Below are 55,627 nucleotides of genomic sequence, written 5' to 3'. Positions count from 1 at the left end.
GTGTCCGTCCCATCCGTCCCGGGAGACCTCTTGAGCCTCAGCTACCGCCAGCCCGGTGTCGTCCTCACCGACCGTCACTTCACGGTGCCCCTCGACCACTCCGACCCGGGCGGCGAGACCATCGAGCTGTACGCCCGCGAGGTGGTGGCGAGTGACAAGGCCGGGCAGGAGCTGCCCTGGATGCTCTACCTCCAGGGCGGACCCGGTTTCGGGGCGAATCGTTTCGTCGGGCGGCAGGCCTGGCTAGGCCGGGCCCTGGAGGAGTATCGCGTCCTCCTGCTCGACCAGCGCGGCACCGGCCGCTCCACGCCCGCCACCCGGCAGACGCTGCCGCTGCGCGGCGGCCCCGCCGAGCAGGCCGATCACCTCGCCCGCTTCCGCGCCGACTCCATCGTGCGCGACTGCGAGGCCATCCGCCCCCAGGTCACCGGCGGCGCCCCCTGGACCGTGCTCGGCCAGAGCTTCGGCGGCTTCTGCACGGTGACGTACCTCTCGCTGGCCCCCGAGGGCATCGACACCGCGATCGTCACCGGCGGGCTGCCCTCCCTGCACGCCCACGCCGACGACGTCTACCGGGCCGCCTACCCGCGCATCGAACGCAAGGTCACCGCGCACTACGCCCGCTACCCGCAGGACGTCGAGCGGGCCCGCCGGGTCGCCGACCACCTCCTCGGCCACGACGTGGTCCTGCCGGGCGGCTACCGCCTCACCGTGGAGGCCTTCCAGTCCCTCGGCCTGATGCTCGGCGCGAGCGACGGCAGCCACCGTCTGCACCACCTCCTGGAGGACGCCTTCGTGCGTACCCCGGCGGGCATCGAGCTGTCCGACGCCTTCCAGGAGCAGGCGCGAGCCCTGCTGTCGTACGCCGGCCACCCCCTGTACGCCCTCGTCCACGAGGCGATCTACGGCCAGGACGCCCGCCCCACCGCCTGGGCCGCCGAACGCGTCCGCGCGGAGTTCCCGCAGTTCGACGCGGCCAAGGCGCTCACCGGTGACGCGCCCGTGCTCTTCACCGGCGAGACGGTCCACCCCTGGATGTTCGACGCCGACCCGGCGCTGCGCCCGCTGCGCGAGACCGCCGAGCTGCTCGCCGCCCGCACCGACTGGCGCCCGCTGTACGACCCCGCCCGCCTCGCCGCCAACGAGGTCCCGGCCGCCGCCGCCGTCTACCACGACGACATGTACGTCGACACGGCGCACTCGCTGGAGACGGCCGCCGCGATCCGCGGTCTGCGCCCCTGGGTCACCAACGAGTACGAGCACGACGGCCTGCGCGCGGGTGCCCCGCACGTCCTGGACCGGCTGCTGGCGCTCGCCCGCGACGAGGCGTGACACGGACACCGCCACCTCCCGGCAGGAATCGCGCGTGCGGAACCGGGTATTCGTCCGGAGCCGTTCCGACGGTTATTTCATCGTGCAACCAATCAGTGCCGAATTCGGTGCGTGGTAGGTTCACACAAAACCGAAGGATTCCGCTGAGCAGTGAATAGGAAGCGCGTTCCCATGTCCGGCGTCACCGTCTCGGTCATCATCGCCGCCTACAACGCGATGCCGTATCTGACGCGTTGCGTCACCTCGGTGGCCGAGCAGAGCATCGGCCGGGACCGGCTCGAGGTCATCGTCGTCGACGACGGCTCGACGGACGGGACCGCCGCCGAGCTGGACCGCCTGGACGCCCGTTACCCGGGCCTGCTGCGCGTCATCCACCAGGCGAACTCGGGCGGCCCGTCCGCACCGCGCAACACCGGACTCGACCAGGCCACCGGCACGTTCGTGTTCTTCCTGGACGCCGATGACCACCTCGGCCCGGAGGCACTCGAGCGCATGGTGGCGATGGCCGAGGAGAACGGCACCGACATCGTGCTCGGCAAGATGGTGGGTGTCGGCGGACGCGGGGCGCCCACGTCGATGTTCCGGCGGAACCAGCCGCACACGGACGTCTTCTCCTCCCGCGTGTACTGGACGCTGAACCCGATGAAGCTGTTCCGGCGGGACCTGCTGGAGCGGCTCGGGCTGCGTTTCCCCACCGACCTGGCGATCGGCGAGGACCAGCTGTTCGTCGGCGCCGCCTATCTGCACGCCTCCGGCGTCTCCGTGGTCGCCGACTACGACTGCCTGTACTGGGTGCTGCGCGAGGACGAGGGCAACATCACCCGCCGGCTCAAGGGCTCCGAGCTCCGGCTCCAGTTCCTGCCCCGCATGGTCGACCTGATCCTGGACAACGTGCCGCCCGGCCCCGGCCGCGATCACCTGGCTCACCGGCATCTGACCGTGGAAGTCCAGCAGATGGTCGCCGGCCAGCTCGTCTTCGAGCCCCGCGCGACCCAGGAGAAGATGCTGGACCAACTCGCCGGGATAATCGAGCCGTTGTGGCACGAGGGGCTGAACGGACGGCTGTCGGCCATGGCCCGGCTGAGGCTGCACCTCGTACGCCACCGCATGCTCGACGAGCTGCTGGAACTCGTGGAGTTCGAGAAGGAGCTCGCCCGGTCCAAGGTCTCCACCCCCGTCCTCGTCGACGGCGGCCGGGCCCTCGCCCGCTACCCGTTCTTGCGCGACCCCGCCCGGGCGGTCCCCGACCTCTGCTACGACGTCACCGCTCAGCTCGGGATCCGCCACCACGTCACCCGTGCCGAGATGGACGGCGGCACGCTCCACCTGGCCGGCCACGGCTACCTCCACCGCGTGGAGACCCGCGACGTCACCACCGCGCTGGTCCTGCGCGAACGCGACAGCGGCACCGAGTACCGGCTGCCCGTCACGCACACGGCCACCCCCGGGCTCGGCGCCCAGGACGACGAGGGCCGGTACGGCTACGACCTCGCCGGGTTCGAGACCACCGTCGACCTCGCCACCGCCGCCGACGGCGAGCCGCTGCCCGACGGACTGTGGGACATCTCCCTCGCGGTCGGTGCCCAGGGGCTCACCAAGGAGGTCCGGATCGGCAGCAAGCGCGCCGACGGCGTCTCCGGCGCGGCCACCACGCGGGTGCTCGCCACCCCGGAGGGACCGCGCGCCGTCACCCTGTACACCACCAGGCCCCACGGCAACTTCACGCTCGACCTCGGCGAGACCAAACACCGGGTGACGCCCCTTCTCCGCCTCGACGACACCATCCGGTGGAGCGACGAGACGCCCCCCGCGCTGCGTTTCGGCGGGCGCTGCGAGCTGGCCGAGTACCCGCCGGACGCCCTCGTGCTGGCGCTGACGAACGACAGCGGCGCGACCGCCGAGTTCCCGGTCCGGCGGGCCTCCGGGCCCGCGGAGTTCCACGCCACCGTGCCCGTCGGCACGCTCCCGGCCGGCGTCTGGACGGGCGAACTCCGGCTGGGACCCTGGGCCGTACCGCTGCCCGCGCTCCCCGCGGACCTGCCCCCCGCCAAGTGGCGACGACGGGCCCTGCCCTGGTACGCCCGCCCGGCCACCGGCTCCCCGGAGCACTTCGCCCTCCGGGTCGCGCGGACCGACCTCGTCAAAGCACTCGCCCAGCGCCTCCGGTAGAGCGGCACACGCCGCGCCGCTCCTCGCCGACGCTGTGCGCCCCTCGCCGCCGGACGGCTCGGCGCGCGCGGTGAGCGGCGGCGGACAGGGCGGCTGTGCAGGTCAGTAGGCTGGTCGCCATGTCGGATCAGATAGCAGGTCTTCCGGAGCTGCGCGGAGACTGCGCACACTGTTTCGGGCTGTGCTGCGTCGCCCTGCCCTTCGCCCGTTCCGCCGACTTCGCGCTGGACAAACCGGCGGGCAGGCCCTGCCCGAACCTCGGCGGGGACCACCGCTGCGGTGTCCACGCCGAGCTGCGCCCACGAGGCTTCACCGGCTGCACGGTCTACGACTGCTTCGGTGCCGGGCAGAAGGTCTCCCAGGTCACCTTCGGCGGGCAGGACTGGCGCAGCGGCTCCCCGGAGCACGCCCGACGGATGTTCGACGCGTTTCCGGTCGTACGGCAGCTGCACGAACTGCTGTGGTACCTGACGGAGGCGCTCGGTCTGCCCGCCGCCGCTCCCGTCCACCCCGCGCTGCGCCGAGCCCTGGAGAGGACCGAAGGGCTCACCCGGCAGACCCCCGAGGAGCTGGCCGCGCTGGACGTGGCCGCACACCGGCAGGAGGTCAACGCCCTGCTGCTGCGCACCAGCGAGCTGGCACGGGCCGACGCCGGTCCGAGAACCAAGGGCAAGGGGAAGGGCAAGGGCAAGGACCGGCGGGGCGCGGACCTCGTCGGCGCCCGGCTCAGGGGCGCCGATCTGCGCGGGGCGAACCTGCGCGGCGCCCTCCTCATCGCCGCCGACCTCACCGGCGCGGACCTGCGCACCGCCGACATGATCGGCGCTGATCTGCGCGACGCCGACCTGACCGACGCGGACCTCACCGGGGCCTTCTTCCTCACCCAGCCGCAGGTCAACGCGGCCCGGGGGAGCGCCGGCACGCGCCTGCCCGGGTCAGTCACCCGCCCCGCGCACTGGGCACCGGCCGCCTGACCCGGGACCCTCGTCAGCCGTGACCGGCACCGGGGCCCCGGCGACCGGACAGCGGGCGTCCGCCCCGGGGGAGTTCCCGGGCCACTGCGCGGAACCCCCTGCGGATCGCGCGGCCCCCGCCGCCGGGCGCCGCCGTTCCAGCCGTAGCCGCAGCCCCTCCGGCATCAGGGTCAGGCGCTCGGCCACGCTCAGCCGGTAGCCGGGGTCGATGCCCAGGTCGTAGCGGCGCAGCAGCAGACCGAGGACCAGGGTCGCCTCGTGCAGGGCGAACTGGCGGCCGATGCAGGCACGCGCCCCGGTGCCGAACGGCTTGAAGGTGTGCGGCGGCCGGGCCCGTACGGCGGCGGCCTCGAAGCGGTCCGGGTCGAACCGTTCGGCGTCCTCGCCCCACACCTCCGGTTCGCGGTGCAGCATCGGCGTCAGCACCAGCGCCCACGCGCCCCGGCGCATGGGGTGCTCCCCGGCGAGGACGGTGTCCTGGCGGGCCTCCCGGGCGAAGGCCGGCGCGGTCGGCCACAGCCGCAGCGACTCGTCCAGCACCCGGCGGACGTGGCGCAGCTTGGCCACCTGGTCGTAGCGCGGCCGGGCGGCGTCACCCCAGACGCGGTCGACCTCGGCGCGGGCCCGGGCGGCGACCTCCGGGTGCCGGGCGAGGTAGTACAGGGCGAAGGAGAGCGCGCCCGAGGTGGTCTCGTGGCCCGCTACCAGGAAGGTGATCACCTGCCGGCGGACGTTCTCGGCGGACAGCTTCTCCCCGGTCACCGGGTGCGCGGTCGCGAGCATGCGGTCCAGCAGGTCTCCCTCACCGCCCCCGGACCGGCGGCGGGCGGCGACCAGGGCGTCGACCGTGCGGTCGAGGTAGGCCATGTCGGCCGCGTTGCGCCGGGTGGCGGCGCGCAGCAGCAGCGGGGCCAGCGGTCCGGGCACGCTGTTCAGCCGCTGTGCGTGGCTGAGGGTGCCGACCATGGCCGTGACGAAGGGGTGCGGCCGGTCCCGCTCGAAGGAGCCGAAATCGTGCCCGAAGCCGGTCCGGGCGATCGTCTCCAGGGTCAGCCGGGTCATGTCGCCGGGCGCGTCCACCGTGCGCCCGGCCGCGAGTTGCCGGTCCCAGTGGTCGGTGAGCCGCCCGGCGACGGCCAGCATCATGCCGTGGTAGCCCTCCATGGCCTCCCGGCCGAAGCCGGGCGCCAGGACGTCGTGCGCCAGCTGCCAGTTGGGCTCGTGGTTGTAGGCGGTGAACAGGCCGTCGCCGGCCACCGGCCGCAGATTGGCGACCCCGAGGCCGACGTGCTTGGCGAACCGGGCCTCGTCGGCGAGGTCGGCGACGAGGCGCGCCCCCCACACGAACACGAACTCCTTGCCGAAGGCCCGCCGCCGGAAGACGGGACCGAGTTCGCGCGCGAAGCGCATCGAGTCCTGGAGCGGCCGGCGCCGGTCCGCGCCGAGCACATCGCCGAGCAGCGGCAGCCGGCGCGGCGGGTGCGGTATGCGGTGCAGCTCGGGCCAGCCCTGCTCGGCGCTCCGGAAACCCTTCGGCAGCCCGGTCTCCGTCGTCTCCGCCATGACGCGATCTCCCTTGATCCAGCGGATGGTCGAAACTGTGACGCGCGCGTGTTGTACGTGAGTTCAATAACGGTTCCAGTGTGGTCCCCTTGTTGAATCGACGTCAAGTAGAGTGACGCCATGCCCGCGAACCAGGGGGAACGCGCCCGGCGCAGACTCAGCACCGAGGAGCGCCGTGAGCAGCTGTTGTCGGTCGGCGCGAGGCTGTTCTCGGAGAGCCCCTACGACGAGGTGCGGATCGAGCGGGTCGCCGAGATCGCCGGGGTGTCCCGCGGGCTGCTTTACCACTACTTCCCGAACAAACGGGACTTCTTCACCGCGGTCGTGGAGCGGGAGAGCGCCCGCATGCTGCGCATGACGGCGGCCGTACCCGGCGTGCCGGTGCGTGAGCAGCTCACCGCCGGCCTCGACACCTACCTCGGTTACGTGGAGGCCCACGCCCACGGCTTCCGCGCCTTCCACCGTGCCGACGCGGCCGGCGACCAGGCCGTACGCCGCGTGTACCGGCAGGCCCTGGCCGCGCAGGAGAAGCAGATCCTGGCCGCGCTCGCCGCCGATCCCGAGTTCGGGTCGGTCCACGAGGCCGGGCCGCAGGTGCGGCTGGCGGTGCGCGGCTGGCTCGCCTTCACCACCGCCGTCTGCCTCGAATGGCTGCGCGGCGAGGGGGAGCCGACCCGGGAGCAGGTGCGTGACCTGTGTGCCCGCGCACTGCTGGGCGTCCTCGCGTAACTCCCTGCCGCGCACGGACGCGGCGTGATTGGCGTACGCCTCGATCTCCGATAGGTTAGGCAAGGCTTGCCTAATAGGAGGTTGGGAATGGGTGACACGCAGGACGGGACGGCCGCACCCGGCGCCGCGGAACGGGCCCGCTCCGTGCCCGCCGCCGCGTGGTCGTGCGCGGTGACCGCGGACGGCGTCCGCGAGGAGTACACCGGCGCGCACACCGTGACCGACGACGGCACGGTGCTGCTGGCGGTGCCCGACGACAGCGCCCTGTTCGCGGCGGCCCTGTGCGCCCCCCGCCAGGAACCCGCCGCCCTGCTGGAGTTCGCCGACGTCGCCCCCGTCCCGGTGCGCGACCGCATCCGCGCCCGGCTCCACCTCTCGGGCCGGCTCGCCCCGTGCGCGGGCACCCTCCTCTTCCGGCCCACCCGGGTGGTGCTCCGGGAGTCCTCCGGTCCCGTGGTCGTCGCCCCGGACGAGTTCGCCGCAGCCCGGCCCGACCCCCTCACCGAGGCCGAACCCCGCCTGCTCACCCACCTCGCCGACGCCCACCCGGACGCCGTCGAGCGCCTCACCCGCCTGGTGCGGCCCGAGAGCCTGCACGCCGCGACACGGGTGGCGCCCCTCGCCGTCGACCGGCACGGACTGACCCTGCGCATCGAACGTCGCCGCGCCCACGGTGACGTACGGCTGCCCTTCCACGCGCCCGCCGACGATGTCGCCCAGCTCGCCGAGCGCGTACACGTCCTGCTCGCGCAGGCGAGCGCCGCCGCCTGCCCCCGCGCGCTACAGCGGCAGCGCGCAGACGGCGACGGGTGAGGCGAACGGCGCGCCCGCGGAGCGCAGCCCGCCGCCGTCCGCGTCGACGTGGAAGACGGTGACCGTGCCGGAGCGCTGGTTCGCCGCGAACAGCAGCCGGCCGTCCGGGGAGAACGCGATCTGCCGCGGGAAATCCCCGCCCACCGGCACCGTGCCGAGCAGCCGTAGCCGGGCCCCGTCGTCCTCGACGGCGTACCGGGCGAGGCTGTTGTGGCCCCGGTTGGCGAGGAACGCGTACCGGCCGTTCGCCGTCACCAGGATCTGCGCCGGGTAGTTGGTGCCGCCGTCGGCGCCCGTCGGCTGCGGCTCACCGACGCTCAGCCGGCCCGTCCCCGGGTCGTAGGCGCACACGGCGATCGTGTCGTCGACCTCGTTGGCCAGATAGGCGTACCGGCCGCCGGGGTGGAACGTCAGGTGGCGCGGTCCCGCGCCGGGCCGGGTGTGCGCCTGCGCCACCTCCGTGAGCGTGCCCCTCGCCAGGTCGAGGCGGTAGGTGTAGACGGTGTCGGTGCCGAGGTCGACGGCGAGGACGTGCCCGCCGTCCGGACTCGTGAGGAACTGGTGCGCGTGCGGGCCCGTCTGGCCGGGGCCCGGCTGCGGGGAGGAGTGCGTGACCAGAGCGGTCCGCCCGCCCAGGGCGCCCGAGGCGTCGACCGGGTGCACGGCCACACTCCCCGAACCGTAGTCGGCGCTGAGCAGCCAGCGGCCGGTGGGATGCACCGACAGATGGCAGGGGCCCGCGCCGCCCGTGCTCCGGGTGCCGAGCACCCGCCGGTCCTGGAGGCGTACGGCCGTGACGCCGCCGTCCTGCCGCTCGTCCACCGCGTACAGCGTGCGGCCGTCCGGGTGCACGGCGAGGTACGACGGGTCGGGGACCCCGGTGAGCGTGCCCGAGCCGGTGATCCGGCCCGACTCCGGGTCGTACGACGCGAGCGCGATGCCGGTGCCGCCGCCCTCGGCGGAGGTGTAGGTGCCCACGTACAGCGGGCGGGGCCCGGACGGTTCGCGGGGCGCCGCGGCGGCGCCCCGCTCGTGGGCGGCGGTCCGGCCGTCCGCCGGTGGCGCCGCCGGGGAGGGCACCGCCACCACGGCCGCCGTGCCCGCCACGGCCCCGACGAACCGGCGCCTGCTCCAGCCGCCACGACGCTCCGCGCCGTCCCGGACCGGGGGAGAACCCCGTCGTGCCGCCCGTGCCTCCGTGTCCATGCCGCACCTCAGGTCGTCGGTCACCCCGCTCGTGACAGCCACCTTGGCCCGCGCCCACCCTCAAGGGCAAGGCCGGCAACAGGTGTTGCGCACTGTGCAACGCGGGCGTGGGAGGGGGGACCGGCCCGACCGCTCCCCGGCAACCGGCGCCCGGCGGTCACCACTCGCCGTCCTCCACCGGCTCGCCCGGGGCGTCCTTCAGGGGGCTGACCTGGCCGGGGGACGGGGACTGCCACGGGTCCAGGTCGGTGCCGAGCCAGTCGCCGACCGGCTTGACCCCCTCCAGGGTCTGCGTGGGGGCGAGGTCCTCGGCGTCCGCGTCGTAGTAGTCGTACCAGGGCAGGCCCGCCCGGGTGTACGCCGCCCGGTCCACCGGTGACGGCGGCGGCGCCTCACCGGTGATCCGGTGCCACTCCGGGGGCGTGACCAGGTGCACGAACACCCGCCCGGCCGGCTCCTCGGACCAGTCCGTGAGCGGCCGGTCGTCCTGGTAGACCTCCTGCCGCATCGAACCGCCGACGCCCAGACCCATGGCCGCGGCGCGCCGCGGGGCGCCGCCCGGAGCCGGTGGCACGGCACCGCCCGGCGGCACGGCACCCCCCGGCGCGGATGCCATCATCGGGCCCGCCGCCCCGGGGGCTCCCCCCACCATGGGCGGCGGGGCCGCGCCGTACCCGCCGGTCACCCCGAAACCGCCGTATCCGCCGGGCACGCCCGGCGTCCGTTCCCGCTCCAGCCGCTCCCGCTCCTCCCGGCGCCGCCACTGCGCGAGGACGTCGTCCCGGAGCGGGAACGACCGGAGCTGGATGCCGCCCCACACCTCCTCACCGGTGACCTGGCCCTCGACCGTGGCGCCCAGCCCGAGGGGCACCGCCACGAACTGGCGGACGGTGCCCTTGCCGGAGTTGATGCCGTCCAGCCAGGGCTGGCGGGGCAGTACCAGGTAGTTCTGCGGACGCCGGACCAGTCGGTCGCTCCACCGCTCCCCGGACACCGCGCACACCTTGCCCGCACCGACCTGGAGGGCGGCCGGCTCCGTCGTACCGGCGAAACTCAGCCACATCGCCTCGCGCAGATACACCGGCAGCATCACGCCACCGCGCGTCCGCCACTGATCCGGCACGCGGTCGGCGTAGTCGGCCACCCGGCGGACGGGGAACTCGCCCAGACCCGGCGGCAGCGGATGCGTGCCCGTCTCCGGCAGCCGCAGCGTGCGCACGAACCGCACCGCCACCCCGCCCGGCAGCCGTACGGTGTTCCCGTCGATCCGGACCCCTGTACCGGTCATGCGCCCGCCCCTCGCTCGGCGCGCCGGCCCGCCCGGCGCCCTCTCACCCAGAACGTTCGCCGAACCCCGCGCGGTTCCGCCACAGCTCCTCCTGGACCCCGAGCCGCTCGCGCAGCCGGGACATCCGGGGCAGCCTGGTCCGCTGCTCCCGGGAGACCCGGTCCAGCTCCTCCAGGAGCCGGCGGGTGCGGTGCTCGGTGTTCAGCTCGTCGATGATGCGGGTCGTCTCGGTCAGTACGGCACCCAGCAGCTGCCAGTGCTCCCAGTCCTTGCGGACCTCCTCCTGGAGCAGCTCGGCCAGCCGGTCCCGGGTGCCGGCCGCGGTGTGCAGCTCGGCGGTCAGGCGGCCCTCCGCCGACTCGGCGTTCTCGCTCAGATGGGTCGTCACCAGCACGGCGAAGCTGACCACCGCGTCGGCGATCTCCGACAGCAGCTGTTCCACGGTGGCCCCCACGTGCGGCGGGAACAGCTCCTCGGACGCGCGGGCCTTCGCCAGGTCGGTGAACGAGCGGGCCAGCACCCGCAGCACGACCGTGCAGATCTCCAGCGTGTCCAGACCGGTGCGCAGCACCACCCGGTGCAGCAGCCCCTCCTTGACGCGCGGATTGAGCCGCAGACTGTCCTCCGCCTGCCGCAGCGCCGCGTCGACCTGCACGATGTCGTGGTCGAGCCGGCGTGCCTCGTGCAGCCGCTCGGCCGCCTGCTCCCAGGGCGTCCGGCCCGCGGCCTCCTCACCCATCCGCAGCATCAGCTGCCGCACCCGGCGCGCCAGGTCCTCGATCGACCGGCCGGCCTCGTCCACCCAGACGGGGGGCGGCAGCAGCAGGTTGCAGGCCGTGCCGACGACCGCGCCGATCAGCGTCTCCACGATCCGTGCCCAGGCGGTGAAGCCGACCGTGGTCACCCCGAGCACCAGCATGGCGCTGATCGCCACCTCGGCCACGTACTCGTCGACGCGCACCAGGTGTCCCACGCCCAGCGCGGCCACGATCAGCAGCGCCAGACTCCACCAGGTCAGGCCGACCAGCACGCTGAAGGCGATGGCCACCAGCACGCCCGCGACCACCGAGTTCACCCGGCGGATGCCGTTGGTCAGGGTGGCGTAGAAGGTCACCTGGACGACCAGCAGGGCGGTCAGCGGCGCGGTGAGCGGGGCCGGTTCGGGACTCAGCCGGAGCGCGATGACATAGGCGATCGTCGCGGCCGTCGCCGACCGCAGCGTCTGGACGACCACCGGCTCCCGGTGGCGTCGCACCAGTCGCAGCAGTCCTGTGTTCCACTTCCGTACGTCGAGCATCCCTTGGCCTGTTCCCGTTCATCGGGCCCATCGAACATGATCGTTTCACCGACCGTTCCTGTCCGCAAAGTTTCAGGTGTGCTCATCGGTCCTTGTCGTCCAGGGAGACGGTCCCGGCCGGGGGCTTGCCCGACCCCCGCAAAGGTGGCTGACCCCATGGCCGCGCGCGGGGCGGGCCGCGCAGCCTGGGGCCATGAAACGACACCGGATCGGCTCGTTGCTCACCCTGCTCACTGCCCTGGCCACCGGCACCGCGGCCGTACCGCAGGCGGCCTTTGCCGCACCCTCCCCGCAGGGGCCGGTGGTCGCCGCCCTCGACCGGGCCGCCCACCCGCTGCGCACGGTGGAACCGGGCGGCCCCGGCGGTGACCTGCGCGCCCTGGACCGGATGGCCGGCGACGCCCGGGTGCTGGGGCTCGGCGAGGCCACGCACGGCTCGCACGACTTCTTCGCCCTCAAGGACCGGGTGTTCCGCCACCTGGTCGAGGAGAAGGGCTTCCGCACCTTCGCCCTGGAGGCACCCTGGACCACCGGCCGGCGCCTGGACGACTACGTGGTGCACGGCACGGGCGACCCGCGGCGGATCTTCGCGGAGGAGTTCCAGCGGGACTACCGGTGGTGGGACAACACCGACTACCTGCGGCTCGTGGAGTGGATGCGCGCCCGCAACATCCGGCACCCCGACGACCCGGTGCGCTTCCTGGGCGACGATGTCGCTTGGGCCGGGCCCGAGGCCTACGACGCGGTCACCACCTATGTGGCGCGCACACACCCCGAGGCGTCCTTCCACTTGGCCGCGCTGTACCGGGGGCTGCGGCCCACGGTGCCGACGGGTCGCTACATCGAGCAGTACCTGCGGACGCCGTACGCCCAGCGCGCCCGGATGGCCGGCCGTACCGGCCGCGCACTGGAACTGCTGCGGCGGCTCGGGCCGGGCCGGGACCGGGCGGCGTACGACGAGGCCCTGCGGAACGCGACCACCGTGGACCAGGTCGCCCGGCAGTACTCCTACGACTTCGAGGACCCGGCGCAGCTCGCCGCGAGCATGCGCTACCGCGACGCGACCATGGCGGCCAACGTGCTGGACTGGCAGCGGCGCACCGGCAGCAGGATCCTGCTGTCCGCGCACGACGCGCACGTCGCTTACGAGCCCCAGGACCCCGCCCACTACCCGAAGGCGCAGGGCGCCTTCCTGCGCGACCGCCTCGGCCCGGACTATGTGAGCGTGGGCCTGACCTTCGACCGCGGCTCGTTCAACGCCACCGGACCGGACGGGTCGGTCCGGCGCTGGACGCTCGGCCCGGCCGGCCCCGACAGCAACGAGGCCACCCTGGACCGGGTGCGCCACCGCGATTACCTGCTCGACCTGCGTACGCTCCGCTCACCCGCGCGCGGATGGCTGACGACGGCCCGGCCGACGCACTGCATCGGCACCGACTATCCCGGCGTTCCCTGCGCCGTGGCCCTCGCCCGCAGTCACGACGTGCTGATCCACCTCCACCGGGTGGAGGCGGCCCGGTGGCGCGACCGGGAGCAGGGCACCGGCTGAGGCCACGCTGGTCGGCCACCGCGTGCGGCCGTCGGAGCGGGGCACCGCGTGACACCGCGGAAGCCGGCCACCGCATGAGCTCGCTGGTCGCCGCGCCCCGCTCCGGCGCCGGGGACGGGGACTCGGGCCCCAAGCCCGGTCAGGCGTACAGCTTGTCGAGGAACGCCGACAGGTTGCCCGTCATACGGGCGATCTGTTCCTCCAGGGTCAGGCTCTCCTCGAACCGGGCGCCGGAATCCGGGACCTTCCTGCCGCGCACGTACAGCGGACACGCCAGGTCCGTGCACATGTACAGCCCGACCGAGTTGCCCTCCCGGCCCGCCGTCCCCGCCTTCCGCGCGGTCATCAGCGACACCCCGCCGCCTGGATGCGTGGTCAGGCACAGCGAGCACATGCTGCGGTGCAGGAAACCGCGCTGCGAGGCGGGGTAGCGCAGGGTGACGCCGATGAGCCGGCCGTCCCGCTCGGTCACCAGGAAGCTGCGGTCGGGGGCCCCGGGATCACGCCAGCCGAGGAAGTCCAGGTCGTGCCAGGGGCGTTCACCGAGATCACGCGGGACCGCCAGCCGCTTGGCCTCGCCCTTGGAGCAGTTGATGAACGAGTCGCGGATGTCCGGCTCGGTGACGGGTCGCATGGGGGAGTCCTCCGGTTTCGGTGTGCCGTGAACCTAAGGGGTCTAGGTTCACGGGTCAGCGTAGGCAGCCCCCGGGACGGCGAGCCAATGGATTTCCGCTGCCGCCGCCGTTCCCGTCGCCTACTCCGCCTCCGCCGGTGCCACTCCGGGCGGCTACGCTCCCGGGGCGAGCACGCCCAGGGCGTAGGCGTGGGCGACCAGTTCGGGGCGGTTGGCCGCGCCCCCACCGTGCCGACAGGCGGCGCAGGTAATAGGTGACGCCGTCCCTGCTCAGTCCCAGCTCCCGGGCGGTGCGGGCGGTGGTGGCGCCACCCGCCGGCAGCGCCAGCACCCGCCGCTCCACCGCGCTGAGCACCGGCCCGGCCGCCGGCCCCGGCGCGGGGCACTCGCCCCGCGCCCGCAGCATCACCAGCAGCGCCGGTGTCTCCTCAACGCTGTCACTCACCGGGTCCGCGGTCAGCTCACCGCACCGCTCGGCCCCGCCGGGCGCCCGCCAGCACACCGACACCTGGTAGCGGGAGCGGTGCCGCAGCCGCAGCGCCTCGGCGATCCGCTCCACCCGGAACTGACGATCCTCTCGTGCATCTTGATCGCTGCCGAGCCTGCTGATCAACTGACCGGCATGACCGAGCTCGGATCCATCGCCTGGCCGCCTGCTCCGATCAAGACCCAGAGGCTCGTGCTTCGTGAGCCCGAGGCCCGGGACCGTGCGGCGGTCATCGAGCTGCTCGCCTCACCAGCGGTGGGCACCTATCTGGGTGGCCCTCGACCGCGTGACGAGCTCGAGCGCGCGATACCCGGGGCACCCGGCCGGCGCCCCGGCCGTTTCACAGTCGATCTGGACGGAGCGATGATCGGCCAGATCACGCTCACCAAAAACACGGGGCACCTTCGTCAGGCTGCCGGGAAAGCCGAGCTGGGCTACCTGTTCCTGCCGCGGGCCTGGGGACACGGGTACGCCGCCGAGGCGTGCCATGCGGCACTCCACTGGTTCGCCGGCGCGCATCCCGGCGAACCAGTGGTGCTCGCCACCCAGACCGCCAACGTCCGGTCCATGCGCCTCGCGGCGAAGCTGGGGTTCGTCGAGGTGGAGCGGTTCGAGGCCTATGGCGCCGAGCAGTGGTTCGGCGTGTGGTCCTCGGTCACATCGACCGATTGAGCTCGTGCTCGACGGCGCGGTGCCGCCCACGGCTCCGGACCGGGCCAGGTCCGCCGGGTGACCGGGCGCGCCTTCGCCCGGCTTCGCCGGTTCGGACGACCGCGCATCCGTTCGCGAAGGACGAGCTGACTCCGTCAGGGCCTGTCGATCAGTCAGTCGCCGAGGATCCGCTCCCACAGCAGCCCGTCCCGCCAGCTTCCGTCGAGAAAGATCGAGGAGTGCGCGACACCGTACGGGCTGAACCCGTTGCGGCGCAGCACCCGCTGGGACGGCAGATTCTCCAGCTGGGTGGATGCCTCGGCGCGGTGCAACCCGAGTTCGTCCGTCATCACCCGGAGTGCAAGCCCGACGGCGCGCCCGGCGTGCCCCTGGTTCTGGGCGGCGCCCGCGATCCAGTATCCGACGGAGCCGCGGCGCAGGTGTGGCTGCGGCAGGATGCCTCCGACGGTGACCTGCCCGATCACCTGGTCGCCGGCGAGGACCACGCCCGGCCAGGCCGTACCGGCCCGGTGGCCGGCCAGCAGCCTCTCGATCCGCTCCGCCTGGCCCTCCGGGGTGAAGAACGCGGCCGGCTGGGCGGGTTCCCACGGGCGGAAAGCCTCGAAGTCCCGGGTCCTGTGCGCGGCGATCGGGGCGGCGTCGGTGGGTTCGATCAGGCGGATGCTGGTGCTGCCGCGCATGAGCTGACCCCCGTCGCGGTGTGTCGGATGAGACGGCCAACCTACGCGAGCCGCAAGAGCCGCCGGTGCTGGACAACCGCCTGGCCAGGCGTTTCATTCTGAAACGATCAGTATGTCCCCGGGCGACAGCCCCGTACGGGGAGTCAGGCGCGGCCGGGACCACCGGGGCGTGTGATCCGGGACCGGCTCCAAGGGGGCGTCCCGGGCGGGTCCGGCCCTCCCGCGCAAGTCCCGGCGCACGCTTTCCACTGCACGATCGTGCAGTGCCGTGGCGCGGGCACGGCCCATGGGTCGACCACCTGGAAGCAGTACGTCCGCTTCCGTGAAAGGCAGTTGCCGCGTCATGCCCCCCACCGCACCGCACCGCACCCCGAGCCGGCCGGCACCCTGCCCGGCGTCCCCGTCGTGGACATCACCGCGACCGGTGTCGGCCGCACCCCGATCCAGCAGGTCATGGAGCTGATGCACATCCTCCCCGCCCCGTCCCCCTGGCCGGGCCCACTCCACCCACCTCGTTCGCGGTGCCGCCCTTGCGGCTTCGCCGAGCCCGCTTGTCTCGCCGGTCCTGCGGCTTCGCCGAGTCCCCGACTCCGTCGACGCGTGATCCGGCCGAACCCGCCAAACCGCTCATTGCCGAGCCTGCGGCCTCGCCGAGCCCGCGAATTCACCGCAGCTGCACTCCGGCTGCACCTGCACTCCGGCCGATCCGGCCGAACCTGCGGCCTCGCCGACCTGCGTTCCCGCGGAGCCCCCGGCCCCGCTCAACCTGCGGGCTTCGCCAAGCCCCGGGCTTCGCCAAGCCCGCGATCCCACGAGCCTGCCAGCTCCGCTGTGCCTGCGAGCTAGCCGCACTCCTGGCCCCAGGGATCCGCCGAACCCCCGATCCCCGCCGGCCCGGGCCGTCTGGGCCCCGACCCCCGGAACCCCCGACCCCGCAGCCCCCGCCCCCGAAGCCCCCGACCCCCGCAGCCCCCCGACGCCCACAACCCCGCAGCCCCCGACCCCCGCCCGCCCCCGACCCGCCGGTCCGACCCCCGCCCCCCAGAACCCCGGGCGGATCCGCCCGGGCACCCGCTTCGCTCATAGTTTGAAATAAGGGTTCGTGTGAAGTCGCGTCCGGTCCTGCCCGGGAGGTATGTTGCAGGTCGGGCAGGGGATGGGAAGGAACCACATGACGGGGCGGAACGGACGCACGGTACGTGATCTCCGGCGCGGCAACCGCACGGCGGTGCTGCAACGGCTGTACTTCGACGGCCCGCTCAGCCGCTTCGAACTGGGTCCCGCAACCGGGCTGAGTTCCGGCTCGGTCAGCAACGTGGTCGCGGACCTGGTCGCCGACGGCCTGGTCGAGGAGGCCGGCAGTGTCGACTCCGACGGCGGCCGGCCCCGCACCCTGCTGCGTGTCGCCCCGCACAGCGGCCAGATGATCGGCGTCGATGTCGGCGAGACCCGCGTCCGCGTGGAGTTGTTCGACCTCGCCCTCACCGAACTCGCCCGCGCGGAGAGGCCGTTGACCCCGCAGGGCTACGATGTCGACGTCATCGCCGGCCATATCCGCGACGGCGTCGCCGAGGTCCTCACCGCCCGGCAGGCCGATCCGGACCGGCTGCTCGGCGTCGGCGTCGGCGTCCCCGGCATCGTCGAGCGTTCCCCGGACCGGGGTGCCGTGGTCCACGGGCAGACCATCGGCTGGGACGCGGTCCCGCTGGAGCAGCTGCTCCGCTCGTCCTCACCGCTGCCCGAGGAGGTGCCGTACTTCATCGACAACGGCGCCAAGACCCTCGGCCAGGCGGAGATGTGGTTCGGGGCCGGCCGCGGGGCCCGCAACGCCGTGGTCGTGCTGTTCGGTTCCGGCGTCGGCGCCTGCCTGGTCACTCCCGAGGCGGAGCACGGGCAGGCCCTGGAGTGGGGTCATCTGACGGTCCGGGTGCGCGGGCGTCGCTGCCGCTGCGGCGCGCCCGGCTGCCTGGAGGCGTACGCGGGCGCCGAGTCACTGCTCGCCCGCTGGCGCGAGGAGGGCGGCCGGCCGCCGGCGGACACCGACGAGGAGACCGCGCTCACCGCGATGCTCGCCGCCGCCTACCCGGCCGAGGGCGACGCGGCGGACCCGGTCGCGCTGGCCGTCCTGGAGGAGACCGCCGAGTACCTCGGCGCCGGCCTCTCCGACCTGATCAACCTCTTCCAGCCCGAGCGCATCCTCATCGGCGGCTGGGCCGGGCTCCAGCTCGGCGCCCGCTTCCTGCCCGCCGTACGCCGACACGCGGCGACGTACGCCCTGCGGCACCCGGCGGACAAGGTGACCATCGACCTCGGCCGGCTGGGGCCCGACGCGGTGACGGTCGGCGCCGCGATCCTGCCGCTGGCCGCGTTCTTCACCAGCGGCGGACGGCGCCCGGAACCGGTCGGCGAGGCCCGGCTGCCCGCCTGGCGCACCGCGCTCCAGGAACGCGCCCCGCGCTGAGCCGGCGCTCCCCACGAAGGCCCGTACGGTGCGCCGGCCCGCGCGGACGCCCGTACGGGGGTCTCAGTCCGACGGTTCCTGGGGCGCGGGATGCTCCGGGTGCACCGTGCCCTGCCGTGGCGCGCCCTGCGGGCCGCTGCCGGCTTCGTCGGTGTCCGGCACGGCTCCCTCGTCCGGCACGGCGTCCTCGTCCGGCGTGTCGCCGAGCGCGTGTCCCGGTACGACGTCCAGCGGGTCCTCGCCGGGACCGGCCTGCTGATCGGGCATGTCCCTGGGCACCGGCCGCTCCTCGGCTCCGGACGTGCCACCGGGTTCCTGCACCGCCATGGTGTTCTCCGCTCCTCTTCGGCTCGAACTGTGGGTCTCGGTGATGTGCTCAGCCGACCTTGCGTCCCCGCATCGGCTCGGTCTCCATGCCGCCGCCCTTCTGGAAGCCGTCCAGGAACTCCTGGAGGACCTCGGTCGCCGTGTACCGCGGCTGCCAGCCCAGCTCGGCGCGCGCCCGGCCGCTGTCCATCATCGGCAGCCGCAGCACGGCGTCGAACAGGTGCGGTGAGGCGGGCAGCAGGCGCAGCCCCCACGCGGCGGCGATCGCCGACCGGACGGCCGTACGCGGCAGCCGCACCGGCCGTGAGCCGAGCAGCTCGGCGAGCACGCCGGCGTCGAGCGGGGGATCGGCGGCCAGGTTGAAGGGGCCGCGGGCGGTGTCCGTGTGCACCGCGAGCCGGTAGGCCTCGGCGGCGTCGTCCGTGTGCAGGGCCTGCACCCGCAGGCCGGGGACGTCCGGCAGGAACGGCAGCAGCTCCGGCCGGGCCAGCGGACCGGGTAGGAACCGCCCGCCGAAGATCCGCCGCTGCTCGCTCGCGGACTGCCACTTGAACAGGAACGCGGGCCGCATGCGGACCACCCGCACCTCGGGGTGGTCGCGTTCGAACACGTCCAGGGTGCGCTCCAGGTAGGCCTTCTCCCGGCAGTACGCGGCGTCCGGCCAGCCGTGTGTGGGCCAGGTCTCGTCCACCGCGTGGTCCTTCGGCCCCGGCGAGTACGCCCCGACGGAGGAGGCGTGCACCAGCACCGGCACCCGGGCCGCGGCGACCGCCTCGAACACCCGGATACTGCCGAGCACATTCGTCCGCCAGGTGGTGGCCGGGTCGTGGGTCGGCTGGAACGCCCAGGCCAGATGGATCACGGCGTCGGCGCCCTCGAAGCGCTCCGCGAGGTTCTCCCGGTCCGAGGCCAGGTCGACGGCGGACCACTCGGTCTTCGCGGGCGACCACTCGGGTGTCCGCCGGGCCAGTCCCCGCACCGACTTGACGGCGGGATCCTCCGAGAGCAGACGCACCACGCTGGTCCCGACATTGCCGGTGGCGCCGGTCACGACGACCCTGCTGCCCACTGAGCTGCTCACCTTCGGCTCCTCTCGTCGTCACGGCGGCGGCTGAGACGAGCGGCCGGGTACCCGGGCGCCGTGCCCGCACACGCGGCATGACGTCACGGGTAATCGACCGCGCGGCCCCTTCCGCGGAACCATCGGATCACCGAGCACGGCGGACGTCCCGTCCCGCCGCCGGATCCGTACCGGAACCCCAGGAGGCCTTCCATGCCGTACTTCGCGAGCCCCGTCGACGGCGCCCGCCTGCACTACGCCGACCACGGCCCCGCCACGGGGCCCGTCGCCGTCTTCGTCGCCAGCGCCTACCTGGGCCACGACATGTGGGAGCACCAGATGCTGCCGCTCGCCGAGGCCGGCTACCGCTGCGTCGGCCTGGACCGCCGGGGCCACGGCCGGTCCGAGGACACCTGGACGGGGTACGGCCTGGACACTCTCGCCGACGACCTGCACGGCCTGCTCGACCACCTGGACCTGCGCGAGGCCACCCTGATCGGGCACTCGGTCGGCACCGCCGAGGTGGTCCGCTGCCTGACCCGGCACGGCAGCGCGCGGGTGGCCCGTGCCGCGCTGGTCGCCGGCGTCACCCCGGGCCTGGTCCGTTCACCGGGCCTGCCGCAAGGCCTGGACCCGGCGGCCGTCCAGGCCGACGACGAGGTGTTCCGGCGTGACCGGGCAGCGTACTTCGCCGCTTCGGCCGACGACTTCTTCGCCGTGCACCGGCCCGGCAACGAGGTGTCGCCGGAGTACGTCCGCCATCTGATCGACCGTTGCCTCACCTCCACGCCCCGCGCCTCGAACGGCGTACGGGCCGTGGTCGCCGCCCTGGATCTCACCGCGGAGCTGCCCACGGTCGGGGTCCCGGTGCTGGTCGTGCACGGCACCCACGACACCTCGGCGCCGCTGGCCCTCACCGGTGAGCGCGCGGCACGCCTGGTGCCGGACGGCACGCTGAAGGTCTACGAGAACGGCGGCCACGGCCTGTTCACCACGCACGCGGAACTGCTCACGGCGGACCTGCGCGAGTTCCTCGGCTCCGTGCCCGGGTCCGTGCCCGGGCGGACGGCCGCGGCGGCCGCGGCGGACGCCGCCGGCCGGTGAACGGGCCGCCGGGCAGGCTGCCGGACAGAGAGAAGCCCCGGCCGTGACGGGGGAATCACGGCCGGGGCGGTCGGAGGTGGGTGCGGACGGCGGTCGCCTCGCGGCGAGACGCTCCACAGGGCTTCAGCCGGACGATCGTCCCTGTGGGCAGAAGGTGAGGCCCGGGGACACTGTCCCGTCCACACCCACGGCTGGTTCAACGGGCAACTACCCCGGAGTGTTCCGCCCGGCCGGCATGACCTGCGTCACTCCCCGCCGAACGGGCTCTCCGCCAGACGGTCCAGCAGGTCGGCCGGGTCGGCGTACACGGCCTCGGCGCCCGCCTCCTCCAGGTCGGCCCGGGGGAGCCCGCCGCACAGCACCCCCACACAGCGGACGCCGGCCTTGCTGCCCGCCTGCATGTCCCAGACGGTGTCCCCGACGAACACGGCCCGCGAGGCCGGGACCCCGGCCAGCTCCAGCGCGTGTTCCACCGGCTCCGGTGACGGCTTGCCCTCCCGTACGTCGTCGGCGCTCGCCGTGTCCGTGATGGCGTCGTCCGCGCCGATCGCCCGGCGCAGCGCGCCCAGCTCGGCACCGCTCGCCGAGGTGGCTAGGACCACCGTCCAGCCGTTCCCGCTCAGCCGCCGCAGCAGTTCGGCCGCCCCCGGCAGGGCGGGCAGCCGGTCGAAGTACTGGCCGTACAGCGCCTTGTGCGCGGCGCTCAGCGCCGAGTCCTGGTCCTTGTCCCGGTCGTCGCCGAGCAGATGCGCGACCAGGTCCTCGGAACCCAGCCCGACGGCCCGGTGCACGGCGTGCATGGGCACGTCGTGACCCGCCTGCCGGAACGCCTCCCACCAGGTCACGACATGCAGGTGATTGGTGTCGACGAGGGTTCCGTCGACGTCGAACACGGCGGCGCGGTCCATGGGGGTCCTTTCCTCTTCAGCTCTCCGACCGGGTACCACGCCCGGACCCTGCCACGCGTGCCGGCAGCCGTCCTTCGCGCGTCCAGCCCAGCAGCTCCCCGGCCGACCAGGTCGTCACCACCCGTTCGGGCGGCACCCCGCACTCCTCGGCCCGGGCGCAGCCGAGGATCTGCCAGTCCAGCTGCCCGGGCGCGTGGGCGTCGGTGTCGACCGCGAACAGCACCCCCGCCTCGACCGCCGCGCGCAGCAGCCGCCGGGGCGGGTCCAGTCGCTCCGGACGGCTGTTGATCTCCACGGCCGTGCCGGACTCGGCGCACGCGGCGAACACCTCCGCCGCGTCGAACTCCGACTCCGGCCGCCCCCGGCCCGTCACCAGACGCCCGGTGCAGTGCCCGAGGACATCGGCGTGCGGACTGCGGACGGCGGCCACCATCCGGCGCGTCATCGACCGGGCGTCCATCCGCAGCTTGGAGTGGACCGACACCACGACCAGGTCCAGCCGCTCCAGCAGCTCCGGCTCCTGGTCCAGCGAGCCGTCCTCCAGGATGTCGCACTCGATGCCGGTGAGCAGCCGGAACGGTGCCCAGCGCGCGTTCAGCCCCGCCACCACCTCCAGCTGCTCCCGCAGCCGCTCCGGCGACAGTCCGCGGGCCACGGTCAGGCGCGGCGAATGGTCGGTGAGCACGGTCCACTCGTGCCCCAGCCCGGCCGCCGCCCGCCCCATCTCCTCGATCGGGCTGCCCCCGTCCGACCAGTCCGAGTGCGTGTGGCAGTCCCCGCGGATCAGGGCCCGCAGCGCGGCGCCGGGGCCGTCCACCGGGGCCGGCGCACCGGCCTCCTCCTCCAGCGTGCGCAGATAGCCGGGCACCTCACCGGCCAGCGCCTCCCGCACCACCTGGGCGGTCTTCGGCCCGACGCCCTTCAGGGTCTCCAGGGTCCCGGCCGCCGCCCGCCGGGCCACCTCCTCCCCGGGCAGCGCGGCGAGCACCCGGGCGGCCGTGCGGAAGGCCCGTACCCGGTAGGTGGGCGCGAGGGACCGCTCCAGCAGGAAGGCGATCCGGTCCAGGGCGGCGACGGGTTCCATGCACACCAGGTTCACACCGGGCACCCCGCGGGGGCGCGGCGAACCGCAGGACACGCCCCACGCCGGCCCGCCGCGGTGCGCGGTCCCCGGCACCGGTTTGCCCGCACCGCCCCCGGGTACTGCGGTGATCACCCGGATGTGAGGAGGCCGTCATGTCCAGCCCAGCCGCAGCACGCCGCACGGCGGTCGTCACCGGTGCGGACAGCGGCATCGGCCGCGCCACCGCCGTACGGCTGGCCGAGGCCGGCCTGGACGTCGGTTTCACCTGGCACTCCGACGAGAAGGGCGCCGAGGAGACCGCGCGGGAGATCCGCGCGCACGGCCGCAGGGCCGTCGTCGGCCGGCTCGATCTGACCCGGCCGCCCGAGGCCGCCGACACCGTGGACGGGCTCTGCGAGGAACTGGGCCGCGTCGACGTGCTGGTCAACAATGCCGGTACGGGGACCATGACCCCCTTTCTCGACCTGGACCTGGCGGATGTGCGCCGGGTCCTGGACGTCGACCTCGTCGGGCCGTTCCTGCTCGGGCAGCGGGCCGCCCGCCGCATGATCCGGCAGGGCGACGGCGGCCGGATCGTCAACGTCACCTCCGTCCACGAGCACCAGCCCCGGGTCGGCGCGGCCCCGTACTGCGCGGCCAAGGCCGGGCTCGGCCTGCTCACCCAGGTGATGGCCCTGGAGCTGGCCGAGTACGGCATCACCGTGAACGCGGTCGCGCCGGGCGAGATCGCCACCCCGATGACCGGCCAGGAGGACACCGACGTGCAGACCGTGAGCCGCCCCGGCGTACCGCTGGGCCGGCCGGGTGACGCCCGCGAGGTCGCCGCGGTCATCGCCTTCCTGGCGAGCCCGGACGCCTCCTACGTCACCGGCGCCTCCTGGAGCGTGGACGGCGGCATGCTGCGCATGGGTCCCCAGGCCGGCTCGCATCTGACCAGCGACGACTGGCGCCGGCCCTGAGACGCCGATGAGACTGCGCACCAGTTCCTGCGACGGCCCCGGCTACCGGCGCATCCGCTGCGGCCGGGGATTCCGCTACGTCGACTGCACCGGCGAGCGCCTCACCGATCCCGGACAGCTCGCCCGCGTCCGCGCCCTGACCATCCCGCCCGCCTGGCGCGACGTGTGGATCTGCCCCTGGCCCAACGGCCACCTCCAGGCCGTCGGCACCGACGCGGCCGGGCGCCGCCAGTACCTGTACCACGAGCAGTTCCGCGCGGAGCAGGACCGAGCCAAGCACGAGCACGTACGGCAGGTGGCGCGGGCCCTGCCGGAGCTGCGCGCCCAGGTGGCCCTGGACCTGGCCGGGTGCGGGCTGAGCCGCGCCCGGGTGACGGCCTGCGCGGTCCGCCTGCTCGACCTGGGCTTCTTCCGTATCGGCAGCGACCGGCACACCCGCACCAGCGAGACCTACGGCCTGACGACCATGCTCCGCGAGCACGTCGCCTGCGGACAGGGCGAGATCACCTTCAACTTCCCGGCGAAGGGCGGCGTCGAGATGGTGCGCGCCCTCGTCGACGACCAGGTGCGCACCGTCGCCCTCGCGCTGCTGCGCCGCCCGCGCGGCGGCGACCGCTTCCTCGCCTTCCACGAGGGCGGCGCCTGGCACGACCTGCACGGCGACGACCTCAACGCGGCGCTGCGCGGGCTCACCGGCACCGACGTCACCGCCAAGGACTTCCGCACCTGGCACGCCACCGTGCTGGCCTCCGTCGCGCTCGCCGTGACCACGCGCCACGCCCGTGCCACCGAGGCGGCCCGGCGCCGGCAGATCGCCCGGGCCGTCCGCGAGGTCAGCCACTACCTGGGCAACACCCCGGCGGTGTGCCGGGCGTCGTACATCGACCCGAAGGTCTTCGAGCTGTTCGAACAGGGGGTGACCATCGCCCCCGCGCTCACCCGGCTGGGCGAACACGGGGACTTCGGGCGTCCGGCCACGCAGGGGCCCGTCGAGAAGGTGGTTCTCGATCTCCTGGACGGTTCCGGTGGATGACCCGCCCGGGCGGGTCGCGTTCTACCCTCGATGGCATGACCGAACAAGCAGTTCCCTACATGTCCCGTCCGCGGATCCTGGTCCTCGGTGTGTGCCCGGGCAGGCCGGGCGAGCCGCCGTTCAGGATCATGGAGATCGACGGTGAGGTGATCGGCGAGGCGCGGACCGTCACGGACGTGCTGGAGGCCGCCGCCGCCCACGGTCTTCCCATCCACGATCTGGACGACCCGGACGTGGTCCGCTTCGTGGGCGGCGACAAGTACACGTGGAGAGTGCACTGAGCGGACGGCTCAGCCGACCGTCCATTTCTGGTTGGCGCCGCCCGAGCACGTCCAGAGCTGGAGCCGGGTGCCGTTGGCCGAGTTGTTCCCGGTGACGTCGAGGCACTTGTTCGCCTGGGGGTTGACGATGTCGTGCGCCGCGGTGACGGTCCACTTCTGGTTCGGGCCGCCGGTGCAGTCCCACAGCTGGACGGCCGTGCCGTCGGCCGTACCGTTGCCCGTCACGTCCAGGCACTTGCCGAGCGCCCGGAGCGTGCCGTCCGAGCCGACGGTCCACTGCTGCGCGGGGGTGCCGTTGCAGTCGTAGAGCTGGACCGGCGTGCCGTTGGCGCTGTTGGCGCCGGCGACGTCGGCGCACTTGCCGGCGAGGCCCCGGAGCGGCACACCGGAGGGGTTGTCCGCGGTCGTCACCGACACCGAGTCCACCAGGAGCTGCTGCGGGAACTGGGTGGAGGCGTCCGGGTCGCCGGGCCAGTAGCCGCCGACCGCGAGGTTCAGGATCAGGAAGAACGGCTTGTTGTCGTACACCCAGGTCTTTCCGCCCAGGTCGGCGGGGGTGCGCCGCTGGTAGACGGTGCCGTCCACCGACCAGGTGATCGAGCCGGGCGCCCAGTCGACGGCGAAGGTGTGGAAGGCGTCCGCGAAGGCTTGCCCGTTCGGCAGGGTGTAGCCGGCGCCTATGCCGCCCGAGCCCGAGTAGCCGGGGCCGTGGATGGTGCCGTGCACGGTCGAGGGTTCGAAGCCGACGTTCTCCATCACGTCGATCTCGCCCGAGTCCGGCCAGTTGACCGGCGTGCCGAGCATCCAGAACGCGGGCCACATGCCCTGCCCGCGCGGGATCTTCATGCGGGCCTCGACATGGCCGTAGGTGGCCTGGAACTTGCCGGCCGTGTTCAGCCGGGCCGAGGTGTACTGGCAGCTGCCGTACCAGCACTGGTAGCCGGCCGGGTTCTCCTTCCGGGCCGTGATCACCAGGTGGCCCTGTCCGTCCAGGGCGGCGTTCTTCGTGCCCGACGTGTAGTACTGCCGTTCGTGGTTGTTGACGTTGTCACCGGTCTCCAGGGTCCACTTCGAGGAGTCGACCGCGGCACCCGCGGGCCCGTCGAAGGTGTCCGAGAAGGTGGTGGCGGCCGCTGCCGCGGGGGCGGCGGTCTGCGCCCGGGCGGGGCCGACGGCGGCGGAACCGATCAGCGCGGCGGACAGGGCGGCGAGGAGACATCTGCGGAGCAGACGCGGGGAGGCCATGGCTCTCCGTTCGGTGTGGGGGGAGCGAATGTGATGCCTCTTGATTTAAGAAGTGAGATAAGGGCCCGTCAATACTCTGGTACGGACCTGTCGGCCGCCCTTACTCCGCCGGGGGCTCGGCCACGCGCCGGTGCACCCCGCGACCGAGCCGCCGCCCGAGCAGTAGCCAACCGAGCAGTGCCCCGGTCGTGTTGAGGATGACGTCGTCGATGTCGAAGGCCCGCCCGGTGACCAGCGCCCCCTGCACCAGCTCCACCATCAGCATCACCAGCGCGGTCAGCACCAGGACGTGGAGCACCCCCCGGGCGCGCGGCGCGAGGACCGGCACCAGCACCCCGAACGGCACGCCGAGCAGCACGTTCCCGCCGAGCTGCTTGAGCGCGTCCCGTACCGACGCATGCTCCAGATACGCCCTCAGCGAGCTGCCCGGGTGCAGGTTGCTGTGCGTCAGGGACACGGACGCGGGGGACGGCTGGAGCGTGATCCGGGCCAGTACGACGGCGAACGCCACCATGAACGCGAACGCGGCCAGGACCGCCAGCAGCCGGACGGGCAACGGCAGCGCGTGCCGCGGCACGGCCGCTGGACGGGGCTCCTCGGCCTCGGGCCGCTTCCTCGCGGTACGCAGCACCGCGGGCAGGCGCAGGGCGGTTCGGGCCATCGGGTCCTCCAGTCGTCAACCTCCGCGTTCCGTAGGCCGCTTACCCGCGCCTCGCTCCACGATGCCGCCGTCCCGCCACCCACCCGCGGAATCCGTTCACACTCCCGGGACACTCCGGATGCGGATCCGCGTGCCGCCCGCGCCCGCGCCCGCGTCCGGCGGTGCTCGGCCGGCCCCCAGCGGCTGCCGGACACATCACCGCACACGTCTGCGGAGCGGACGAGGAGGTGCCGGATGATCCGCCTCCCCGCCGCGCGCGGACCTCCTCGCGCTCGGTGGACTCCTGGCCTGGTGGGTGACGCCGGCGCTGCCGTGGCTGGTGCGCCCTGTTGACTGGTGGCACCGTCATCGCCTCCCGTGCCCCGGCAGGCGGCGTCCGCGGGGTGCGCGTGGGTGACCGCAGGCCGGGCGGGGGAGGTGGGGGATGGCCGATGCAGTGATCGTCGCCGTGCTGCTGCCGGTGGCCGGTTCCCCCCGCAGCCGTGGCCCGGCGCGACCCCACCCGGCAGGCCCTCGTCCTCTCGGTGTTCGCGGTCTTCCTGGCGGTGCCGCTCACCGTGCTCCAGGCCCCGGACGTCGGCCTGTCCCAGCCCCAGCCGGCCGCCGGCTCCGCCCTCACCCCGCTGCTGATCATCGGCGACTACGTGGCCTGACTGCTGGTGGCGTCACCGTGCTGGGGGCGCTGACCCGGCCGGTCAGCCGCGGTAGGAGATGCGCACCTCCTCGAAGCCGAGGGAGCGCAGGAGGCCCTGGAGCATGCCGGTGGTGTTGTGCTCGGCGCGGGCGGTGAGCCCGCTGCTCCTGGCCGCGTCGCCGATGTGCCGGACGGCGAGTTTCTGCACGGCCTGCTCGCTGTTGGGGTTGTCCGAGAACAGGTCGCCGAGCCGGTCCAGCAGCCCGCGCTGCTTGGACACGGCGTAGGAGTGACGGGGGTCGAGTGCGGGGGTGCCGAGCCGCGCGTGCGGCAGCCGGAGCGTGGCGGACGTACGGTCGCCGTTGACCGTGACGTCGTTCTCGCCGATCCGGCCGAGGTCGACGTAGGCGTCCACGGAGCCCGCGCCGACGTAGAGGGTGCGGGTGCCGCGGATCGCGTCCGGCAGGAACTTCGCGTCCTTCTCCAGGTCCACGACGACCTGGAAGGTGCCGGACGCGGCGTCGTAACGGCTCATGTCCCGGACGGACTTCAGCAGTGCGGGTCCGGAACGGTCGTGGGTCTCCGTGCCGAACAGGTCCTTGATGCCCGGCAGTACGGCCAGCCGGATCCCGGCGAACAGCACGGCGAGCACCAGTACGAGCGCGGCCACGGCCTTGGCCCAGCCGGGCAGGCGTCTGACGGGAGTCGTCATCGCGACGGCCCTCCTTCCTGCTGACCGGATTCCCGCCAACGGCCGGTTCAGGCAGGCGCGTTGCCTCTCACAGCGAGCCGGAGGCGGCTTCGGAGCGGGCCAGGGCCGCCGCCAGGTCCGGGTGCGCGGGCAGGAGCCGGGTCAGGCCGGTGACCCGCAGGACGCGCAGGGTCAGCGGGTGCGTGCACACCAGGTGCAGCTGTCCGCCGCGTTCCAGCACCCGCACGCGCGCCCGGTAGAGCAGTCGCAGCCCCGAGCAGTCGAAGAACTCCACCGGCCTGAGATCGATCACGACCCGGGCCCCCGGCCGACCGGTCGCGCGGTCGAGGAACGGACCGATCTCCGTCGCCGCGACGATGTCGATCTCGCCCCGGAACTCCAGCACCGTGTGCCCACGGCAGGTGTACATGCCCAGTTGCCGGGTGAGGGGTTCGGGCTCGTGTCGCACCTCGGCACCACCTCCCACCGGCCGCCCGGACGTCGGTTCCCGATCGTCAAGTTACCCTCGATGGAAGGAATTTGAGCATGTTCGATTGACATATGTCTTCGAGTTTGGCGCGCCCGGGCCCCGGCCGCCGGGTCCGCTCAGTCCACCAGCAGCACCAGCTTGCCCGTCGTCCGCCCGGTGTCACCCAGCTCGTGCGCCTTCGCGGCGTCGGACAGCGGGAACGTCCCGGCGATCGTCGCCGTCAGCTTCCCGGACTCCGCCAGCTCCGCGACCGCCCGCATCCCGGCGCGATCGGCGTCGACCAGCATCCGCACCCCCCGCACGCCGAGCCGCTCGGCCTCCTCGTAGAACTCCTGGGAGCCTCCCGGCAGGATCGACACCACGACCCCGCCGGGCCGCAGCGTCCGCAGGGACCGTACGGCCGTCTCCCCGCCGAGGGTGTCCAGGACGACGTCCACGTCCCTCACCGCCTCCGTGACGTCGGTGGAGCGGTAGTCGACGGGCTCGTCCACGCCGATCTCCCGCAGGAAGTCGTGCTTGCCCGCGCTCGCCGTGCCGATCACGTAAGCGCCGCGCGCCTTGGCGATCTGCACGGCCACGTGCCCGACCCCGCCGGCCGCCGCATGGATCAGCACCCGCTGCCCGGGCCGCACGTCCGCGTGCTCGGTCAGCGCCTGCCAGGCGGTCAGGGAGACCAGCGGCAGCGCGCCGGCCTGGACGTGGTCGATCGAGGCCGGTTTGCGGGTCAGGGCGCGGACCGGGGCGAGCACGTACTCGGCGTGCGAGCCGTGGCCGAACGGGTACGGCAGCATGCCGAAGACCTCGTCGCCGGGCTCGAAGGCGGCGGCGCCTATCCCGTTCTCGACCACCTCGCCGGACACGTCCCAGCCGAGGACGAACGGGGGCTCGCCCAGGAACCCGCCGGTGGCCCGGTGCTTCCAGTCGGTGGGGTTCACCCCGGCCGCCCGCACCCGGACCAGCACCTGGTTGGGGCCCGGCTTCGGCCGTTCCATCTGCACGTACCGCAGAACCTCGGGACCGCCGAGGACGTCCTGGCTGATGGCTCGCATCGTGTTCACATCGCTCATGGTGACCCAGCCTGCCGGAGTCCGCCCGTCCGGAACATGGCACGACGGCCATCCTCCGACAGGATCGTGCCAAGTTGGGTGACACCCGCGCCGGTGCCGGCGAATCCGCTGAACGTTCCGGCCGTCCCCGGCGTCGCAGAAGCGCACGGGAGTACGGGAGCACGGGCGGAAAAGGGGCGGGCATGCGCAGAGGGATCGTGGCGGTGGCGGTGGCGGCGCTGACGGCCGTGACGGCGGCGGGCTGTGACGACGGGCCACCGCCCGGCCTGGTGGTGAAGGGCACGCCCCCGGCGTCCCCGTACGGCGGCCCGCTGTACGTGCCCGCCGGGAACACCGACGGCACCGGGCCGCGGGCCCTGCGTCTGGCCTCCGGCGCGGCCGGCCGGGCGCTGGAGTGCGACGGGGAGATATTCGAGGGCTCCGGCCCGGACGCGTGGAGCACCGCCGACGGCGGTGCCACCCCGGAGGAGGGACTGGCCCGCTACTTCGACATGTCCGAGCCGCAGGACCCCGGGAGTGGCTACCGCGTCGAGCGCCGGTCCGCGGACCGGGTCCTGTACTCCTACGACGTGGCCGGGCGTACGAAGGTGGCGGTGGTGGTGGCCAGGGACCAGAAGGACCGGCCCGGCTGGGGGCCGGAGACGCACGCCTCCTGCGACCCGGCCGAACTGCCCGCCCGGTACGCCGCCGCCTGGGGCTGGGAGGTGTGGACCGACGGACACGGCAGGCGGCTGCCCGTCAGCCGGATCAGCGGCTCCGCCGGCTCCGCGCACTGTGGCCGGCGGTCGGCCCACTTCCTCAGGCTGGACGGCCGTGAGTACGTCCGCGACCCCGAGGGCGTGCTCGGCCTGGAGGGTCTGCTCCGGGCGCCGTACCGCGGAGACGTGCGCATGCCCGCCGCCGCCCACGACACCGGATACCACTACCGGGGCCGGCGGCTCTGGCTCACGGACGACCGCCACACGGCCTACGTCCGCACCTCCCACGGCGTGGAGGCCTGGCCGCGCGCGAAGGAGGGCGCCGGCTGCGACTGACCGCCACCGGCCGCGCGGCGGACGGCCGGCAACCACCGCACCCGGACCGCCGCTTACGCGCGGTCGCGGCCCAACACGCCGCGCCCGCCGACTGTTTCCCGCGGCGCGGGATATCCGCAGGGGACAACCGCACGGAATCCACCAGGAGGAAGCATGGCACTGGTCAAAGCGGGCGTCTTGGTGCTCGACTGCGCCGAGCCCGAGAAACTCGCCGAGTTCTACCGGGAATTGCTCGAAGGCGAACGGACCGCCGCGTCCGCCAACCTCGTCGAGATCCGGGGCGCCGACGGGGTCCGGCTGGCCTTTCGCCGGGACGTCAACGCGACGCCGCCCAGCTGGCCGCGCCCGGAGAACTCCCTCCAGGCCCATCTCGACTTCCTGGTCGAGGACCTGGACGAGGCCGAGCGCCGGGTGGTGGGGCTCGGCGGCCGGCCGATCGAGACGAGGGACGCGGCGGGGCCGTACGAGGAACGCGGGTACGCCGACCCCGCCGGGCACTCCTTCACCCTGCGCCTGCAATCCTCGACGGCCCCGAAGCAGGGCTGACCGGCCGGCTCAGTCCCGGCCGCCCTTGTCGATCGCCGGCCACACGCCCGTCGACCGTTCGATGGCCTTCGCGCCGGTGCGGTCGACGGCACTGCGCACCACCGCGAAGATGGCGCCCTGGACCGCCGCGGCCAGCAGGATCTCACCCCAGCCGCGGTCGGGGTCCAGGGCGTCGGGCGCGTCGTCCTCGTGCCGGATCGCCATCCACGCCTTGCGGAAGGCCATACCGGCCAGGGCGCCGCCTGCCCAGCTGAGCAGGAATCCGACCGGCTGATAGGCGAGAGGGAGCTTCTTCTTGTTCTTGGCCATGGGTGACTACTTCCTCGTCAGGCGGTCCTCATGCGGGCCGTCCTCGCGGGGCCACCCGTTCGCCCGCGGGCACCGGCCCCGGAGGCGTACCGTCCCCGAACGGCCGGCCGCCCAGCTCCGCGCGGTGGTGGGGAGCGAGCCAGCCCCCGAGGTCCGGGCCGAGCGGCACGATGCCGGTGGGGTTGATGCCGGAGTGCACCTGGTAGTAGTGGCGCTTGATGTGGTCGAAGTCGACCGTGTCGCCGAAGCCGGGCGTCTGGAACAGGTCCCGGGCGTACGCCCACAGCACCGGGTGCTCCGCCAGCTTCCAGCGGTTGCACTTGAAGTGGCCGTGGTAGACGGCGTCGAACCGGACCAGCGTGGTGAACAGCCGGATGTCCGCTTCCGTGAGGGTGTCACCGACCAGATACCGCCGTCCGGCCAGCCGCTCACCGAGCAGTTCCAGCCGCCGGAACACGCCCGCGCAGGCCTCCTCGTAGTTCTTCTGGTGCGTGGCGAAGCCGGCCCGGTACACGCCGTTGTTGACGTCCTCGTAGACCTCGGCCATCACCTCGTCGATCTCCGCGCGCAGGGCGGCCGGGTACAGGTCGGGTGCGCCGTCGCGGTGCAGGGCCGTCCACTGGGTGGCCAGGTCCAGGGTGATCCGCTGGTAGTCGTTGGTGACCAACCGCCCGCTGGGGACGTCGACCACCGCGGGCACGCTCACCCCGCCCGGGTAGCCCGCCTCCCGGCGGTCGTACGCCTCGGCGAGGAACCGGATGCCGAGCACCGGGTCCCGGCCGTCCGGGTCCAGGGTGAACCGCCAGCTGCGGTCGTCCTGCACCGGATCGGCGACCGCCATCGACAGCGCGTCCTCCAGCCCCAGCAGCCGGCGCGCGATCACCGCCCGGCTCGCCCACGGGCAGGCACGGGAGACCACCAGCCGGTAGCGGCCCGCCTCGACCGGCCAGCCGTCCCGGCCGTCGGCGGTGATCCGGTCCGCGAAGTGACTCCTGGACCGGTGGAACGTGCGGTGGCCGTACCCGCGGTTGCCGTCGCCGCCCATGTCTCCTCCTCGCCGCCGGGATCCTCCGTGCCACCGCGTTCCCCGTTCCGCGCGTCCCGCACGGTGTGAGCCGCCCGGTCGGGGGCAGTCGGCGATGAGTGACTGGGACATCCTCGGAACGGGAGAAGGCCGCGCTTACGGCCGGGAACAACGAAACGGCACCGGCGCGCGCCGCGGACGGCGGCGCGCCGCCCGGACGCGAACAGGACGACGGCCGACCCGACGGCGGGTCCGGCAGCCGGTCCGGCAGTCCGCCGGCCGGCCGAGCGGACGGCGGTGGCAAGTCCCGGGCCCATCGGGACGGCGGTGGGGAGCCACGGGCCGACCGGGCCGCCGGCGGTGATTCCCAGGAGAACTCGGCCGACGGCGACGGCGATTCCCAGGCCGACCGGCACACCAAGGTCACCATCCTGGTGGCGCTCGCCGCCAACCTGGTCATCGCCGTCGCCAAGGCCGTCGGTGGTGTCCTCGCGGGCTCGCCCGCGTTGCTGTCGGAGGCCGCGCACTCCGTCGCCGACAGCCTCAACGAGGTCTTCCTGCTGGCCGCGCTGCGCCGCAGCCGCCGTCCCGCCGACACCCGGCACCCCTTCGGCTACGGCAAGGAACGGTTCTTCTGGTCGCTGCTCGCCGCCGTGGGCATCTTCGTCATGGGCGGCTGCTTCTCCTTCTTCCAGGGCGTCGAGGCCCTGCGCAACGGCGCCGACGAGACGTTCAGCGGCTATGTGGTCGGCCTCGCCGTCCTGGGCGTGGCCCTGATCGCCGAGGGCGTCTCCCTGATGCGTGCCCTGCACCAGGTGCGCGGGCAGGGCGGGGGCCTGGCCGGGCTGCGCGATCCCGCGCTGCGCACGGTGGTCGCCGAGGACGCCACGGCGGTCCTCGGCGTCACCCTCGCGCTGGTCGGGATGGCCCTGCACATGGTGACCGGGCAGGTCGTCTGGGAGGCGTCCGCCTCGCTGGCCATCGGCGTACTGCTGGTCTACGTCGCCTACCGGCTCGGCCGCGACGCCCGCGACCAGCTGATCGGCGAAGCCGCCGACCCCGAACTGAGCGGCAGGATCCAGGCGCTGCTGCGGGCCCAGCCGGAGATCGACAGCGTGGAGGGGCTGTTCACCATGAAGATGGGCCTCGACTCCACCCTGGTCGCCGCCCGTATCGACCTGGTGCCGGGCCTGGACAGCGAACGCGTCGAGGAGGTGTCCGAACGCATCAAGCGGTCCCTCACCCACACGTTCCCGGACGCCGACCAGATCTTCCTCGACGTCACCGACCGGCCGGCGGGCAAGGCACACGAAAGCCCCGCCGCGACGGGGGAGCGCGGCGGGGCCTGACGAGCGGGTGCCCGGCGGGAAACGGGTCCACACCTTGCCGGAACAGATTTTTCTGGATCGGACCCTTTCCCGGCCGGAACCGGCACCCCCGCCGGCGCTCTCGCGTCAGCTGCCGTCGGCCGGCTCCAGGACGAAGACCGGGATCTCCCGCGACGTCTTCTGCTGGTATTCGGCGTACGGCGGGAACGCGGCCACCGCCCGCTCCCACCACTCGGCCTTCTCCGCGCCGGTGATCTCCCGGGCCCGCATGTCCCGCTTGACCGGGCCGTCCTGAAGCTCGACCTGCGGGTCCGACAACACGTTGAAGTACCAGACCGGGTGCCGGGGCGCGCCGCCGAGCGAGGCGACCGCCGCGTACCGGCCCTCGTGCTCCACCCGCATCAGCGGCGTCTTGCGGATCTTCCCGCTCTTCGCACCCCGGGTCGTCAGCACGATCACCGGCAGCCCGGTGTCCCGCAGGGTCGTGCCCTCGGTCCCGCCGGACCTCTCGTACAGCTCGACCTGCTCGCGCACCCACTGCGTCGGGCTGGGCTCGTACTCGCCCTCAAGTGGCATGTCTCTCCGTCCCCTTCGTCGTCCCGCGGATCTATGTCACCGGCGTAACACCGGTGGTCGCACGATTCATCCTTACCGCGTGCCGCGTCCGTCGACGCGGTGATTACCTCAGAGGTCATCGCGTCGCCGCGCCCCCCGCGGCACAGTGGTCCCCGTCCCGATCACCACCCGCCCGGGGAGGCAGCCGCCCATGTCCGACGACCGCACCGCCGCGACCCGCTCCGTCGTCCAGGAACTCCTGCGCAGGATCGGCCACGGTGACCCGGAGCTGATCGCCGACCTGTACGCCGACGACTGCGACTGGCGGCTGGACTGGCCGGAGGACGAGCACGGCCGCGCCGACACCCCGTGGATCCGGCACCGTTCCGGCCGGGCCGAGATCGCCGCGCACTACCGGGAACTGGCCACCCACCACGTCCCGGAGGAGGCCGGCACCACCGTCGGGCACATCCTGGCCGACGGCGAGGACGCGGTCGTGCTGGGCGTCATCCGGCAGACCGCCGCACCGACCGGCCGCGCCTACAGTGCCCGCTTCGCCCTGCACCTGACCGTCCGGGACGGCCTGGTCGTACGGCACCACGTGTACGAGGACAGCCTCGCCGTAGCCCGCGCCTTCGCCCCGGGAACGGGCGCCGTGCGGTTGCCCTGACCCGCCTGCGGGAGACACCCTGGGGACGTGGGACCGCGGCCGGTTTCCGCCCCCTGACCCCTCGCACTCCGGCCAGATGACGCCCCGCGCCCAACTGGCCGAACTTGGCGTCGACCTATAGATGCCCTGGGCATCTAATGAAGATCGGCACGACGCACCCCCTTCGTCTGCGAGGTCTCTTCCATGACGGAACTGACGGACACCACCGGCCCGGCTGCCACGGCCGAACCCGTCGCCTTCCCCCAGGACCGCACCTGCCCCTACCACCCGCCCACCGGATACGACCCGCTGCGCGACGGGCGGCCCCTGTCCCGCGTCACCCTCTACGACGGCCGCGAGGTCTGGCTGGTCACCGCGCACGCCACCGCCCGCGCCCTGCTCGCCGACCCCCGGCTGTCCGCCGACCGCCGCCGCCCCGGCTTCCCCGCGATCACCGCGCGCTTCGCGGCCGTCCGCAAGCGCAGGGTGGCCCTGCTCGGCGAGGACGACCCCGAGCACCAGCGGCAGCGGCGGATGATGATCCCCTCGTTCACCGTCAAGCGCGCGACCGAACTGCGTCCCCGGATCCAGCGCATCGTGGACGAGCTGCTCGATACGATGATCGCGCAGGGCCCGCCCGCCGACCTGGTCTCCGCCTTCGCGCTGCCCGTACCGTCGATGGTGATCTGCGGCCTGCTCGGGGTGCCCTACGCCGACCACGAGTTCTTCGAGGAGCAGTCCCGCAGGCTGCTGCGCGGTCCGACCGGCGAGGACACCGAGCAGGCCCGCCGCCGGCTGGAGGACTACCTCGGCGGGCTGATCGACGCCAAGGCGAAGGAGACCGAGCCCGGCGACGGCATTCTCGACGAGCTGGTCCACCAGCGGCTGCGCACGGGGGAGCTGGAGCGCCCCGAGGCCGTCTCGCTGGCCATCATCCTGCTGGTCGCCGGCCACGAGACGACCGCCAACATGATCTCCCTGGGCACGTACACGCTGCTCCAGCAGCCCGGCCGGGCCGCCGAGCTGGGCGCCGACCCCGCGCTGCTGCCCGCCGCCGTGGAGGAACTGCTGCGCATGCTGTCCATCGCCGAGGGACTCCAGCGGGTGGCGGTCGAGGACATCGAGGTCGCCGGCACCACGATCGGGGCCGGTGAGGCGGTGCTCTTCGCCACCTCGGTGATCAACCGGGACCCGGCCGTGTACGACGACCCCGACGCCCTGGACCTCCACCGCTCCGCCCGCCACCACATGGCGTTCGGCTTCGGCATCCACCAGTGCCTGGGCCAGAACCTGGCCCGCGCGGAACTGGAGATCGCCCTCGGCAGCCTGTTCGCGCGGCTGCCCGGCCTGCGGCTGGCCGCCCCCGCCGAGGACATCCCCTTCAAACCCGGCGACACGATCCAGGGGATGCTGGAACTCCCCGTGACCTGGTAAGAGGCTCTTCCCATGCACATCGACATCGACAAGGACACCTGTATCGGCGCCGGACAGTGCGCCCTGGCCGCGCCGGGCGTCTTCACCCAGGACGACGACGGCTACAGCACCCTCGTACCGGGCCATGAGGACGGCTCGGGCGACCCCATGGTCCGGGAGGCGGCCCGCGCCTGCCCGGTGAGCGCGATCACCGTGACCCCCTGACACCGAGGAGCAGCACGGCGGCCGACGTCCCCTCCGGGGCTCTCGGCCGCCGTACCGCCCGGACCGTCACCGGGCGACACGGTCAGCGCACTCTGCGGACGTACGCCGCGCTGCCCGGGGTGGACACGTCCCGGTCGCGGCGGACGATGCTCAGCCGGCCGCCCCACCGGGCACGGGCCGCGCGCAGTCCGGCGTCGGTGTACTCGATGTCCACCACCCGGTCGTCGAACGCCTTCGCGTACACCCCGCACTCGTCGTACTGCCCGCACTCCTCCGACACCGCGAAGTCCAGCCCGGCCCGCCGGCGCCGCCCCGCCAGTTCCGCGGTGTTCTTCTGCGCGATGGCCAGGTGCCGCGCGTGCGCGTGCCGGGACAGGAGGGTCATGAACGCGGTCGCGTCGGCCGCGGTGAGCAGCCGGTGGGAGCGGGTGTAGCTGTCGTAGTTGTCGGGCTCGACGGCGTCGAAGCCCTTCCGCGCGCAGCCGTCGATCCACGTGTTCACCCGCCGCGCCACCCTCTTCCGCGCGGCGGGGGTACGCAGGTCGAGCAGCGGCTCGTGCCAGTCCTCGTCGATGACGACGGCACCGTGCGCGTCGCGCAGCAGCAGGTCGGCCGGCCACGAGGAGCGCTCGGCGGGCTGGGCCTGGAAGGCGTTGACGTAGCAGATGTTGTACAGGCCCGGTGCGGGAGAGTCGGACCGGTCGCGGCTGACGATCCGCACGCCCTTCGGCGGGGGATAGGCGCCGCCGATCTGGTAGTCGAACCCGGCGCCGCGCGGCGGCAGCCGCAGCGTGGCCGGCTCGGCGGCACCGTCACCACCCCGATGGCCGGGAGCGCAGCCGGCCAGAGCCGTCACCGCGATGATCATGGCCGCTGACACGGCGCCCAGGGCCGGCAGGGGCCCAGTGGCGCGGAGAACACCCGTGGGCAAGTCCGCTCCGTCCTGCCCACGCCGGGCGGCGCGGCACTCTCAGGATCAAATCGCCCGCACACCGGCGCCGTCAAGTCGGTCCGGAGCCACCGTCGTAGGCTCTGCCCAGACCATCGTTCCGACGGCAGGAGCAGCAACGATGCAGTACGTGAAGCTCGGTTCGACGGGCCTGGACGTCTCACGGATCTGTCTGGGCTGCATGACCTACGGGCTGCCGGACCGCGGCACGCACGAGTGGACCCTCGACGAGGAGGCGTCCCGCCCGCTCATCCGGCAGGCGCTGGAAGCCGGCATCAACTTCTTCGACACCGCCAACGTCTACTCCGACGGCACCAGCGAGGAGATCGTCGGCAAGGCCCTGCGCGACTACGCCGACCGTGACGAGATCGTGCTGGCCACCAAGCTCAACGGCCGCATGCGGCCCGGCCCCAACGGAGCCGGCCTGTCCCGCAAGGCCGTCATGAGCGAGATCGACCACAGCCTGCGCCGCCTCGGTACCGACTACGTCGACCTCTACCAGATCCACCGCTACGACCACTCCACTCCGATCGAGGAGACGATGGAGGCGCTGCACGATCTGGTCAAGGCGGGCAAGGTGCGGTACATCGGCGCCAGTTCGATGTACGCGTGGGAGTTCGCCAAGGCGCAGCACACCGCCGAGCGGCACGGCTGGACGAAGTTCGTGTCCATGCAGAACCACTACAACCTCCTCTACCGCGAGGAGGAACGCGAGATGCTGCCCCTGTGCGAGGACCAGGGCGTCGGCGTGCTGCCGTGGAGCCCGCTCGCCCGCGGCCGGCTCACCCGCGACTGGGGCACGGTCACCGGGCGCAGCGCCACCGACGACTTCGGCAGCCGGCTGTACCTGGAGAGCGACCGCGCGATCGTCGAGGCCGTCACCCGCATCGCCGCCGACCGCGGCGTGCCGCGCGCGCGGGTGGCCCTCGCCTGGCTGCTGCGCCAGGACGCCGTCACGGCCCCCATCGTCGGCGCCGCCAGGGGCCAGCACATCGAGGACGCGGTGGCCGCCGTGGACCTCGAGCTGAGCGACGAGGAGACCGAGGAGCTGGAGCGGCCCTACACCGCGCGCGCCGTCAGCGGTCACTGACCGCTGACGTCAGGCCCGTGCGGCGCGTGCTCCGCGTCGCACGGACGCCGGGTAAAGGGAAGGGGGAGAGGCTTTCTTCGACGGTGCGTCAATAACGAAATGCGGAAAAGGAAATACCGTGAACGGGAAGATCTCTTGTTCGGGTATGTTCGGCTGTGTAAAAGTGTGGGCTGTCGGCGTGCAGGTACACACATTCCCGGTGTATTTCGAGCTGCCCCGGCCTCTCCCCGTACTCGTTGGTACGGACTAATGCCCGTTTCGTGTCTGGAGGAATGCAGCCGTGCATGAGGCAGGCCCGTCGGACGAGCAGCTCGGTGCCGCACTGAGGAAATGGACGGGCACGTCACCCGCGCTGCATCCGGTCGGCGAACTCCTCGACCGGCACTGGACGGCGGCCTTCGCCTACGCCCGGCTGTGCACCGACGGTCCGCGCGCCGCCGGGATGCTCACCACCGCCGCGTTCACCCGGCTGTTCGGCGCCTCCCTGCGGCAGGCCGGGCCGACCGCCGCCTGGCGGCCCCACGTCCTGGTCGCGGTCCGCCGCATCGCCGCCGAGTGGGACACCGACGAGCGGCGGGAACTCCTCCACCCCGCCCTGCGCCCGGACGACGGCACCGGCGAGCGCGTCGCGGCCCGGCTGCTGCCGCCGTCCGGCCGGCGGCTGCTGTCCCGCGCGTTCCAGCGGGTGCCCGAGACCTCACGTGCCGTGCTGTGGCACACCGAGGTCGAGGCCGAACCCCTGTCCGTGCCCGCCGCCCTGCTCGGCCTGGACGAGGAGAGCGCCGCCGTCGAACTGCGCCGGGCCCGCGAACGGCTCCGCGACGAATGCCTCCAGGCGCACCGCGAACTCGCCCCCGAGGACGAGTGCCGGCGCTACCTGCGCATGCTCGACGTGACCTTCCGGCGCGGCGGCACGGACATCGACCCCGACCTGCGGCAGCACCTGGCCCGCTGCCCCCACTGCACCCGCACCGCCGACCAACTGGACCGCTTCAACACGGGATTGGGCGCCGCGCTGGCCGAGGCCGTCCTCGGCTGGGGCGCCCACGGCTACCTGGAGTCCCGGACGACCCGCACCGCCACGCCGCCTCCGCCCGCCACCGTCACCCCCGCGCGGGAGCCCGCCTTCCCGTACGGCGCCGGGGACGCCGCCGCCCCGCCGGCCGGCGAATCCTTCACCGGCGGGCAGCCGGCGGGACCGGCGGCGCCGACGGTGCCCGCGGCGCCCGACGGATCGGCCGACCCGGCCACGTCGGGTACGGCGGGTGGCCCCGGGCGAGCGGCCGGCCGTGGCGGGGCGGCGGGCCGCCGGATGCCGGGGGCCCTCAGGCGAGCGGCCGGGTTCGGTGCCTCCACCGCTCCCTCCGAAGCCGCCGGCACCGGCGGGCGGACCGACCCCGCCGACCCCGCCGCTCCCTCCGGCCGCCGGGCACCGGGTACCCGCAGGCGAGGCGCCGGGTTCCGTGCCTCCGGTGCTCCTCGCGGAACGGCCGACGCCGGCGGACTCGGCGGGACCGGCGACCCTGCGGGGCTCGCCGCCCCGACCGGTCGTTCGGCACCGGGTACCCGCAGGCGAGATGCGGGAGCCCGTACCTCCGCTCCACCGGTGACCGCCGACGCCGGCGAACGCGGCGACACCACCGCCCCCGCCCGAGCCACCGACCGCACCGGCCTCCACGACCCCGAGGGTCCCGCCGGCTCCACCGCTCCCGTGGCCGCCCGCTCGCCCCGTTCCCTCCACCGGGCCGTTCGGCGTGCGCGACGGCGGCAGGCCGGGGTGGTCGTGCTTGCCGTCGGGGGACTGGTCGCGGTTCCGCTGGTGCTGTGGGCGGTCCACGGGTCCGGTGGCGCCCCGGGGCCCGGTGCCGCGGGCACGCCGTCCCGGACGCCGGGCGGGAAGACCCCCTCGCCGGGCGCGTCGTGGGCCGGCGGGAGCGGTACCGGACAGGGCGCGCTGCACGGCAGGCTGCACAACCTCGCCTCCGGTCTGTGTGTCGGAGTCGTCGGCGCCAAGGCCGTACAGGGCGCCGAGACGGAACTCACCGCCTGCTCCGCGGCCCCGGCCCAGCAGTGGACGTACGAGACCGACGGGCTGCTGCGCAACGCCGCCGCCCCCGACCTGTGCCTGGACTCCCGCCTCGGCTACTCCGTCCGCCTCGCCCCCTGCGCGGCCGAGGGCGACGCCGCCCGCACCATCCGCTACGACTTCACCCTCCAGGGCGTCCTGGTGCCCCGCTCGAACCAGGACCTGGCCCTCACCCCGGCCGCCACCGACGGCTCCGGCGCCCTCGTGCTCAAGACCCGTACCGCCGCGGGCGCCGGCCGCCGCTGGACCGTCGACACCGCAGAACCGGATCTCCGGATGAAGAACGTCGACTGGGACGGCGACACCGTCCCGGTACCGCCCGCCGTGCCCGCGCCGACGTCCTGAGCGACTACGGCCCCGACGGCGGGGGCGGGATCGTCCCCAGCTCCGGCGCCGGTTCCGGCCACACCAGCAGGACCGGGCAGGGCGCGTGGTCGACGGCGAACCGGACGGCCGGGCCGAGACTGCCCGGTCCGAGCCGGGACCGGTCCCCGTCGCGGGCCAGTACCAGCAGACCGGCTCCCTCGGCGGCGGCCACCACCTCCCGCTCGACGCGGCCGGACCGCTCCACCCGCGTGCACGGCCGGCCCAGCCGCTCGGCCGCCGCGTCGAGGAGCGCCGCCGCCGACGTGCCGCCCAGTGCCTCCAGCCGGTCACCGGGATCACTCTCCCAGCCCTCGGCCGGGCGGTGCCCCCACCGCCCGCCGCGCCCGAGCAGCCCGGCGAAGGCCCCGTGCGCCACCGCCGGCACGTCGGGCGCGCTGACGTGGAGCAGCACCACCTCGCCGTCGTCCGGCACATGGGCGCGGACGGCGTCCACGCAGGCGGGCCAGGTGCCCTCGACGAGCCAGGCGATCACACGCATCCGGTCGGCCTCCCTCGGCTCGGTCCGCGCCCCTCAGAGAACCTGGAGCGACCCCCACAGTGCCACCACGGCGACGGCCAGGGAGGACGGCACGGCGATCAGGCCGAGGCGGGTGAACTCCCCGAGGTCCACGTCGTGCTCGTGCTGGTGGACGATCCGCCGCCACAGCAGTGTGGCCAGCGACCCGGCATAGGTGAGGTTCGGGCCGATGTTCACGCCGAGCAGTACGGCGAGGACCGCGCCCGGCCCGGCGGGCGCCGCCAGCGGCAGCAGGACCAGCACCGCGGGCAGATTGTTGATCACGTTCGCCAGTACGGCGGCCAGCGCCGCGGTACCGAGCAGCGCCGGCAGCCCCGTGCCGTCCGGCACCACGCGCCCGAGCGCGTCGGCGAGCCCGTTGTCGACGACCGCCCGCACCACGATGCCGAGGGCCAGGACGAACACGAGGAAGGCCGGGGCCGCCGCCCGTACGACACTCGGCACGGTCGCCCGCCGCCGCAGGAGCGACCGCCCGGCCAGCACCAGCGCGCCCGCCGCGGCCACCCAGGCCGGATCCACGCCGAACGCCGACGCCACCACGAACCCGGCGAGCGTGCCGCCCACGGTCACCAGCGCGAACAGCGGCAGCCCCGGTGCCTCGCCGGAACCGCGGTCCGCCGGGGCCGCCGCCGCGAGGTCCCGGGCGAAGAACCGCCGGAACACCAGGTACTCGACACCGATCGCCGCCAGCCACGGCAGCACCATCAGCGCCGCGAACCGGGTGAAGCCGAGCCCGCTCGCCGTGAACGCCAGCAGGTTCGTCAGGTTGGACACCGGCAGCAGCAGCGACGCCGTGTTGGACAGATGGGTGCAGGCGTAGACATGCGGTTTGGGCCGTACGCCGGTGCGCGCGGCCGTGGCGAACACCACCGGAGTCAGCAGCACGACGGTCGCGTCCAGGCTGAGGACGGCGGTGATGGCGGACGCCAGCGCGAACACCGCGGTCAGCAGCCGCACCGGGCGGCCCCCCGCCCACCGGGCCGTCCACGCCCCGCACGCCCGGAACAGCCCCTCCACGTCGCAGAAGTGGGCGAGGACCAGCACCGCCGCCAGGAACCCCACCACCGGCCCGAGCCGCTCCACCTCGGCCCGGGCGTGGCCGAGGGAGATCGCACCGGTCGCGATCGCGATCCCGGCGGCGGGTACGGCCATGACCGCCTCGGTGCGGCCGAAGGGCCGTACGACCGCCCAGGCCAGCACGGCGACCAGGAGCACGGCGGACAGGGCCTCGGCGAGCGCGGTGTTCAGGGCGGGTCCTTCCGGAACGGATCACGGGGTGCCCGCCCATGAAAACAGACGCCTCCGGCCGGCTACGACGACCGGGTACCCACCGTGCCCAGGAACTCCGCCCAGCCGCCCCCCGGTGCCTGCCCGGGCGGCAGCGTGCGCAGGAGGCGCAGCACCGCCGGGTCCTGCGCCTCCAGCCAGGCGACGAGCTGCTTGAACGACACGAACCGTACGTCGTCGTAGGAGGCCATCGTCCCGATCGCCTCCTCGACGGCGTCCATGTAGATGCCGCCGTTCCAGCGTTCGAAGTGGTTGCCGATGAACAGGGGCGCGCGATTGCTCTCGTACGCCCGCCGGAAACCGGCCAGATAGGTGTCGCGGGCCTGGGCGCGCCAGAGGCCGTACCGCGTGCGGTCGCCGAGCGGGTTGCCGCCGGACTGGTTGAACATCATGTTGTAGTCCATCGAGAGGACCTGGGAGGAGTGGCCGGCGAACGGTATGGACTGGAGCGGGAAGTCCCATATCCGGCCGCCCTGGACCTTGCCGGGCCAGATCTGGAGGCCGCCGGGGGAACTGGCGTCGTACGTCCAGCCGAGCGCGGCGGCGGTGGGCAGCAGGGCCGCCTGGCCCTCCAGGCAGGGGGTGCGACCGCCGGTCAGCTCCTTGCGGTAGTCGAAGGGCAGCGGATCGAGGTCGGTGAAACCGGTGTTGGTCCGCCAGGTGGTCACGAAGTCGACCGCCTGCTCGATCTCGCTGCGCCATTCGGCCGGGGACCAGCGGCGCACACCGGTGGCGCCGCAGAAGTGCCCGTTGAAGTGGGTGCCGATCTCGTGGCCCTCCAGCCAGGCCGCGCGGACCTGCTGGAGGGTGGCGTGGATGTGCCGGTCGGCGAGGTAGCCGATGGCGGAGGCGCCGACCGGGTGCTGCGGCGGCCGGTAGAGGTGCTTCCTGGACTCGGGCAGCGTGTAGATGCCGCTGAGGAAGAAGGTCATCCGGGCGCCGTGGTCGGCGGCCACCCGGCGGAACCGGGAGAACAGCCGGTTGCTCAGCTCGCCCGCGCCGTCCCAGGAGAACACCACGAACTGCGGGGGCCGCCGGCCCGGCCGCAGCCGCACCGGCTCCGGCTGGTGCGGCTGGGCGCCGGTGTAGGCGGTGGAGCCGTCGCCGATCGGCCTCACGGGCCGGGCCCGCTCGGTGCCCCGGCCGCCCGGGTCCGGTCCGCCGACCCGGAGGCCGGTGCCGGAGGAGCAGGCGGCCAGTGTTCCGAGGGCGGCCGCCGCCGCCCCCGCCGTCAGTAGCCGCCTGCGTGGGATCCCGCTCACTGTCGTCCCCGATTCCCTGGTCAGGACCCCTGGAGGGCCCGCTCGCCGTGTGGTCGACCGGGTTCGATGACGGGTGGGGGAGGAAAGATCGCGGTGGGCGAAGGCTGTTGCCGTCCCGTGACAGTTGTGGCGCGGTCATGACGAACCCCGCTGCCTCAGCGGAGACAGCGGGGCGGGGGAGTGGGGCCGGTCAGGGACCGGTGCCGGGGCTGAGCACGGTCAGACGGACGGAGGAGGAGTTCCCGGAGACCGGCACCGGCCCGCCCGTCCAGGCGGCCTTCAGCGGGTCGTGCTCGTCCGGCGGGGTGACGAGCAGCGCGGCGGGTGTGGCCGTCTTCGCCTCGCTGATGCCCGGGTTGGAGAAGGTCAGTCCGGCCCAGGCGCTCTGCCCGGGCTTGAGCGTGACGGTCGCCGGGGAGCCCGGCGTGCGGTGGGGGTCGGGACCGAGCTGGGTGCCGGAGGCGCCCACGAAGGCGGCGCCCGGATAGCCGTGCAGGGTGCAGGTCCGGGCGGACGTGTTGGTGATCACCACCGGGAAGTTCTCCTGGCCGGCGCCCGGATCGCCGCGGCCCACGGAGGCACGCAGCTCGCCGGTGTGGCAGCGCTTGCCCACCGCCGGGGTGGCCGCCGTGCCCGGGGCCGCCGGGGCCGTGCCCGGAGGTGCCGTGGTCGCGGCGCCGCCCCGGGACGCGGCCGCGTTCGACGGGGCCGACGCGGCGGTCCCGGACCCGGAGGCGGCCGGGGCGGACGCCGGGCTCTTCGTGGTCTCCCGCGCGGGCGCGGCCGTACCGGGGGCGGTGACCGGCGGGTTGCTGTGCACGTCGGTGCCGCCGCAGGCGGTCAGCAGGCCCAGCACGGCGGCCGTGCCCAGGAGCAGGGCGCCCTGTCGCGCGGACCGGGGGGTGTTCACCATGTCGCTCACCACTCAAGGATCGTCCCGGCACGCGTGGGACGCGCGCCGTCGGCGCCGGATGCGCCGTCATCACAGTCCGATGCACGGGTCGCCGGAAAAGTTCGGGACACACCGGCATCTTTTCCCCGTCTTGACCGTGCCGGTGCCTTCAGGCCACCTTCAGGGAGCGCAGTATGCCGTCGGTCGCGTCGCCGGCCCCGTGCTGACGCACCTGCACGTACACCTGCGGCTGCGCGGAGCCGTCCGCCGGGACCAGCGCGGACTCGGTGACCGAGCCGCCGTCCGGGCAGCCGTCCCAGGCCCGGACCACGCCGTGCCACGCGCCGCCGGTGAACGCGCGGGTGCCGGCGTAACGGCAGCCGGAGTGCGCGAGCGCCCGCACCCCGGCGGTGACGTCGCCGTGCGCGCTGACCCCGACGAACACCCCGTCCACGGCGTCCTTCAGGTCGGACCAGCGGGCCAGGTCGTCGGCCACCACCAGACCCGGCTCGTGACCCGCGGCCAGCCCGAGCGCGCGCGGATCCCAGCCGGAGCCGCGCAGCTGGCGGCCCCAGCCGGCGGGCACCCGCAGGGTGACCCGCCCGGTGGCGTCCGCGACCCGCACCTCGTCGTCCGCCGGGCCGCCGCGGTGCTGGAGGGCCACGGTCACCGTGACCGCGGCGGCCGTGGCGGCGAGGACCGCGGCGAGGACCAGGGTCACCGTGCCGAGCCGGCCACGGACCCGGTCGAGCCGCCGTGCGGGCGGCGCCGGCGGGTCCGCCGCCAGCCGGTCCAGCTCGTCCGCGAAGGCCAGGGCGCCCGGCCAGCGCCGGGCCCGGTCCGGCTCCAGCGCCCGCAGCACCGCCCGCACCACGCCCGCGCCCAGCTCCGGCCGCGACCGGTCCGGCGGTACGACCTTCCCCGGCGGTCCCGGCACGGTCCCGGTGAGCAGTTCGTAGCCGACCGCGCCGAGGCTGTAGACGTCGGCCCGCTCGTCGATGCCCTCTCCGGGCTCGGCCTGTTCCGGCGGCTGGTAGCCCGCCGAGCCCGCGGCCAGGGTCAGCACGGACGCCTGCGCGAGACTCTTGGCGAGCCCCAGGTCGGCCAGCAGCACCCGCCGGGTGCCGTCCGGGGCGGTGTGCAGCAGCACGTTGGTCGGCTTGATGTCGCGGTGCACGATGCCCGCCTCGTGCAGCGCGGCGGCACCGCGCGCGGCCTCGGCCGTCAGCGCGAGCGCGTCCCGCACCGGCAGCGGGCCGCCCGCCAGCAGGTCGGCGAGGGTGCCGCCGTCGGCGTACTCCATGACGAAGTACGGTCTGCCGTCGGGGAGTTCACCGATGTCGTAGACCTGCACCACCCGGCTGGAACCGGCCTGCCGCAGCAGCCGCGCCTCGGCGAGGAAACGCTCCCTGATGTCGAGCCGGTGCGCCCAGTTCTCGGCGAGGACCTTCACCGCCACCGGGGCTTGCAGCTCCGGGTCGTGGGCGAGCCACACCGTGGCGAAAGCGCCGCTGCCCAACGGCCGTTCGAGGCGGTGGCGGCCGATCCGCTCCAGGGGGTGCATACGACTATCATGCCTGCCCTGAGATCGACTTCCAGGGGGAGGCCTTCGTGCAGGACCAGGCGCCGATGGAGGAGTCCGCCCGGCGCGCCGCCGCCGGTGACGAAGCGGCCCTGAACCGGCTGCTTGCGGAGATCCGGCCCGAGGTCGTGCGCCGCTGCGCGCGCTTCCTGCCCTGCCGGGAGGATGCCGAGGAGGCCGCCCAGGACGTGCTGCTCCAGGTGGCCCGGCACATCACCGCGTTCCAGGGCCGCAGCCGGTTCGGCACCTGGCTCTACACGGTGGTCGCCAACTGCTGCCGGCAGAAGTACCGCGAGCTGAAGCGGCGGGCCGTCGAACAGCCCGCCGCCATCGAGCCCGCGCACGTCGTCGACCCGCGCACGACCAGCGTCATCGCCGGTTCCCGGGTCGACCTGCTGGAGGCCCTGGACCGCCTGGAACGCGAGCACCCGCACCTGGTCGCGCCGCTGGTCTACCGGGACATCTGCCAGCTGGAGTACGCCGAGGCCGCCGAGCGCGTCGGCATCCCGCTCGGCACCCTCAAGTCCCGGCTGCACGAGGCCCGCAAGCACGTCCGGCCCTGGCTGTCGGCGTCCTGACCGCTACCGGTCCACCTCGAAAGCGCTACCGGTCCACCTCGAACAGGGGCAGCTCCGCCCAGATGGTCTTGCCCTCCGTGGTGTGCCGGCTGCCCCAGCGCTGGGTGAGCTGGGCGACCAGCAGCAGGCCCCGGCCGCCCTCGTCGAGCATCTTGGCCCGGCGCAGGTGCGGGGCGGTGTGGCTGGTGTCGGAGACCTCGCAGATCAACGTGGTCGCGTCGTGGATCAGCCGCAGCCGGATCGGGTGGGAGCCGTACCGGATGGCGTTGGTGACCAGCTCGCTGACCACCAGCTCCGCCGTGAACGACGCCTCGCTCAGCGACCAGGCGGCCAGCTGCTCCACGACCTGCTTGCGGACCGGCGCGACCAGCGCCGGGTCGGCGGGGATGTCCCAGGTCGCCACCTGCGAGGGAGGCAGGCCCCGAGTGAGGGCGAGCAGCAGCGCCACGTCGTCGGCGGCGCCGCCGGGCGGCAGCAGGGCGTGCAGGACGCGGTCGCAGGTGCTGTCCAGGGAGTCCGCGTCCTGCCCGAGCGCCTCCAGCAGCAGTTCGCGGCTGGCGTCCAGGTCCCGCTCCCGGGACTGCACCAGGCCGTCCGTGTACAGCGCGAGGACGGTGCCCTCGGGCAGTTCCACCTCGGCGGACTCGAAAGGCAGCCCGCCCAGGCCCAGCGGGGGGCCGGCGGGCAGGTCGAGCACCGCGGGCGGGCCCCCGGGTCTGAGCAGCACGGGCGGCGGATGTCCGGCCCGGGCCAGCGTGCAGCGGCGCGACACCGGGTCGTAGACGGCGTACAGGCAGGTGGCGCCGACCTCGCCGGGGCTGCCTTCGACACCGGACTCCTCCGACAGCCGCAGCACCAGGTCGTCCAGGTGCGTGAGCAGCTCGTCCGGGGCCAGGTCGATGTCGGCGAGGGTGCGGACGGCGGTGCGCAGCCGGCCCATGGTGGCCGAGGCCTGGATGCCGTGCCCGACGACGTCCCCGACGACCATCGCGACGCGAAGTCCCGAGAGCGGGATCACGTCGAACCAGTCCCCGCCCACCCCGGCCCGCGCGGCCGGCAGATAGCGTGAGGAGGCGTCCAGTGCGGCCGTGCGCGGCAGCGAACGCGGCAGCAGGCTGCGCTGGAGGGCGAGCGCGGTCTCCCGCTCCCGGGAGTAGCGGCGGGCGTTGTCGATGCAGACGGCGGCCCGGGCGGTGATCTCCTCGGCCAGCAGCACGTCGTCCGGGGTGAACCCGTCCGGACGCCGGTGCCGGGTGAGCACCGCCACCCCGAGGGTCAGCCCGCGGGCCTGGATCGGCACCGACATCGAGGAGTGGATGCCGAACGTGCGCACCCGCTCGCCGCGCGCCCGGTGCCAGGAGTGCCACCGGTCCAGGTCACCGGTGACCACCGAGGTGGTGATCGTGCGGCCGGCGGTCAGCGCGTCGGCCTGCGGGGAGAAGTCCGGGTAGGCGTCCGCCTCCCCGAGCTCGATCACCGCCTCCGGCACGCCCGCCAGCACCGACTGGTGGGCGGTGCGGCGCAGCAGGACCGGCGCGGTGATGCGGGCCGGCGGCTCGCTGCCGTGCTCCCGCAGGTCCAGCAGGTCGATGGTGACGAAGTCGGCGAGCGCGGGCACGCACATGTCCGCCAGTTCCTGCGCCGTGCGGGTGACGTCGAGCGTGGTCCCGATGCGCACGCTCGCCTCGTTGACCAGATGGAGCCGCTGCCGGGCCCGCTGGTTGTCGGTGACGTCGTGCGCGGCCAGGCTCACGCCCCGTACCCGGCCGCCGGCGTCCCGCACGGGCGCCATGCGGGCGAGCCAGGCGTGCGCCCGGTCCTCGCCGCCGGTGCGCAGGAAGGTCTGCACGTCCAGCCGCTGGCCCGAGGCCAGCACCCGGAGCATGCCCTGTTCCAGGTCGTCGCTCTGCGGCTTGCCGCCGATCTCCGGGACCCTGAGCCCCCGTACCCGTTCCTCCGGCAGCCCGATGATGTCGGCCATGGCCCCGTTCATGAAGCGCAGCCGCAGCGCGTCGTCGTACAGGGCGACCGGGCACGGCGACTGGATCAGGCCCGCCTGCACGAGCGGGTCGTCGGCGGCGGCCGGTTCCCGGCCGGTGAGCGGGGTGACCACCAGCCAGTCGCCCGGCCGGCCGTCGTGCGGCGGGCGCCGGTGCGCGAGCAGCCACACCGGGACGGTACGGCCGTCCCGGTGGCGCAGCCCGACCGTGCCCTCCCAGCGTGGCCCCAGGGGCGCGGCCGGGGGGCCGTCGGCGGCCAGCAGCCGGGCCGCGGGGCGGCCCACGACGGCTTCGGCGGGGTGGCCGAGCAGACGCCGCGCGCCCTCGTTCCACTCCACCAGCGTTCCGTCGTCATCGATGACAGCCCGGGCCGTCGCCGCGTCGTCGAACGGATAGACCCGGCTCATCGTCGCCGCTCCCAAGCGCACACTCACAGTCAATAGGTGGCACCACTCATGTTCCAGCGTAGTGCTTCCGGTGTGCCCGTGGACGCCGATCGCGGCCGGCCGGCCGACCCGTCGAACGCGACCGGGGTGCGGTCGATGAGGAATTCCGGCCGAAACGCGTCCGGAGGCGGCTGCGGGGTGCCGCACCCTTGACGATCGTGCGCAACCGGCCGTCAGAATCTGTTTGTTCACGATCAGTTGTGAGTACTTCTGGGACCTGATGAGGGAGGGCCGCCCATGACGGTCACACGCAGATCGGTTCTGGCAGCCGCCACGGCAGCGCCCGCGGCCGGACCGCTGCTGAACATCCCCGCGGCCCCGGCCGCCCTCGTCGCCGGCGCGACCGGCGCCGGGGGACGCCGGACCGTGCCGCTGCGGGACGGCTGGCGCTTCGCGCAGGCCTCCCTGGACGGCGGCGCCGACCCGGCCGGCGCCTGGGCAGGGGCCGCCGAACCCGGCTACGACGACACGGACTGGCGCGAGGTCGCCGTCCCGCACGACTGGAGCATCGAGCAGACCCCCACCACCGACCACGGCACCACCAGCGGCACCGGCTTCTTCCCGGGCGGCCTGGGCTGGTACCGGATCGCCTGCACACTCCCGCGCGCCTGCGCCGGCAAGCGGATCTCCGTGGAGTTCGACGGCGTCTACATGGACGCGCACGTCTACTGCAACGGCACCGAGGCCGGCCGCCACCCCTACGGCTACACCGGGTTCGCCCTCGACCTGACCGACCTGGTGCACACCGACGGCACCACGCCCGACGTGCTGGCGGTCAGCGTGCGCAACCAGCTGCCGAGCAGCCGCTGGTACTCCGGCAGCGGCATCTACCGCGAGGCCCGCCTGGTGATCACCGAACCGGTGCACGTGGCCCGCTGGGGCACCCGCGTCACCACGCCGGAGATCTCCGCCGACCGGGCGCTGGTCCGGGTGCGCACCACGGTCCGGAACGACTCCGGCACCGGCACCCCCGTGCAGGTGGAGGTGGTGTCCCGGATCACCGGGCCCAACGGGCGCACGGCCGCCCGTACCGCGACCACGCGCACCGTCGACGAAGAGGCCACCGAGACCCACGAACTGACCGTCCCCGAGCCCCTCCTGTGGGACGTCGCGACACCCGGGCACCGCTACACGCTGCACACCGAGCTGCGCGTCGCCGGCCGTACGGTCGACACCTTCCGTACGCCCTTCGGCATCCGCAGCTTCCGCTTCGACCCCGACGAGGGCTTCTCCCTCAACGGCACGTACACCAAGATCAAGGGCGTCGACCTCCACCACGACCAGGGCGCTCTCGGCGCGGCCGTCAGCGTCGACGCCGTCCGCAGGCAGCTGCGGATCATGAAGTCGATGGGCGTCAACGCCCTGCGCACCTCGCACAACCCGCCCTCACCCCAGCTGATCCAGGTCTGCGAGGAGCTGGGCATCGTGATGATGGTGGAGGCCTTCGACTGCTGGCGCACGGGAAAGACGACCTACGACTACGGCCGGTTCTTCGACGAGTGGTGCGAGACGGACGCCACCGAGATGGTCCGGGCCGCCCGCAACTCGCCGGCCGTCGTGCTCTGGTCCATCGGCAACGAGATCCCCGACTCCACCTCCACCGCGGGGCTCGCCATGGCGGACCGGATCATCGGCGCCGTCAGGGCCGCCGACGACACCCGCCCGGTCGTCATCGGCTCGGACAAGTACCGCGGCCTGCCCGCACCGGGTTCACCGGCCGACCTCATGCTCGCCAAGCTCGACGGCCTCGGACTGAACTACAACACGGCCGGATCGGTCGACGCCCTGCACGCCCGCTACCCCCGCCTGTTCCTCTTCGAGTCCGAGTCCTCCTCGGAGACCTCGACCCGGGGCGCCTACCAGGAGCCGGAACACCTCAACACCGGGGAGAACCACACCCCCGGCAGGCGGGAGACCTCCTCCTACGACAACAACCTCGCCCCCTGGACGATGAGCGGCGAGTACGGCCACAAGAAGGACCGGGACCGCAAGTGGTTCGCGGGCCAGTTCCTGTGGTCCGGCATCGACTACATCGGCGAACCGACACCGTACGACGTCTTCCCCGTGAAGGCGTCCTTCTTCGGCGCCGTCGACACGGCGGGCTTCCCCAAGGACATGTACCACCTGTTCCGCAGCCAGTGGGCGGACGAGCCCATGGTCCACCTGGTGCCGATGACCTGGAACCACGAGGAGGGGGACACCGTCGAGGTGTGGGCGTACGCCAACGTGCCTTCCGTCGAGCTGTTCCTGGACGGACAGTCCCTCGGAGTAAGGGAGTTCGACCACAAGAAGACCACCGACGGCCGCCCCTACCTGGAGACCACCGAGGCCACCGGCGACGACAGGACCGTCACCGGCGGCCCCTACCCGGGCAGCTACACCAGCCCCAACGGCAGCGCGGGCAAGCTGCACCTGACGTGGCACGTGCCGTACCGGCCCGGCGAACTGCGGGCGGTGGCCCGGCGGGACGGCGAGACCGTCGCCACCGACGTGCTGCGCACCGCCGGCGCCCCGCACGCCGTACGCCTCACCGCCGACCGCGACTCCCTCGCCGCGGACGGCCGCTCGCTCGCCTTCGTCACCGCCGACATCGTCGACGCGCACGGCGTGGTCGTGCCCGACGCCGGGCACCTCATCTCCTTCGACGTCACCGGCGGCTCCCTGGCCGGCGTCGACAACGGGCGCCAGGAGAGCGCCGAGCGCTACCAGGCCGGCACCCGGACCGCCTTCCACGGCAAGGCCCTCGCCATCGTCCGCTCCGGCACCAGGCCCGGCACACTGAAAGTCACCGCGCGCGTGGACGGCCTGCGCCCGGACACGGCACGGCTGCACACGACCCCGGCCCGCCGGGCGGCGGCCACCGCGCCCGCCCTCTTCCGCCCCGACCACCCGGCGCCCCCGGACTTCCCCCGTGCGGACGCCGGTTACTCCGGCCGCCGGGACACCCTGCCCGCCGCGATGCTGGACGGCGACCCGGCCACCGGCTGGTCCAACGCCTTCACCAAACCGGCCACCGCGCTGCTGCCCGCGTTCAGCGGGGCCCGCGCCGAGGACTGGGTCTCGGTCGACTTCGGGCGCGCCCGGACCTTCGACCACCTGGTGGTCTGCTTCACGGCCGACGCCACCCACACGCTGCCCGCGCGGGCCGAGGTGGCGGTGTGGGACGGCCGCGCCTACGTGCCGGTGACCGGCGCGCGGACCCGGTGGGCCACCGTGTCGGGCAGCCCGACGGTCATCACCTTCGACGCGGTGCGCGGCTCACGGCTGCGGCTGACGCTCAGCAGCGCCCACCCGGGCCGCCCGGAGGGAGCCGTGCGGATCAGCCGGCTGGACTGCTGACCGGCGCGGCCCGGCATCCGCGGGCGGGAACGCCCCGGCCGGTCACAGCAGCGTGGGCTGGAGCGCGCCCTCGTGCGTGAGCAGCCAGCGCTTCTTCTCCAGCCCGCCCGCGTAGCCGCGCAGCGAACCGTCCGCGCCGATCACCCGGTGACAGGGCCGGACCAGCAGCAGCGGATTGGCGCCGAGGGCCTGGCCCACCGAACGGACCTCGGCACGGGCCAGACCGAGGCGGGCGGCCAGCTCGCCGTACGTGGTCGTCCTGCCGTAGGGGACCGCGTCCAGGGCCTGCCACACCGCGTGCCGGAACGCGTTGCCGGCGGGGGAGAAGGACAGGTCGAAGCGGGTCAGCCGGCCCGCGAAGTACGCGTCCAGCTGCCGGATCGCCTCGGTGAACGGCCGGTCGTCGCGGTCCTCCGGGCGCACGACAGGGGTGCCGCGCTGCCCCGGCAGGGACAGGGAGGTGAGAGCGAGGCCGGCCGGTGTGACGACCCCGGTCAGCAGCAGGTCGCCCAGGGGGCTCGGGTGGACGGTGTGGACCGGGTGGGCGGTGTGCGTGGTCATGAGATTCCTCCGGGTCGTCGCCTCTGCCCAGTCTGTCGTACCGCGCGCCCGCTGACCGGCGGGAATCGGACATGGCCCTCGACCCCGTCGGTACCCTGGTGCAGGGGCTCCCACCTGCGGGTATTTACGCGTGAGTACCCGCGCGGTACCGTGAGGAGCATGCCAGCTCTCAACGTGGAGTTCAGCGAACGGGAACTCGAGGACCTGCGGCAGATCGCCAAGGAGCGCGGTACGTCGATGAAGGCCCTCGTGCGTGAGGCCGCCGCCGCCGACATCGCCCGCCACCGGGCGCTCCAGGAGGGAGCGGAAGCCTTCCGGCGCTTCTTCGCCACCCACGCCGAGGAGTTCGCGGCGGCCTTCCCGGACGACGAACGTCCCGTCCGGGGCGAGGCCGCCTGACCGATGCCCTCCCTCATCCATGTCGACGTCCCCTGGCTCCTCCAGCGACACGAGGAGGTCCTGCCCGACCAGCCCGCCGTGGACGACTTCTCCGCGCTGGTCGCCGCCGTCGCCCGGCACCGGGTGGACCCGCCCCGGCTGGGCGTGGACTCCGACGCCGCCTGGCGTGCCGCCGCGCTGCTGCACACCCTCGCCGTGCTCAAGCCGCTGCCCGCGGCCAACGCCCGCTTCGCCTGCGCGACCGCCGTGGCCTACATGTTCGTCAGCGGCGTCGGCATCGACCCGCCCTACGGCGCCCTCGTCGACCTCGCCCGCGACCTGATCTCCGGCAAGACCGACGTCTACGGCGCCGCGGACCGGCTGCGCTCCTGGCAGATCTGACGCCACCGAGGTTGTCCGGACCGCGCGAAGTGCGTCCGGTCCCGCCTGGGGCGTCCGGTCCGCGCGAAGGCCGTTCGGTCCCCGCCTGGCGTGTTCGGTCCCCGCCTGGCCTGTTCGGGTCCGCACGAAGGTCGCCCGCACGCCACGGCAGCCCGGGCCCGCTCCGGGCGGTCGGTCCCGTCCCGGCCGGCGGGGGCCGCCGGCCGGGGCGGCACAGACAGGGCCGGCGGCCGGTCGCGCGCGGGCGAGCCGCCGTCCCCCGCGGGGCCTCGCGCGAAGGCCGGCTCACAGTCCACCACCGGGCCGCGGGCTCCGGGAGGGTGCGCGCCAGGGGAGTGGGCACGCACCCTTCGCACGGGGTGCGCACGGGGTGCCCGCACGGGCGATACGCCGGGCGCTCCGGGACGGTGCCGACGGCTGGTTTACGGCCTTCCCCCACACCCGTCGATGTCGTACGCGCGCCTTGTTGCCCCTGTGGCAGTTGTGCAAGGGTTCGGCACGCGGTGCATATCTCCCGCTCCTTCCGCGCCCGTGAGCGCGCACGCCACGCACCGACGCACCACGCACCGAAGGAATCCGCTCCGTGCACACCCCCCACCCTCCTCGGCCTTCAGGTCCGCCGCCCGGCGGCGATCCCGGAGAATCCGACGAGTCGCTCGCCGGCCCGCTGCGGGCCGGCTCCGACGCGGAAGCCGCCCGGTCCGCGGCCCTCCTGATGGCCCGGCACTGGCAGCCAGCCCACGACTACGCGGTCCTCTGCCTGGCCGCCTCCGGGCCGCCGGCCCACATGGTCACCGCCACCGCCTTCCACCAGGTCCTCGGCCGGCTGGCGCTCGGCGAGCCCGGTGAGGCGTTGCGGCCACGCCTGCTGGTGGCCGTGCGGGACACCGTCGTCAACTGGTCCGGCACCGACCGCGTCACCGCCGTACTGCCCGTCCTCACCAGACCCGCCGGGGGCCGCGGAATGCGCGCCGCGCTCACGCTGACACCGGAGAACCGCGCCCTCACCGAACGCTCTTTCCACGGCCTTCCCCGGCTGGAGCAGACCCTGTTGTGGCACACCGAGGTCGAGGCCGAGCCGGTGCGCGTGCCCGCCGGACTGCTCGGCGTGGACACCCGGAACGCGACGGCCGCACTGGAAGCGGCCCGGGAGAACTTCCGGGAAGGTCTCGTGCGCGCCCACCGGGAGCTCGCGCCCGGCAACGAGTGCCGTCACCACAACCGCCTGCTCGACATCCCGATCCGCCGGGGCGGCACGCTGCTCCCCGACGTGCAGGAGCACCTGGCCGGCTGCGCCCACTGCCGGCACGCCGCCGAACAACTGGGCCAGTCCGACGCGGCCCTGGGCGTGCTGCTCGCCGAGGCCGTCCTCGGCTGGGGCGCCCGCCGC

General features: G+C 73.8%; 50 protein-coding genes and 3 pseudogenes (1 of these 53 running past the window's edge). 26 read left to right on the top strand and 27 right to left on the bottom strand.

Annotated elements, in window-relative coordinates:
- Positions 1 to 30: 30 nt before the first annotated feature.
- The 3 genes from AB0F03_RS16135 to AB0F03_RS16125 all read left to right on the top strand — a co-directional run bounded on the left by AB0F03_RS16135 (position 31) and on the right by AB0F03_RS16125 (position 4,475).
- On the top strand, positions 31 to 1,332 hold the full coding sequence (locus AB0F03_RS16135; protein WP_361991493.1) for an alpha/beta fold hydrolase: 1,302 nt from the start codon (positions 31 to 33) through the stop codon (positions 1,330 to 1,332).
- A 171-nt stretch (positions 1,333 to 1,503) separates the two neighbouring features.
- Positions 1,504 to 3,501: a glycosyltransferase family 2 protein gene (locus AB0F03_RS16130; RefSeq protein WP_361991490.1), complete on the top strand. Its 1,998-nt coding sequence runs from the start codon at positions 1,504 to 1,506 to the stop codon at positions 3,499 to 3,501.
- 119 nt (positions 3,502 to 3,620) lie between these two features.
- Positions 3,621 to 4,475 (top strand): pentapeptide repeat-containing protein, encoded by an 855-nt coding sequence (locus AB0F03_RS16125; protein WP_361991488.1) that lies wholly within the window; start codon positions 3,621 to 3,623, stop codon positions 4,473 to 4,475.
- Here the strand turns inward: AB0F03_RS16125 and AB0F03_RS16120 are convergent.
- A complete protein-coding gene (locus tag AB0F03_RS16120; protein WP_361991485.1) occupies positions 4,437 to 6,038 on the bottom strand; it encodes a cytochrome P450 in 1,602 nt (533 codons plus the stop codon). The two genes, AB0F03_RS16125 and AB0F03_RS16120, sit on opposite strands and share 39 nt — an antisense overlap.
- A gap of 120 nt (positions 6,039 to 6,158) precedes the next feature.
- Here AB0F03_RS16120 and AB0F03_RS16115 point away from each other — a divergent pair, with 120 nt between their 5' ends.
- Positions 6,159 to 6,767, top strand: a complete 609-nt coding sequence (locus AB0F03_RS16115) for a TetR/AcrR family transcriptional regulator (protein WP_361991482.1) — start codon at positions 6,159 to 6,161, stop codon at positions 6,765 to 6,767.
- An 87-nt stretch (positions 6,768 to 6,854) separates the two neighbouring features.
- Entirely contained in the window at positions 6,855 to 7,580 is a 726-nt protein-coding gene (locus AB0F03_RS16110) for a DUF2470 domain-containing protein (RefSeq protein WP_361991479.1), read from the top strand.
- On the opposite strand, the gene AB0F03_RS16105 is transcribed toward AB0F03_RS16110, so the two are convergent.
- The 3 genes from AB0F03_RS16105 to AB0F03_RS16095 form a co-directional block, all read right to left on the bottom strand.
- Complete coding sequence (locus AB0F03_RS16105) at positions 7,548 to 8,786, bottom strand: lactonase family protein (RefSeq protein WP_361991476.1); 1,239 nt, start codon at positions 8,784 to 8,786, stop codon at positions 7,548 to 7,550. The genes AB0F03_RS16110 and AB0F03_RS16105 overlap by 33 nt on opposite strands.
- Positions 8,787 to 8,943: 157 nt before the next feature.
- Entirely contained in the window at positions 8,944 to 10,074 is a 1,131-nt protein-coding gene (locus AB0F03_RS16100; protein WP_361991473.1) for a hypothetical protein, read from the bottom strand.
- 43 nt (positions 10,075 to 10,117) lie between these two features.
- Entirely contained in the window at positions 10,118 to 11,371 is a 1,254-nt protein-coding gene (locus AB0F03_RS16095; protein WP_361991470.1) for an aromatic acid exporter family protein, read from the bottom strand.
- 193 nt (positions 11,372 to 11,564) lie between these two features.
- Here AB0F03_RS16095 and AB0F03_RS16090 point away from each other — a divergent pair, with 193 nt between their 5' ends.
- The gene (locus tag AB0F03_RS16090; RefSeq protein ID WP_361991467.1) at positions 11,565 to 12,920 is read left to right on the top strand and encodes an erythromycin esterase family protein; all 1,356 of its coding nucleotides are present in this window, start codon (positions 11,565 to 11,567) and stop codon (positions 12,918 to 12,920) included.
- A 139-nt stretch (positions 12,921 to 13,059) separates the two neighbouring features.
- Here the strand turns inward: AB0F03_RS16090 and AB0F03_RS16085 are convergent, their stop codons facing one another.
- Together AB0F03_RS16085 and AB0F03_RS16080 are read right to left on the bottom strand one after the other, a co-directional pair.
- A complete protein-coding gene (locus AB0F03_RS16085) occupies positions 13,060 to 13,554 on the bottom strand; it encodes an FBP domain-containing protein (RefSeq protein WP_361991464.1) in 495 nt (164 codons plus the stop codon).
- 153 nt (positions 13,555 to 13,707) lie between these two features.
- Positions 13,708 to 14,113 (bottom strand): annotated as a pseudogene (locus AB0F03_RS16080) (LuxR C-terminal-related transcriptional regulator); the annotation flags it as partial.
- 63 nt (positions 14,114 to 14,176) lie between these two features.
- Between AB0F03_RS16080 and AB0F03_RS16075 the strand changes: the two are divergent.
- Complete coding sequence (locus AB0F03_RS16075; protein ID WP_361991541.1) at positions 14,177 to 14,713, top strand: GNAT family N-acetyltransferase; 537 nt, start codon at positions 14,177 to 14,179, stop codon at positions 14,711 to 14,713.
- Positions 14,714 to 14,865: 152 nt separating this feature from the next.
- Here the strand turns inward: AB0F03_RS16075 and AB0F03_RS16070 are convergent, their stop codons facing one another.
- Complete coding sequence (locus AB0F03_RS16070; RefSeq protein WP_361991461.1) at positions 14,866 to 15,393, bottom strand: GNAT family protein; 528 nt, start codon at positions 15,391 to 15,393, stop codon at positions 14,866 to 14,868.
- 1,171 nt (positions 15,394 to 16,564) lie between these two features.
- Between AB0F03_RS16070 and AB0F03_RS16065 the strand changes: the two genes are divergently transcribed.
- A complete protein-coding gene (locus tag AB0F03_RS16065; RefSeq protein WP_361991458.1) occupies positions 16,565 to 17,854 on the top strand; it encodes an ROK family transcriptional regulator in 1,290 nt (429 codons plus the stop codon).
- 63 nt (positions 17,855 to 17,917) lie between these two features.
- On the opposite strand, the gene AB0F03_RS16060 is transcribed toward AB0F03_RS16065, so the two are convergent.
- Entirely contained in the window at positions 17,918 to 18,181 is a 264-nt protein-coding gene (locus AB0F03_RS16060) for a hypothetical protein (protein WP_361991455.1), read from the bottom strand.
- A 49-nt stretch (positions 18,182 to 18,230) separates the two neighbouring features.
- On the bottom strand, positions 18,231 to 19,262 hold the full coding sequence (locus AB0F03_RS16055; protein ID WP_361991452.1) for an SDR family oxidoreductase: 1,032 nt from the start codon (positions 19,260 to 19,262) through the stop codon (positions 18,231 to 18,233).
- A 192-nt stretch (positions 19,263 to 19,454) separates the two neighbouring features.
- Between AB0F03_RS16055 and AB0F03_RS16050 the strand changes: the two genes are divergently transcribed.
- Positions 19,455 to 20,345, top strand: a complete 891-nt coding sequence (locus AB0F03_RS16050) for an alpha/beta hydrolase (RefSeq protein ID WP_361991449.1) — start codon at positions 19,455 to 19,457, stop codon at positions 20,343 to 20,345.
- A gap of 245 nt (positions 20,346 to 20,590) precedes the next feature.
- Here the strand turns inward: AB0F03_RS16050 and AB0F03_RS16045 are convergent, their stop codons facing one another.
- Both AB0F03_RS16045 and AB0F03_RS16040 read right to left on the bottom strand, forming a co-directional pair.
- The gene (locus AB0F03_RS16045) at positions 20,591 to 21,253 is read right to left on the bottom strand and encodes an HAD family hydrolase (protein WP_361991446.1); all 663 of its coding nucleotides are present in this window, start codon (positions 21,251 to 21,253) and stop codon (positions 20,591 to 20,593) included.
- A 16-nt stretch (positions 21,254 to 21,269) separates the two neighbouring features.
- A complete protein-coding gene (locus AB0F03_RS16040) occupies positions 21,270 to 22,337 on the bottom strand; it encodes a PHP domain-containing protein (protein WP_361991443.1) in 1,068 nt (355 codons plus the stop codon).
- Positions 22,338 to 22,489: 152 nt separating this feature from the next.
- On the opposite strand from AB0F03_RS16040, the gene AB0F03_RS16035 reads away from it, so the two are divergent.
- From AB0F03_RS16035 to AB0F03_RS16025, 3 genes are read left to right on the top strand one after another with little or no spacing between them, the layout of a single operon-like run.
- The gene (locus AB0F03_RS16035; protein WP_361991441.1) at positions 22,490 to 23,296 is read left to right on the top strand and encodes an SDR family oxidoreductase; all 807 of its coding nucleotides are present in this window, start codon (positions 22,490 to 22,492) and stop codon (positions 23,294 to 23,296) included.
- A 7-nt stretch (positions 23,297 to 23,303) separates the two neighbouring features.
- Positions 23,304 to 24,329, top strand: a complete 1,026-nt coding sequence (locus AB0F03_RS16030; RefSeq protein WP_361991438.1) for a DNA topoisomerase IB — start codon at positions 23,304 to 23,306, stop codon at positions 24,327 to 24,329.
- Between the two features lie 35 nt (positions 24,330 to 24,364).
- Positions 24,365 to 24,610: a hypothetical protein gene (locus AB0F03_RS16025; protein ID WP_361991435.1), complete on the top strand. Its 246-nt coding sequence runs from the start codon at positions 24,365 to 24,367 to the stop codon at positions 24,608 to 24,610.
- 9 nt (positions 24,611 to 24,619) lie between these two features.
- Here the strand turns inward: AB0F03_RS16025 and AB0F03_RS16020 are convergent, their stop codons facing one another.
- Together AB0F03_RS16020 and AB0F03_RS16015 are read right to left on the bottom strand one after the other, a co-directional pair.
- On the bottom strand, positions 24,620 to 25,855 hold the full coding sequence (locus tag AB0F03_RS16020) for a family 16 glycosylhydrolase (protein ID WP_361991432.1): 1,236 nt from the start codon (positions 25,853 to 25,855) through the stop codon (positions 24,620 to 24,622).
- 100 nt (positions 25,856 to 25,955) lie between these two features.
- The gene (locus AB0F03_RS16015) at positions 25,956 to 26,516 is read right to left on the bottom strand and encodes a VanZ family protein (protein WP_361991429.1); all 561 of its coding nucleotides are present in this window, start codon (positions 26,514 to 26,516) and stop codon (positions 25,956 to 25,958) included.
- Between the two features lie 424 nt (positions 26,517 to 26,940).
- Here AB0F03_RS16015 and AB0F03_RS16010 point away from each other — a divergent pair.
- Positions 26,941 to 27,169: pseudogene (locus AB0F03_RS16010) on the top strand (hypothetical protein).
- 42 nt (positions 27,170 to 27,211) lie between these two features.
- Here AB0F03_RS16010 and AB0F03_RS16005 read toward each other — a convergent pair.
- The 3 genes from AB0F03_RS16005 to AB0F03_RS15995 all read right to left on the bottom strand — a co-directional run bounded on the left by AB0F03_RS16005 (position 27,212) and on the right by AB0F03_RS15995 (position 29,398).
- A complete protein-coding gene (locus AB0F03_RS16005) occupies positions 27,212 to 27,862 on the bottom strand; it encodes a DUF4230 domain-containing protein (protein WP_361991427.1) in 651 nt (216 codons plus the stop codon).
- A 67-nt stretch (positions 27,863 to 27,929) separates the two neighbouring features.
- Positions 27,930 to 28,310 (bottom strand): anti-sigma factor antagonist, encoded by a 381-nt coding sequence (locus AB0F03_RS16000; RefSeq protein WP_361991423.1) that lies wholly within the window; start codon positions 28,308 to 28,310, stop codon positions 27,930 to 27,932.
- A gap of 137 nt (positions 28,311 to 28,447) precedes the next feature.
- A complete protein-coding gene (locus AB0F03_RS15995) occupies positions 28,448 to 29,398 on the bottom strand; it encodes an NADP-dependent oxidoreductase (RefSeq protein ID WP_361991420.1) in 951 nt (316 codons plus the stop codon).
- Positions 29,399 to 29,580: 182 nt separating this feature from the next.
- On the opposite strand from AB0F03_RS15995, the gene AB0F03_RS15990 reads away from it, so the two are divergent.
- Together AB0F03_RS15990 and AB0F03_RS15985 are read left to right on the top strand one after the other, a co-directional pair.
- Positions 29,581 to 30,432: a hypothetical protein gene (locus AB0F03_RS15990; protein ID WP_361991417.1), complete on the top strand. Its 852-nt coding sequence runs from the start codon at positions 29,581 to 29,583 to the stop codon at positions 30,430 to 30,432.
- 153 nt (positions 30,433 to 30,585) lie between these two features.
- Entirely contained in the window at positions 30,586 to 30,978 is a 393-nt protein-coding gene (locus tag AB0F03_RS15985; protein ID WP_361991414.1) for a VOC family protein, read from the top strand.
- Positions 30,979 to 30,987: 9 nt separating this feature from the next.
- Here the strand turns inward: AB0F03_RS15985 and AB0F03_RS15980 are convergent, their stop codons facing one another.
- Together AB0F03_RS15980 and AB0F03_RS15975 are read right to left on the bottom strand one after the other, a co-directional pair.
- Positions 30,988 to 31,287, bottom strand: a complete 300-nt coding sequence (locus AB0F03_RS15980; RefSeq protein ID WP_361991411.1) for a DUF4235 domain-containing protein — start codon at positions 31,285 to 31,287, stop codon at positions 30,988 to 30,990.
- A 28-nt stretch (positions 31,288 to 31,315) separates the two neighbouring features.
- Positions 31,316 to 32,332 carry a glutathione S-transferase C-terminal domain-containing protein gene (locus AB0F03_RS15975; protein ID WP_361991408.1) on the bottom strand — a complete coding sequence of 339 codons (1,017 nt, stop codon included), beginning with the start codon at positions 32,330 to 32,332 and terminating at the stop codon, positions 31,316 to 31,318.
- A 98-nt stretch (positions 32,333 to 32,430) separates the two neighbouring features.
- Between AB0F03_RS15975 and AB0F03_RS15970 the strand changes: the two genes are divergently transcribed.
- The gene (locus tag AB0F03_RS15970; RefSeq protein ID WP_361991405.1) at positions 32,431 to 33,660 is read left to right on the top strand and encodes a cation diffusion facilitator family transporter; all 1,230 of its coding nucleotides are present in this window, start codon (positions 32,431 to 32,433) and stop codon (positions 33,658 to 33,660) included.
- A 105-nt stretch (positions 33,661 to 33,765) separates the two neighbouring features.
- Here AB0F03_RS15970 and AB0F03_RS15965 read toward each other — a convergent pair whose 3' ends face one another.
- Positions 33,766 to 34,215, bottom strand: a complete 450-nt coding sequence (locus tag AB0F03_RS15965; RefSeq protein WP_361991402.1) for a nitroreductase family deazaflavin-dependent oxidoreductase — start codon at positions 34,213 to 34,215, stop codon at positions 33,766 to 33,768.
- 190 nt (positions 34,216 to 34,405) lie between these two features.
- Here AB0F03_RS15965 and AB0F03_RS15960 point away from each other — a divergent pair, with 190 nt between their 5' ends.
- From AB0F03_RS15960 to AB0F03_RS15950, 3 genes are all read left to right on the top strand, one after another.
- Complete coding sequence (locus AB0F03_RS15960) at positions 34,406 to 34,864, top strand: nuclear transport factor 2 family protein (protein WP_361991399.1); 459 nt, start codon at positions 34,406 to 34,408, stop codon at positions 34,862 to 34,864.
- A 183-nt stretch (positions 34,865 to 35,047) separates the two neighbouring features.
- Positions 35,048 to 36,277, top strand: coding sequence for a cytochrome P450 (locus AB0F03_RS15955; protein ID WP_361991396.1), 1,230 nt, complete (start codon positions 35,048 to 35,050; stop codon positions 36,275 to 36,277).
- 12 nt (positions 36,278 to 36,289) lie between these two features.
- On the top strand, positions 36,290 to 36,481 hold the full coding sequence (locus tag AB0F03_RS15950) for a ferredoxin (protein WP_356822938.1): 192 nt from the start codon (positions 36,290 to 36,292) through the stop codon (positions 36,479 to 36,481).
- An 82-nt stretch (positions 36,482 to 36,563) separates the two neighbouring features.
- Here the strand turns inward: AB0F03_RS15950 and AB0F03_RS15945 are convergent, their stop codons facing one another.
- Entirely contained in the window at positions 36,564 to 37,412 is an 849-nt protein-coding gene (locus tag AB0F03_RS15945) for an endo alpha-1,4 polygalactosaminidase (RefSeq protein WP_361991393.1), read from the bottom strand.
- Positions 37,413 to 37,551: 139 nt separating this feature from the next.
- Between AB0F03_RS15945 and AB0F03_RS15940 the strand changes: the two genes are divergently transcribed.
- Both AB0F03_RS15940 and AB0F03_RS15935 read left to right on the top strand, forming a co-directional pair.
- On the top strand, positions 37,552 to 38,520 hold the full coding sequence (locus AB0F03_RS15940; protein WP_361991390.1) for an aldo/keto reductase: 969 nt from the start codon (positions 37,552 to 37,554) through the stop codon (positions 38,518 to 38,520).
- A 280-nt stretch (positions 38,521 to 38,800) separates the two neighbouring features.
- On the top strand, positions 38,801 to 40,951 hold the full coding sequence (locus AB0F03_RS15935) for a ricin-type beta-trefoil lectin domain protein (protein ID WP_361991387.1): 2,151 nt from the start codon (positions 38,801 to 38,803) through the stop codon (positions 40,949 to 40,951).
- 4 nt (positions 40,952 to 40,955) lie between these two features.
- Here the strand turns inward: AB0F03_RS15935 and AB0F03_RS15930 are convergent, their stop codons facing one another.
- The 5 genes from AB0F03_RS15930 to AB0F03_RS15910 form a co-directional block, all read right to left on the bottom strand.
- The gene (locus AB0F03_RS15930) at positions 40,956 to 41,471 is read right to left on the bottom strand and encodes a universal stress protein (protein ID WP_361991384.1); all 516 of its coding nucleotides are present in this window, start codon (positions 41,469 to 41,471) and stop codon (positions 40,956 to 40,958) included.
- Positions 41,472 to 41,504: 33 nt separating this feature from the next.
- Entirely contained in the window at positions 41,505 to 42,758 is a 1,254-nt protein-coding gene (locus tag AB0F03_RS15925; RefSeq protein WP_361991538.1) for an SLC13 family permease, read from the bottom strand.
- 62 nt (positions 42,759 to 42,820) lie between these two features.
- Complete coding sequence (locus AB0F03_RS15920) at positions 42,821 to 44,059, bottom strand: hypothetical protein (RefSeq protein WP_361991381.1); 1,239 nt, start codon at positions 44,057 to 44,059, stop codon at positions 42,821 to 42,823.
- Between the two features lie 190 nt (positions 44,060 to 44,249).
- Entirely contained in the window at positions 44,250 to 44,972 is a 723-nt protein-coding gene (locus AB0F03_RS15915) for a DUF4232 domain-containing protein (protein WP_361991536.1), read from the bottom strand.
- A gap of 148 nt (positions 44,973 to 45,120) precedes the next feature.
- A complete protein-coding gene (locus AB0F03_RS15910; RefSeq protein ID WP_361991378.1) occupies positions 45,121 to 46,515 on the bottom strand; it encodes a serine/threonine-protein kinase in 1,395 nt (464 codons plus the stop codon).
- Between the two features lie 47 nt (positions 46,516 to 46,562).
- Here AB0F03_RS15910 and AB0F03_RS15905 point away from each other — a divergent pair, with 47 nt between their 5' ends.
- Positions 46,563 to 47,111, top strand: a complete 549-nt coding sequence (locus AB0F03_RS15905; protein ID WP_361991375.1) for an RNA polymerase sigma factor — start codon at positions 46,563 to 46,565, stop codon at positions 47,109 to 47,111.
- A gap of 25 nt (positions 47,112 to 47,136) precedes the next feature.
- Here the strand turns inward: AB0F03_RS15905 and AB0F03_RS15900 are convergent, their stop codons facing one another.
- Positions 47,137 to 49,518, bottom strand: coding sequence for a SpoIIE family protein phosphatase (locus AB0F03_RS15900; protein ID WP_361991372.1), 2,382 nt, complete (start codon positions 49,516 to 49,518; stop codon positions 47,137 to 47,139).
- Between the two features lie 276 nt (positions 49,519 to 49,794).
- Between AB0F03_RS15900 and AB0F03_RS15895 the strand changes: the two genes are divergently transcribed.
- Positions 49,795 to 52,896 carry a glycoside hydrolase family 2 TIM barrel-domain containing protein gene (locus tag AB0F03_RS15895; RefSeq protein WP_361991369.1) on the top strand — a complete coding sequence of 1,034 codons (3,102 nt, stop codon included), beginning with the start codon at positions 49,795 to 49,797 and terminating at the stop codon, positions 52,894 to 52,896.
- Between the two features lie 42 nt (positions 52,897 to 52,938).
- Here the strand turns inward: AB0F03_RS15895 and AB0F03_RS15890 are convergent, their stop codons facing one another.
- The gene (locus AB0F03_RS15890) at positions 52,939 to 53,457 is read right to left on the bottom strand and encodes a methylated-DNA--[protein]-cysteine S-methyltransferase (protein ID WP_361991366.1); all 519 of its coding nucleotides are present in this window, start codon (positions 53,455 to 53,457) and stop codon (positions 52,939 to 52,941) included.
- A 159-nt stretch (positions 53,458 to 53,616) separates the two neighbouring features.
- On the opposite strand from AB0F03_RS15890, the gene AB0F03_RS15885 reads away from it, so the two are divergent.
- The 3 genes and pseudogenes from AB0F03_RS15885 to AB0F03_RS15875 form a co-directional block, all read left to right on the top strand.
- A complete protein-coding gene (locus AB0F03_RS15885) occupies positions 53,617 to 53,856 on the top strand; it encodes a hypothetical protein (RefSeq protein WP_361991363.1) in 240 nt (79 codons plus the stop codon).
- Between the two features lie 3 nt (positions 53,857 to 53,859).
- Entirely contained in the window at positions 53,860 to 54,237 is a 378-nt protein-coding gene (locus tag AB0F03_RS15880) for a toxin Doc (RefSeq protein WP_121785572.1), read from the top strand.
- A gap of 964 nt (positions 54,238 to 55,201) precedes the next feature.
- Positions 55,202 to 55,627 (top strand): annotated as a pseudogene (locus AB0F03_RS15875) (RICIN domain-containing protein) (its annotated part continues 993 nt past the right edge of the window); the annotation flags it as partial.

Source organism: Streptomyces sp. NPDC028722, from assembly GCF_040637655.1.
GTDB lineage: Bacteria > Actinomycetota > Actinomycetes > Streptomycetales > Streptomycetaceae > Streptomyces.
Note: the sequence above shows the minus strand (reverse complement) of the source record. Positions and strands in the feature narration are given on the sequence as shown.

Bases quoted from the DNA above. Each gene is read 5' to 3' on its own strand.
- AB0F03_RS16060 (WP_361991455.1), bottom strand. From the start codon at position 18,181: ATGGCGGTGCAGGAACCCGGTGGCACGTCCGGAGCCGAGGAGCGGCCG.
- AB0F03_RS15895 (WP_361991369.1), top strand. From the start codon at position 49,795: ATGACGGTCACACGCAGATCGGTTCTGGCAGCCGCCACGGCAGCGCCC.
- AB0F03_RS15940 (WP_361991390.1), top strand. From the start codon at position 37,552: ATGCAGTACGTGAAGCTCGGTTCGACGGGCCTGGACGTCTCACGGATC.
- AB0F03_RS16005 (WP_361991427.1), bottom strand. From the start codon at position 27,862: ATGACGACTCCCGTCAGACGCCTGCCCGGCTGGGCCAAGGCCGTGGCC.
- AB0F03_RS15985 (WP_361991414.1), top strand. From the start codon at position 30,586: ATGGCACTGGTCAAAGCGGGCGTCTTGGTGCTCGACTGCGCCGAGCCC.
- AB0F03_RS15890 (WP_361991366.1), bottom strand. From the start codon at position 53,457: ATGACCACGCACACCGCCCACCCGGTCCACACCGTCCACCCGAGCCCC.
- AB0F03_RS16045 (WP_361991446.1), bottom strand. From the start codon at position 21,253: ATGGACCGCGCCGCCGTGTTCGACGTCGACGGAACCCTCGTCGACACC.
- AB0F03_RS15880 (WP_121785572.1), top strand. From the start codon at position 53,860: ATGCCCTCCCTCATCCATGTCGACGTCCCCTGGCTCCTCCAGCGACAC.
- AB0F03_RS16105 (WP_361991476.1), bottom strand. From the start codon at position 8,786: ATGGACACGGAGGCACGGGCGGCACGACGGGGTTCTCCCCCGGTCCGG.
- AB0F03_RS16070 (WP_361991461.1), bottom strand. From the start codon at position 15,393: ATGCGCGGCAGCACCAGCATCCGCCTGATCGAACCCACCGACGCCGCC.
- AB0F03_RS16035 (WP_361991441.1), top strand. From the start codon at position 22,490: ATGTCCAGCCCAGCCGCAGCACGCCGCACGGCGGTCGTCACCGGTGCG.
- AB0F03_RS16120 (WP_361991485.1), bottom strand. From the start codon at position 6,038: ATGGCGGAGACGACGGAGACCGGGCTGCCGAAGGGTTTCCGGAGCGCC.
- AB0F03_RS16085 (WP_361991464.1), bottom strand. From the start codon at position 13,554: ATGCGACCCGTCACCGAGCCGGACATCCGCGACTCGTTCATCAACTGC.
- AB0F03_RS15995 (WP_361991420.1), bottom strand. From the start codon at position 29,398: ATGAGCGATGTGAACACGATGCGAGCCATCAGCCAGGACGTCCTCGGC.
- AB0F03_RS15975 (WP_361991408.1), bottom strand. From the start codon at position 32,332: ATGGGCGGCGACGGCAACCGCGGGTACGGCCACCGCACGTTCCACCGG.
- AB0F03_RS16100 (WP_361991473.1), bottom strand. From the start codon at position 10,074: ATGACCGGTACAGGGGTCCGGATCGACGGGAACACCGTACGGCTGCCG.
- AB0F03_RS16050 (WP_361991449.1), top strand. From the start codon at position 19,455: ATGCCGTACTTCGCGAGCCCCGTCGACGGCGCCCGCCTGCACTACGCC.
- AB0F03_RS15930 (WP_361991384.1), bottom strand. From the start codon at position 41,471: ATGCGTGTGATCGCCTGGCTCGTCGAGGGCACCTGGCCCGCCTGCGTG.
- AB0F03_RS15885 (WP_361991363.1), top strand. From the start codon at position 53,617: ATGCCAGCTCTCAACGTGGAGTTCAGCGAACGGGAACTCGAGGACCTG.
- AB0F03_RS15900 (WP_361991372.1), bottom strand. From the start codon at position 49,518: ATGAGCCGGGTCTATCCGTTCGACGACGCGGCGACGGCCCGGGCTGTC.
- AB0F03_RS15960 (WP_361991399.1), top strand. From the start codon at position 34,406: ATGTCCGACGACCGCACCGCCGCGACCCGCTCCGTCGTCCAGGAACTC.
- AB0F03_RS16110 (WP_361991479.1), top strand. From the start codon at position 6,855: ATGGGTGACACGCAGGACGGGACGGCCGCACCCGGCGCCGCGGAACGG.
- AB0F03_RS16115 (WP_361991482.1), top strand. From the start codon at position 6,159: ATGCCCGCGAACCAGGGGGAACGCGCCCGGCGCAGACTCAGCACCGAG.
- AB0F03_RS15915 (WP_361991536.1), bottom strand. From the start codon at position 44,972: ATGGTGAACACCCCCCGGTCCGCGCGACAGGGCGCCCTGCTCCTGGGC.
- AB0F03_RS16125 (WP_361991488.1), top strand. From the start codon at position 3,621: ATGTCGGATCAGATAGCAGGTCTTCCGGAGCTGCGCGGAGACTGCGCA.
- AB0F03_RS15990 (WP_361991417.1), top strand. From the start codon at position 29,581: ATGCGCAGAGGGATCGTGGCGGTGGCGGTGGCGGCGCTGACGGCCGTG.
- AB0F03_RS15950 (WP_356822938.1), top strand. From the start codon at position 36,290: ATGCACATCGACATCGACAAGGACACCTGTATCGGCGCCGGACAGTGC.
- AB0F03_RS16040 (WP_361991443.1), bottom strand. From the start codon at position 22,337: ATGGAACCCGTCGCCGCCCTGGACCGGATCGCCTTCCTGCTGGAGCGG.
- AB0F03_RS15955 (WP_361991396.1), top strand. From the start codon at position 35,048: ATGACGGAACTGACGGACACCACCGGCCCGGCTGCCACGGCCGAACCC.
- AB0F03_RS16130 (WP_361991490.1), top strand. From the start codon at position 1,504: ATGTCCGGCGTCACCGTCTCGGTCATCATCGCCGCCTACAACGCGATG.
- AB0F03_RS16090 (WP_361991467.1), top strand. From the start codon at position 11,565: ATGAAACGACACCGGATCGGCTCGTTGCTCACCCTGCTCACTGCCCTG.
- AB0F03_RS15965 (WP_361991402.1), bottom strand. From the start codon at position 34,215: ATGCCACTTGAGGGCGAGTACGAGCCCAGCCCGACGCAGTGGGTGCGC.
- AB0F03_RS16065 (WP_361991458.1), top strand. From the start codon at position 16,565: ATGACGGGGCGGAACGGACGCACGGTACGTGATCTCCGGCGCGGCAAC.
- AB0F03_RS15910 (WP_361991378.1), bottom strand. From the start codon at position 46,515: ATGCACCCCCTGGAGCGGATCGGCCGCCACCGCCTCGAACGGCCGTTG.
- AB0F03_RS16025 (WP_361991435.1), top strand. From the start codon at position 24,365: ATGACCGAACAAGCAGTTCCCTACATGTCCCGTCCGCGGATCCTGGTC.
- AB0F03_RS16030 (WP_361991438.1), top strand. From the start codon at position 23,304: ATGAGACTGCGCACCAGTTCCTGCGACGGCCCCGGCTACCGGCGCATC.
- AB0F03_RS16015 (WP_361991429.1), bottom strand. From the start codon at position 26,516: ATGGCCCGAACCGCCCTGCGCCTGCCCGCGGTGCTGCGTACCGCGAGG.
- AB0F03_RS15980 (WP_361991411.1), bottom strand. From the start codon at position 31,287: ATGGCCAAGAACAAGAAGAAGCTCCCTCTCGCCTATCAGCCGGTCGGA.
- AB0F03_RS16095 (WP_361991470.1), bottom strand. From the start codon at position 11,371: ATGCTCGACGTACGGAAGTGGAACACAGGACTGCTGCGACTGGTGCGA.
- AB0F03_RS16020 (WP_361991432.1), bottom strand. From the start codon at position 25,855: ATGGCCTCCCCGCGTCTGCTCCGCAGATGTCTCCTCGCCGCCCTGTCC.
- AB0F03_RS16075 (WP_361991541.1), top strand. From the start codon at position 14,177: ATGACCGAGCTCGGATCCATCGCCTGGCCGCCTGCTCCGATCAAGACC.